Annotated in this window: 47 protein-coding genes, 3 rRNA genes and 1 riboswitch (1 of these 51 cut by a window edge); of the genes, 46 read left to right on the top strand and 4 right to left on the bottom strand. The window is 37.7% G+C overall.

Features of this window, described 5'->3' with window-relative positions; all coding sequences use genetic code 11:
* On the bottom strand, window positions 1–1,136 hold the 5' portion of the coding sequence (locus tag FHY60_RS13080) for a transposase (protein WP_139905463.1). It extends 175 nt beyond the left edge of the window; 1,136 of the gene's 1,311 nt are visible here — the first part of the coding sequence; its start codon is at window positions 1,134–1,136; its stop codon lies off the left edge, out of view.
* Between the two features lie 163 nt (window positions 1,137–1,299).
* Window positions 1,300–1,359, top strand: a riboswitch (Fluoride riboswitch).
* 55 nt (window positions 1,360–1,414) lie between these two features.
* On the opposite strand from FHY60_RS13080, the gene FHY60_RS13075 reads away from it, so the two are divergent.
* The 20 genes from FHY60_RS13075 (at window position 1,415) to FHY60_RS12980 (ending at window position 16,888) form a co-directional block, all read left to right on the top strand.
* Window positions 1,415–2,278, top strand: a complete 864-nt coding sequence (locus FHY60_RS13075) for an EamA family transporter (protein WP_139906461.1) — start codon at window positions 1,415–1,417, stop codon at window positions 2,276–2,278.
* A gap of 169 nt (window positions 2,279–2,447) precedes the next feature.
* Window positions 2,448–3,629: a cation:proton antiporter gene (locus tag FHY60_RS13070; RefSeq protein WP_139905462.1), complete on the top strand. Its 1,182-nt coding sequence runs from the start codon at window positions 2,448–2,450 to the stop codon at window positions 3,627–3,629.
* A gap of 147 nt (window positions 3,630–3,776) precedes the next feature.
* Window positions 3,777–5,090, top strand: a complete 1,314-nt coding sequence (locus FHY60_RS13065; RefSeq protein WP_139905461.1) for a voltage-gated chloride channel family protein — start codon at window positions 3,777–3,779, stop codon at window positions 5,088–5,090.
* 603 nt (window positions 5,091–5,693) lie between these two features.
* The gene (locus tag FHY60_RS13060; RefSeq protein ID WP_139905460.1) at window positions 5,694–6,026 is read left to right on the top strand and encodes a hypothetical protein; all 333 of its coding nucleotides are present in this window, start codon (window positions 5,694–5,696) and stop codon (window positions 6,024–6,026) included.
* Window positions 6,027–6,269: 243 nt separating this feature from the next.
* Window positions 6,270–6,635: an ArsR/SmtB family transcription factor gene (locus FHY60_RS13055; protein WP_139905459.1), complete on the top strand. Its 366-nt coding sequence runs from the start codon at window positions 6,270–6,272 to the stop codon at window positions 6,633–6,635.
* A gap of 30 nt (window positions 6,636–6,665) precedes the next feature.
* Window positions 6,666–7,097 carry an arsenate reductase ArsC gene (locus FHY60_RS13050; protein ID WP_139905458.1) on the top strand — a complete coding sequence of 144 codons (432 nt, stop codon included), beginning with the start codon at window positions 6,666–6,668 and terminating at the stop codon, window positions 7,095–7,097.
* A gap of 27 nt (window positions 7,098–7,124) precedes the next feature.
* Window positions 7,125–8,201, top strand: a complete 1,077-nt coding sequence (gene arsB / locus FHY60_RS13045) for an ACR3 family arsenite efflux transporter (RefSeq protein ID WP_139905457.1) — start codon at window positions 7,125–7,127, stop codon at window positions 8,199–8,201.
* A gap of 202 nt (window positions 8,202–8,403) precedes the next feature.
* On the top strand, window positions 8,404–8,742 hold the full coding sequence (locus FHY60_RS13040) for an ArsR/SmtB family transcription factor (protein WP_139905456.1): 339 nt from the start codon (window positions 8,404–8,406) through the stop codon (window positions 8,740–8,742).
* A gap of 81 nt (window positions 8,743–8,823) precedes the next feature.
* Window positions 8,824–9,633, top strand: coding sequence for an arsenite methyltransferase (arsM, locus tag FHY60_RS13035; RefSeq protein WP_139905455.1), 810 nt, complete (start codon window positions 8,824–8,826; stop codon window positions 9,631–9,633).
* A 72-nt stretch (window positions 9,634–9,705) separates the two neighbouring features.
* Window positions 9,706–10,722, top strand: a complete 1,017-nt coding sequence (locus tag FHY60_RS13030; RefSeq protein ID WP_139905454.1) for a permease — start codon at window positions 9,706–9,708, stop codon at window positions 10,720–10,722.
* 21 nt (window positions 10,723–10,743) lie between these two features.
* Window positions 10,744–10,971: a thioredoxin family protein gene (locus FHY60_RS13025; protein WP_139905453.1), complete on the top strand. Its 228-nt coding sequence runs from the start codon at window positions 10,744–10,746 to the stop codon at window positions 10,969–10,971.
* A gap of 99 nt (window positions 10,972–11,070) precedes the next feature.
* Window positions 11,071–11,490 (top strand): MFS transporter, encoded by a 420-nt coding sequence (locus tag FHY60_RS13020; protein ID WP_139905452.1) that lies wholly within the window; start codon window positions 11,071–11,073, stop codon window positions 11,488–11,490.
* 2 nt (window positions 11,491–11,492) lie between these two features.
* Entirely contained in the window at window positions 11,493–12,032 is a 540-nt protein-coding gene (locus FHY60_RS13015) for a permease (RefSeq protein ID WP_139905451.1), read from the top strand.
* A 25-nt stretch (window positions 12,033–12,057) separates the two neighbouring features.
* Entirely contained in the window at window positions 12,058–12,318 is a 261-nt protein-coding gene (locus FHY60_RS13010; protein WP_139905450.1) for a 4Fe-4S dicluster domain-containing protein, read from the top strand.
* Window positions 12,318–12,908, top strand: coding sequence for a thioredoxin family protein (locus tag FHY60_RS13005; protein WP_243122150.1), 591 nt, complete (start codon window positions 12,318–12,320; stop codon window positions 12,906–12,908). Before FHY60_RS13010 ends, FHY60_RS13005 begins: the two co-directional genes overlap by 1 nt.
* On the top strand, window positions 12,908–13,609 hold the full coding sequence (locus FHY60_RS13000) for a cytochrome c biogenesis CcdA family protein (RefSeq protein WP_139905448.1): 702 nt from the start codon (window positions 12,908–12,910) through the stop codon (window positions 13,607–13,609). The genes FHY60_RS13005 and FHY60_RS13000 overlap by 1 nt, the downstream gene beginning before the upstream one ends.
* Window positions 13,610–13,874: 265 nt before the next feature.
* Window positions 13,875–14,261: a metal-dependent transcriptional regulator gene (locus FHY60_RS12995; protein WP_139905447.1), complete on the top strand. Its 387-nt coding sequence runs from the start codon at window positions 13,875–13,877 to the stop codon at window positions 14,259–14,261.
* A gap of 22 nt (window positions 14,262–14,283) precedes the next feature.
* Complete coding sequence (locus FHY60_RS12990; RefSeq protein WP_341472529.1) at window positions 14,284–14,568, top strand: FeoA family protein; 285 nt, start codon at window positions 14,284–14,286, stop codon at window positions 14,566–14,568.
* A 127-nt stretch (window positions 14,569–14,695) separates the two neighbouring features.
* Window positions 14,696–16,702, top strand: a complete 2,007-nt coding sequence (gene feoB, locus FHY60_RS12985) for a ferrous iron transport protein B (RefSeq protein WP_139905446.1) — start codon at window positions 14,696–14,698, stop codon at window positions 16,700–16,702.
* Between the two features lie 39 nt (window positions 16,703–16,741).
* Entirely contained in the window at window positions 16,742–16,888 is a 147-nt protein-coding gene (locus tag FHY60_RS12980) for a FeoB-associated Cys-rich membrane protein (RefSeq protein WP_139905445.1), read from the top strand.
* 52 nt (window positions 16,889–16,940) lie between these two features.
* On the opposite strand, the gene FHY60_RS12975 is transcribed toward FHY60_RS12980, so the two are convergent.
* Entirely contained in the window at window positions 16,941–17,498 is a 558-nt protein-coding gene (locus FHY60_RS12975) for a TetR-like C-terminal domain-containing protein (protein ID WP_139905444.1), read from the bottom strand.
* Between the two features lie 174 nt (window positions 17,499–17,672).
* Here FHY60_RS12975 and FHY60_RS12970 point away from each other — a divergent pair, with 174 nt between their 5' ends.
* On the top strand, window positions 17,673–19,775 hold the full coding sequence (locus FHY60_RS12970) for a YhgE/Pip domain-containing protein (protein ID WP_139905443.1): 2,103 nt from the start codon (window positions 17,673–17,675) through the stop codon (window positions 19,773–19,775).
* Between the two features lie 26 nt (window positions 19,776–19,801).
* On the opposite strand, the gene cwlD is transcribed toward FHY60_RS12970, so the two are convergent.
* Window positions 19,802–20,551, bottom strand: a complete 750-nt coding sequence (cwlD, locus tag FHY60_RS12965; RefSeq protein ID WP_423243569.1) for an N-acetylmuramoyl-L-alanine amidase CwlD — start codon at window positions 20,549–20,551, stop codon at window positions 19,802–19,804.
* A gap of 166 nt (window positions 20,552–20,717) precedes the next feature.
* Between cwlD and FHY60_RS12960 the strand changes: the two genes are divergently transcribed.
* From FHY60_RS12960 to rrf, 9 genes are all read left to right on the top strand, one after another.
* On the top strand, window positions 20,718–21,968 hold the full coding sequence (locus FHY60_RS12960; protein WP_139905441.1) for a DNA polymerase Y family protein: 1,251 nt from the start codon (window positions 20,718–20,720) through the stop codon (window positions 21,966–21,968).
* Window positions 21,969–22,102: 134 nt separating this feature from the next.
* Window positions 22,103–23,863 (top strand): sensor histidine kinase, encoded by a 1,761-nt coding sequence (locus FHY60_RS12955; RefSeq protein WP_139905440.1) that lies wholly within the window; start codon window positions 22,103–22,105, stop codon window positions 23,861–23,863.
* Window positions 23,853–25,067 carry a response regulator gene (locus FHY60_RS12950; RefSeq protein ID WP_139905439.1) on the top strand — a complete coding sequence of 405 codons (1,215 nt, stop codon included), beginning with the start codon at window positions 23,853–23,855 and terminating at the stop codon, window positions 25,065–25,067. Before FHY60_RS12955 ends, FHY60_RS12950 begins: the two co-directional genes overlap by 11 nt.
* A gap of 104 nt (window positions 25,068–25,171) precedes the next feature.
* Complete coding sequence (locus FHY60_RS12945) at window positions 25,172–26,452, top strand: extracellular solute-binding protein (RefSeq protein ID WP_139905438.1); 1,281 nt, start codon at window positions 25,172–25,174, stop codon at window positions 26,450–26,452.
* A gap of 100 nt (window positions 26,453–26,552) precedes the next feature.
* Window positions 26,553–27,443, top strand: coding sequence for a carbohydrate ABC transporter permease (locus tag FHY60_RS12940; protein ID WP_139905437.1), 891 nt, complete (start codon window positions 26,553–26,555; stop codon window positions 27,441–27,443).
* Between the two features lie 108 nt (window positions 27,444–27,551).
* Window positions 27,552–28,367: a carbohydrate ABC transporter permease gene (locus FHY60_RS12935; RefSeq protein ID WP_243122288.1), complete on the top strand. Its 816-nt coding sequence runs from the start codon at window positions 27,552–27,554 to the stop codon at window positions 28,365–28,367.
* A gap of 785 nt (window positions 28,368–29,152) precedes the next feature.
* Window positions 29,153–30,653 (top strand): 16S ribosomal RNA (locus tag FHY60_RS12930).
* A 488-nt stretch (window positions 30,654–31,141) separates the two neighbouring features.
* Window positions 31,142–34,092 (top strand): 23S ribosomal RNA (locus FHY60_RS12925).
* Window positions 34,093–34,138: 46 nt separating this feature from the next.
* Window positions 34,139–34,255: ribosomal RNA gene (gene rrf, locus FHY60_RS12920) — 5S ribosomal RNA — on the top strand.
* The 16S, 23S and 5S rRNA genes sit together here, the layout of an rRNA operon.
* Window positions 34,256–34,293: 38 nt before the next feature.
* Here the strand turns inward: rrf and FHY60_RS12915 are convergent.
* A complete protein-coding gene (locus tag FHY60_RS12915) occupies window positions 34,294–35,277 on the bottom strand; it encodes a peptidoglycan recognition protein family protein (RefSeq protein WP_139905435.1) in 984 nt (327 codons plus the stop codon).
* Between the two features lie 337 nt (window positions 35,278–35,614).
* Between FHY60_RS12915 and polC the strand changes: the two genes are divergently transcribed.
* From polC to clpX, 16 genes are all read left to right on the top strand, one after another.
* Window positions 35,615–39,952, top strand: a complete 4,338-nt coding sequence (gene polC / locus FHY60_RS12910) for a DNA polymerase III subunit alpha (protein WP_139905434.1) — start codon at window positions 35,615–35,617, stop codon at window positions 39,950–39,952.
* Between the two features lie 322 nt (window positions 39,953–40,274).
* Window positions 40,275–41,987, top strand: coding sequence for a methyl-accepting chemotaxis protein (locus FHY60_RS12905; protein WP_139905433.1), 1,713 nt, complete (start codon window positions 40,275–40,277; stop codon window positions 41,985–41,987).
* A gap of 127 nt (window positions 41,988–42,114) precedes the next feature.
* The gene (locus FHY60_RS18525) at window positions 42,115–42,243 is read left to right on the top strand and encodes a hypothetical protein (RefSeq protein WP_279230403.1); all 129 of its coding nucleotides are present in this window, start codon (window positions 42,115–42,117) and stop codon (window positions 42,241–42,243) included.
* A 232-nt stretch (window positions 42,244–42,475) separates the two neighbouring features.
* Window positions 42,476–43,399: an aspartate carbamoyltransferase gene (gene pyrB / locus FHY60_RS12900; RefSeq protein WP_139905432.1), complete on the top strand. Its 924-nt coding sequence runs from the start codon at window positions 42,476–42,478 to the stop codon at window positions 43,397–43,399.
* Window positions 43,400–43,409: 10 nt separating this feature from the next.
* On the top strand, window positions 43,410–43,841 hold the full coding sequence (locus tag FHY60_RS12895; protein WP_139905431.1) for an aspartate carbamoyltransferase regulatory subunit: 432 nt from the start codon (window positions 43,410–43,412) through the stop codon (window positions 43,839–43,841).
* A 12-nt stretch (window positions 43,842–43,853) separates the two neighbouring features.
* Window positions 43,854–45,062: a dihydroorotase gene (locus FHY60_RS12890; RefSeq protein WP_139905430.1), complete on the top strand. Its 1,209-nt coding sequence runs from the start codon at window positions 43,854–43,856 to the stop codon at window positions 45,060–45,062.
* Complete coding sequence (gene pyrF / locus FHY60_RS12885; protein ID WP_139905429.1) at window positions 45,059–45,943, top strand: orotidine-5'-phosphate decarboxylase; 885 nt, start codon at window positions 45,059–45,061, stop codon at window positions 45,941–45,943. Before FHY60_RS12890 ends, pyrF begins: the two co-directional genes overlap by 4 nt.
* Window positions 45,943–46,680, top strand: coding sequence for a dihydroorotate dehydrogenase electron transfer subunit (locus FHY60_RS12880; protein ID WP_139905428.1), 738 nt, complete (start codon window positions 45,943–45,945; stop codon window positions 46,678–46,680). Before pyrF ends, FHY60_RS12880 begins: the two co-directional genes overlap by 1 nt.
* A 12-nt stretch (window positions 46,681–46,692) precedes the next feature.
* On the top strand, window positions 46,693–47,595 hold the full coding sequence (locus FHY60_RS12875; protein ID WP_139905427.1) for a dihydroorotate dehydrogenase: 903 nt from the start codon (window positions 46,693–46,695) through the stop codon (window positions 47,593–47,595).
* A 100-nt stretch (window positions 47,596–47,695) separates the two neighbouring features.
* On the top strand, window positions 47,696–48,253 hold the full coding sequence (pyrE, locus tag FHY60_RS12870) for an orotate phosphoribosyltransferase (protein WP_139905426.1): 558 nt from the start codon (window positions 47,696–47,698) through the stop codon (window positions 48,251–48,253).
* Between the two features lie 208 nt (window positions 48,254–48,461).
* On the top strand, window positions 48,462–49,550 hold the full coding sequence (gene carA / locus FHY60_RS12865; protein WP_139905425.1) for a glutamine-hydrolyzing carbamoyl-phosphate synthase small subunit: 1,089 nt from the start codon (window positions 48,462–48,464) through the stop codon (window positions 49,548–49,550).
* Window positions 49,540–52,728, top strand: a complete 3,189-nt coding sequence (gene carB / locus FHY60_RS12860) for a carbamoyl-phosphate synthase large subunit (protein ID WP_139905424.1) — start codon at window positions 49,540–49,542, stop codon at window positions 52,726–52,728. The genes carA and carB overlap by 11 nt, the downstream gene beginning before the upstream one ends.
* Window positions 52,729–53,008: 280 nt before the next feature.
* Window positions 53,009–53,815: a hypothetical protein gene (locus tag FHY60_RS12855; protein WP_139905423.1), complete on the top strand. Its 807-nt coding sequence runs from the start codon at window positions 53,009–53,011 to the stop codon at window positions 53,813–53,815.
* 271 nt (window positions 53,816–54,086) lie between these two features.
* The gene (gene tig, locus FHY60_RS12850) at window positions 54,087–55,379 is read left to right on the top strand and encodes a trigger factor (protein WP_139905422.1); all 1,293 of its coding nucleotides are present in this window, start codon (window positions 54,087–54,089) and stop codon (window positions 55,377–55,379) included.
* Window positions 55,380–55,610: 231 nt separating this feature from the next.
* Window positions 55,611–56,213 (top strand): ATP-dependent Clp endopeptidase proteolytic subunit ClpP, encoded by a 603-nt coding sequence (clpP, locus tag FHY60_RS12845; protein WP_139905421.1) that lies wholly within the window; start codon window positions 55,611–55,613, stop codon window positions 56,211–56,213.
* A gap of 63 nt (window positions 56,214–56,276) precedes the next feature.
* Complete coding sequence (gene clpX / locus FHY60_RS12840; protein ID WP_139905420.1) at window positions 56,277–57,566, top strand: ATP-dependent Clp protease ATP-binding subunit ClpX; 1,290 nt, start codon at window positions 56,277–56,279, stop codon at window positions 57,564–57,566.
* Window positions 57,567–57,671: the final 105 nt, after the last annotated feature.

Genomic DNA, 57,671 nt, shown 5'->3' with positions numbered 1-57,671 from the left:
TATCTTTCAGACTCAGTTCTAAGGCTGTATATTTTTTTAAAAAATATAGAATCACGATTTATAGAGGATCTATAGTCAGTTCCGATGCTTATGTATTTTACACAACCTCTGTTCTTCTTACCATTAAAGAATTTTTCGTGTTTACATGGACATAAAGAATCATCTTTAGAAGTCCTAAACGGACAGCAAAACTTTTGTTTAATATATGAATCAAAATATTGTTTGCCATCTTTATGCATTGCTAATCCGGCATCGCATATTACATTGCCTGTTGATGTTAAGTTTTTAGGTTTTGACCCACGTTTATTTAATGCAATGAAGGCATGGCCTTTAAGGGTATTACGAATAAAATCATGATTTTGCTTTGAGTCATAACCTTTATCAGCAATAATATAACTACCTTTTAGTGGAAACCACTCATTGGTATCAGAAAGTATTTCTGTAAAGTTAGAAATTTCATTAACATCAGCGGTTGTAGTAAATTCAGCAATTGGGAGACCGGAGATAGCATCACAAATAACATGATTTTTATATCCCCAGTAAAATTCACATTTTTTCTTTGAATTATTGGGTTTATCTTCGAAAACTTGAACATTCATAGAGTTATTAGCAGTATGAACACCTAATTTACAATCTTTATCAGAAGAAGGATGATTATTTTTAGAAAATTTGTTATTTGCGAAGCATTTAGGATTATTAAATTTAGTATTAGCCTTAACAGGAGTGGCATCAACTGATATAAAGTTGTTGTCAATAAAACCAAGTTCTTTAAGAATATTAACTTGGTGTTTCATGACTTCTTTAAGATAAGAATTAGATAAATTTTTTATAAATCTCTGAAAAACCGAGTATGAAGGTAAAGGTTTAGAAATATTGAAACCGCAAAGCTGAGCAATTATTAGATTATTTTCTAGAAAATCTTTAAGGTCAGTAATTTGGGCAAATTTTTCACATTTCATGACAATGAAAGCTCTAAAAAGAGCATGACGTGAAAACCCAGTAGGACCATATTTTGAAGGTACCCTATCGGGTAATGAAGATAAATCAAGATTATCGAAGATTTTTGTATAAAAATTGATAAGCTTTTGAGAAGTAAAAAGTTCAATTATGTTAAAGATTTCTTGACGTTGGTACATAGAGATTTCCTCCTTATTGTTTTTATATTATGTGTGGTTATATAGTATAATTCGACAAAAAGTGAGGAAATCCTATGACATATATTTGAGTGATAAAAAAAAATTAGCCCTTACGGGCTAGTAATATCAAGGCATTAGAATTATGCTCAAGGCTATAACATTAAATGAATGAGATGATGGAGTTCACCATAACCGCTGAAATGCTAATGACTCCTGTTGATGATTTTTTTCGTCAGCAGGAGATTTTTGCATTTTAATATAAAAAGAAGGTGATTTTAATTTGGGTATTATTTGCTTTTGGGTCAGCTTTTTTTGCTGGAATCACTGCTATTTTAGCTAAGATTGGAATAAGAAATACGGATTCTAATCTTGCAACTGCAATCAGGACTATTGTTATATTAATCTTTTCATGGCTCATGGTCTTTATTGTTGGATCACAAAGTACTATTTACGCTATAAGTGGACATACTTTGGTTTTCCTTATTTTGTCAGGGGTGGCAACCGGTGTTTCCTGGCTTTGTTATTTCAAAGCGCTTCAACTTGGGAATGTAAATAAAGTGACCCCCATTGATAAATCAAGTACAGTATTAACTATGATTCTCGCTTTTATCTTTTTAGGCGAAAAGGTAACTTGGATTAAACTCATTGGTATGATTGCCATTGGTATAGGTACATACATGATGATAACCAAGAAGGAATGTCAAGCAAAGGAAGTCAAGGGTAATAGATGGCTGTTTTATGCTGCACTGTCAGCGGTATTTGCCAGTTTGACTTCAATTCTTGGAAAGGTTGGCATCACTGGCATTGAATCGAATTTAGGAACTGCTATCAGAACCGTTGTGATAATGATTATAGCCTGGTTAGTAGTTTTTGTTATGAAAAAACAGGGGGAATTAAAAAATATCGATAAAAAAAGCTGGTTGTTTATCTGCCTTTCAGGTATAACAACGGGAGCATCCTGGCTCTGCTATTACAGGGCCCTTCAGACCGGGCTTGCCAGTGTAGTTGTTCCTATAGATAAATTAAGTATTGTCGTTGCTGTTGTATTCTCATTCTTTATTTTAAAAGAAAAACTTACAATAAAGTCATTCGCAGGCTTGATAATAATTGTAACAGGTACTTTGGTACTTTTAATAAAATAGGTAATATGATTAAGGAGATGATAGGTATTATTCAATAAAATATATTAATGTGAATTTGAGAGAAGTTTAGCAGCAAACTATTTATAGATTATCTTTGCATTGAAGAATGATTTGCAGAAGCATAATATACTTTTTCTAATAAATTGATAAACAAAGGAGAAGATGAAAAATGGCGCTAAGTTTAGCTATTATTATTATTTTAGGACTATTATTCAACAGGTTATTTGAGAAAATCAAGCTTCCAGGACTTTTGGGAATGCTTATTTTGGGAGTATTGTTAGGACCCTATGTAACGAATTATATAAGCGAGGATATACTAAGGATTTCGCCGGATCTAAGAAAAATTGCCTTAATAGTAATTCTGTTAAGGGCAGGCCTTGGAATAAAAAAGGACACCCTGCACAAAATAGGTGTACCCGCTGTAAAAATGAGCTGTGTGCCTGGGCTTTTCGAAGGCTTTGCAATAATGTTTGCAGGGAGCTATATCTTAGGAATATCAAAAATTGAGGCAGGGATGCTTGGTTTTATAATTGCGGCAGTTTCACCGGCGGTGGTTGTTCCGCAGATGCTTAATTTCATACAAAACAAGAGAGGACAAAACAAAGGTATCCCTACAATAATCCTGGCAGGAGCCTCTATAGATGACGTATTTGCAATAACCTTATTTTCAACCTTCTTAGGTATGTATGGCGGCGAACATGTTAATATTACTAGAAAAGTACTGGACATACCTATTTCTATTTTACTTGGAATTGGTATAGGTGTTCTTACTGGCATAATATTGACCATGCTCTTTAAGAAATATCATATGAGGGACACGAAGAAAACTTTAATACTAATTGCAGCGGCAATTATTCTGACAGGAATAGAGGAGCTATTAAAAAATGTTGTTCCAATAGCAAGTTTACTGGGAGTAATGACCATAGGATTTATACTGCTTGAAAAACATCCAAACGCAGCTAACAGATTGGCGATGAAATATAATAAGGTATGGGTATTTGCTGAAATTTTGCTCTTTGTGCTCGTTGGTACCCAGGTAAATATTCAGGTAGCATTGGGTTCAGGCGTAATTGGAGTTCTAATAATTGTAATAGGACTAATTTTCAGGAGTATAGGTGTTTTGGTTTCGCTGGCGGGAACTAATTTAAACATGAAGGAAAGAATGTTTTGCGTAATAGCCTACCTGCCAAAGGCAACAGTACAGGCAGCCATTGGAGCTGTGCCGCTTGCTGCAGGAGTAAAGTCAGGAGAACTAATTCTCGCCATAGCTGTTCTTTCAATAATTATAACAGCACCGCTTGGGGCGATTGGAATAAAAGCAGCAGGAGAACATTGGCTACCTATGGATTAGATGCATCAGCAATTGCTATAAATGTATTTTCAAGAAGATTTTTAGCTGTGAAGGGGAAATATAATGAGCAAGTAATTGTGATATTATATTAAAATAACATAACATTAAGGAAATTATTTGCAATTATGTCCTATTTGGAGGTCTAATATGTCAGAGATAAGAAAAAGATTTTTATCAGTTGTAAAAAGAGTTAATCATGCAGCACTTCTTGCAAATTTAATTAAGTGGATTATACTGGGTAGCATAGTAGGAATAATTATAGGAATATTATCTGAATTGTTTTTATTAAGTTTGCAGACAGTTACGGACAAACGAATTGAGTATCCTTGGTTAGTTTACTTTCTACCCTTGGGAGGAGCTTTTGTTAGTTTTCTTTATACTAAATATGGCAAAGTATCAGCTCAAGGGAATAATTTGATATTAGATCAAATTCATGAAGGTAACAAGGAAATACCTTTAAGGATGGCTCCTTTAGTTTTTATAGGTACAGTAATTACTCATTTATTTGGTGGTTCAGCCGGAAGAGAAGGCACAGCAGTACAGATGGGAGGCAGCATAGCAGAATTTATAGGAAAAATATTTAAACTCGATAGAACAGATAAAAGAATAATATTAATGTGTGGAATTAGCAGCGGTTTTGGAGCAGTATTTGGTACTCCGTTAGCAGGTACTATTTTTGGAATGGAAGTGATCTCTATAGGCACCATGGAATACAGTGCCCTAATCCCATGTTTTATAGCCAGTTTCTCAGGAAATTTAGTTGCAACGTCACTGGGAGCAAGGCATGCTCATTATATAATGAGCGGTATACCTGAACTTTCAGTTTCAGTAATTATAAAAGTAGTTATAGCATCTTTGCTATTTGGTATAATTAGTATAGTCTTTAGTGAAGGTATTCATGAGTGTAAAAGAATATTCTCTAAGTTCTTTAAAAATGCGTTAGTAAGAAGTATAGTGGGTGGAATAGTTATAATACTGCTAACCCTGCTTATTGGAACGAGAGAATATTTAGGACTTGGATTATCAAGTATATCGGCGTCATTCAATCAAGGTGTATCAAAGATGGCCTTTCTATGGAAGATAGTTTTTACATCAATTACTCTAGGAACAGGATTTCAAGGCGGTGAAGTTACCCCGTTATTCTTTGTTGGATCAACTTTTGGTAATGCATTAGGTTCAATATTTAATTTATCACCATCTTTTCTAGCAGGATTAGGACTTATTGCAGTGTTTTGCGGAGCAACTAACACTCCAATTTCATCTTTCTTTCTAGGATTAGAATTATTTCATGGAGACGCAATTATATTTTTATTTATGGCTTGCATTATTAGTTATTTATTTTCTGGGTATCATGGAATATATACTTCACAAAAAATTAATAATGCAAAGAGTAAAATACTTCAACTACCGGAAAATACAACTATAGGATCTGTGAGAAGTTTACGGAGATTAAATAATTAGTAAAGAATACAGCTAGAATAGTTTATAATAAAATATATGTTTATATTAGTATTTCCTGTTGAGACCATAATAAGGGCTATTTATTGTTGGATAGTTGGTATTGAGTTGAATAATTCTAGCGAAGAAAGCTAAAGGGTGTTTTGCATTTATAACGTTCTTTAACTTTCTATTCATTATATTTTAACACTATTGTTTAATGTTTGGTTAATATTTCTATTGAGGGCTGTCACATTAGCACTTAAAAATCGCTAATGCCACAGCCCCGCTCTCCAATAACAGGATACTTCATTGGAGTTTAAGTTTTATGGCACCATATTAATTTTATGACCTTCATTTTGAAGAGAACAAAACTAATATTCAAATAAGAGCTTAAATCTAAGAAATATAATAATATTTAGTGTTAAGCAATTCTTCCTAAATAGCTTCATTAGCTCCACTTTTAAGAAAAAAGTAAATGAAAATATTATTAAATATTAAACAATAGTGAAATTACATCATATAATAGAAAGTATGAATGTAGGAACTTGACCAACTAACAAAAAAATGTTATCATATGATTAAATTCAAATATGTTCATATACATCATGAATTAGAGGTGATACTATGGTAAAGATTGAGGTATATGGTATAAAGGAGGTCCTGCCGGATAAGGGTGGCGGGTGTGGAAGTCCAAGTGGTTGTGATTTATCACTGACTATAGGTGAACAGTATGATAATCTAAAAAGCTTTTTGGAAAAAATGAATATTCATGATAAAGTTGAAATGGAATTTATCGATGTGAGATACATAGATAATAATAAATATAAGGACTTAAAGAAGATGATGGATACAGGGTTTGCTATACCTTATGTCTTTATAAACCAAAAGATAAGATTTTTTGGAGCCATTCCACAAAAGGCTATATACAATGAAATAAGTAAAGTGCTGAATGGTTAAATAAAGCTGATATCTGTAAGACATAATAGGAAATCTGCCAAAGCTGAATAGTGACATAATAGTATTTAAGAAACTAATACAAGGATAAAGATTTGTAAAATATGAAAAGCTGTAGTGTTATTAAAATAATTCTATGGGTAAAAACTATGTTAATTAAACATAATTTTAGTTAACAATAGTTGTAAAAATATCAAGTTGCATATATGATTATAATTAAATATATTCATATAAGGAGGCAAAGAGATGGACCTAATACAAGTGATGAAGGCACTTGCAGATGAAACACGGATTAGGATATTGAATTTGCTAAAACATGGGGAACTGTGTGTCTGCGAGATAGAAACAATATTAGAAATAAATCAATCTAATACTTCAAGGCACCTGATAAAACTTCAAAATGCTAATATACTTGAGTATTTCAAGAAGGCTAAATATGTATACTATAAATTAAATGATGAAACTATGAGTAAATATCCTTTTATAAAAGAGATTATAGAGAAAGAAACAGTAAAGCTGAAGATATGTCAGAATGACTACTCCAGACTAAGCAAATACAGGGACAGCAACTTAAGCTGTGATGATTTGAAGGAAGGTAAAGTTCAATTTTAATATTATATTAATTTAATGGAGGATGATAATATGAAACCAAAAGTAGCTTTTATATGTGTGCACAATTCCTGCAGATCTCAAATGGCAGAGGCATTAGGAAAGATGTTTGCTTCTGATGTTTTTGAATCTTATTCAGCAGGAACAGAGTTAAGACCACAAATCAACCAGGATGCAGTCAGAATAATAAAGGATTTATATAATGTAGATATGAATGAAACTCATAAATCCAAGCTTCTAGATGATATTCCAGAGGTAGATATTGTTGTAAAAATGGGATGTAATGTGGTATGTCCGTTCTTACCATCAAGACATGAGGAAGATTGGGGATTAGAAGACCCATCCGGTAAAAGTGATGAAGAATTTATTAAAACTGCAAAAATCATTGAAGAAAAAGTAAAGGACTTGGCAAAAAGAATTAAAAATAATGAAATTGATTTATCTTTAGAAAGAGATGTTAGATAAAGTAATATATTTATGGAGGGTTAATTAATGACAATAGAAAATGAAAATAGCAGTGGTATTGGATTTTTTCAGAAATATTTAACTATTTGGGTAGCAGCTTGCATGATAGTAGGAATTCTTATAGGAAAGTTTATTCCGGCAATACCCGAATTTCTTAACCAATTTGAGTATGCTAAGGTATCAATACCTGTGGCTATATTAATATGGGTTATGATTTATCCAATGATGATGAAGGTGGACTTTCACAGTATTGTAAATGTTAGAAAGAACCCGAAAGGGTTGTACGTTACATGGACTGCAAATTGGCTTATTAAGCCTTTTACAATGTATGCTATAGCATCATTTTTCTTGTATGTAGTCTTTAGAAACTTTATTACACCGGATTTGGCCAAAGAGTATTTAGCTGGAGCAGTACTTCTTGCAGCTGCCCCATGTACTGCAATGGTATTTGTTTGGAGCACTTTGACCAAAGGTAATCCAGCCTACACAGTAGTACAGGTTGCCACCAATGACTTAATCATTTTAATTGCCTTTGTGCCAATTGTTAAGTTCTTATTAGGTATCAGTGATGTAAGTGTACCTTGGAATACACTGATTTTATCTGTGGTGCTTTTTGTGGTAATACCACTGGCTGGAGGTATCGTGACAAGAGTGCTTATAAGTAAAAACAGAGGTGTGGAATATTTTGAAAAGCAATTTCTTCCCAAGTTTGATAATGCAACTATTGTTGGTCTGCTTCTTACGCTGATTCTGCTATTTGCATTCCAAGGAGAGGTTTTCCTGAATAATCCGCTGCACATTCTTCTTATTGCAGTACCGCTTACTATACAAACTTTCTTAATTTTCTTTATTTCATATTTGGCATGTAAGTGGCTCAAATTAAGCCATGATGTTGCAGCTCCTGCGGGTATGATAGGAGCATCCAACTTCTTTGAACTGTCTGTAGCGGTGGCAATTGCGTTATTTGGAACTACATCACCAGCAGCTCTTGCTACTGTAGTAGGAGTATTAACTGAGGTGCCTGTAATGCTTATTCTTGTAAAGATAGCAAATAATACAAAGCACTGGTTTCCGGCGAAAGGCCCAGTGAAAAGTAACAGCTAAATTCACTTAGTTAAAAAGATCAGCTTTTGCTGGTCTTTTTTTTTACCCCTGCGGTAATGATATTTACTAGTAGTATATTGGATGATAAAGTTTTAAATACCAGTTGACAAACTTATTGTAAAGGCATATTATGAATATATACCCACATGCGTATATAAGTATTGCATAAAAATAACAATTTCATAAAGAGGAGCGAAGATCAATGGATAAACTAACAGACTTTTTTAAAATGCTTTCAGATGAAACAAGGGTAAGAATACTAGTGCTTTTATATCATAAGAAGCTTTGTGTTTGCCAAATGTGCGGCATAATGAATGAGACACAGCCAAAAATTTCAAAGCACCTGGCAAAACTTAGAGATATGGGCTTTGTTAAGGATGAAAGAAAAGAACAATTTATATATTATTACTTAAATCTAAAGGATGAGCTCTTTGAAAATGTAGTAAAGAGTATTATAGAGAGCATAGATGAATATGAAACATTAAAGATGGATCTCAAGAAAATTAACACTGCTGAGGAATTCCTGAATACATGTAGATAATAATTTTATCAACATGTAATGAGTAGTTCCATTGGATATGTGGAAGGGATTTTCTGAACATAAATTTGTGGAGGTGCAGTCATGTCTAATAATAAAGAAGAAATTAGAGTATATATACGTAAAAAATATTCCAAAGTAGCAAAGCTTAAAGAGAGTGGAACTGGGTGCTGCGGAACCGGTGGCTGCTGCTGTGGAGATAGCAGTGTTTCAGACAGCAGTATCCAAGAAGCAGCTGAACGACTTGGTTACAATACTGAGGAATTAAACAACATCCCTGAAGGATCCAATATGGGGCTAGGTTGTGGAAACCCTATCGCCATAGCTTCTCTTAAGGAAGGTGAGACGGTGCTGGATCTTGGCAGCGGAGGAGGTATTGACTGTTTCCTTGCTCTAAGCAAGGTTGGCCAAACTGGTCATGTTATCGGTGTAGATATGACACCGGAAATGATTGAACTTTCCAGAAAAAATGTTGCAGAGGAAGGCTGTAAAAACCTTGAGTTTAGACTTGGGGAGATAGAACATTTGCCGGTAGCAGATAATTCTGTAGATGTAATAATCTCTAACTGTGTTATAAATCTATCATTAGATAAGAGACAGGTTTTTAGTGAGGCATATAGAGTGCTTAAAAAAGGCGGCCGTATATCCATATCTGATGTAGCTGCCACCGCTGAAATCCCTGAAGAAATGAAAAATGATTTAAGCGCCGTAGCAGGGTGTATTGCAGGGGCAGAACATATAGATAACATAAGAAAGATGCTGTCAGAAGTAGGATTTAATAATATAAGGTTAACGGAGAAGGCAAATAGCAGGGAGATCTTAAATTCCTGGATTCCCGGCAGGAATCTTGATAAATTTGTAGCCTCATTTTACATTGAAGCCCAAAAGGACTAGTATAATTACTTTCTTTTTTAGCTTTAGGGATTAAATCCCTAAAGCTAAAGAAGAAAAAAGTGGAGGAGAAAAATGGACATTATTTCAAATTTTTTCAGTTTTCTAAATGATCAGTTATTGAAGATGAATTGGCTCTATGAGATTGTAAAGCTGATGGTAGAAAAGGTCTTTGGACTATCAATCAGCGATAGATTAGGTGGCAGTATCCACTTCTTTATATACGATACTATAAAGATATTCATACTGTTATCTGTACTAATATTTATAATTTCATACATTCAAAGTTACTACCCACCGGAAAGAACTAAAAAGATATTAGGAAATATTAAAGGAATAAAAGGAAATATACTGGGTGCATTACTTGGAACTATTACACCCTTTTGCAGCTGTTCAAGTATTCCGATATTTATAGGTTTTACTTCTGCCGGTTTACCTCTTGGAATCACTTTTTCTTTTTTAATATCTTCTCCTTTGGTGGATCTGGCATCATTAATGATATTAGCATCCTTCTTTGGCCCAAAGATTGCAATAGCTTACGTTGTTGTAGGACTTGTATTAGCGGTAATAGGAGGGACAATGATTGACAAGCTAGGTCTGGAGAAATATGTTCAAGGTTATGTCAGAGAAATAGAAAATGTTGATGCAGAGATAATTGAAATGACCAGACATGAAAGAATAGCATATTCTAAGGAGCAGGTTAGAGACATTTTTAAAAGAGTATGGATTTATGTATTAATAGGGGTTGGTATCGGAGCAGCGATTCATAACCTGATACCAAAAACTGTGGTAGAAAGTGTAATAGGAAGTAAAAATCCTTTTGCGGTATTATTGGCTACAGTAATTGGCATCCCAATGTATGCTGATATATTCGGTACTTTGCCCATAGCTGAAGCACTCTTTGGCAAAGGAGTGGGTATTGGTACGGTGTTATCTTTCATGATGGCTGTTACAGCATTATCTCTGCCGTCAATAATTATGCTTAGCAAAGTTGTAAAGACTAAACTATTAGTTATATTTGTGGGTATAGTATCTGTAGGAATAATCATAATTGGCTACCTATTTAATGCATTTTCATATATATTTATTTAAATTTTAAGGAGGAATTTTTAAATGGTAATTAAAGTTTTAGGAACAGGTTGTGCAAACTGTAAAAAGTTAGAGGCTAACACTAGACAGGCTGTAGAGGAATTAGGATTAGATGCAGTTATTGAAAAAGTAACTGACATCAAAGATATTATGAAGTATGGTGTAATGAAGACTCCGGCACTGGTAGTGGATGAAAAGGTAAAGATAATGGGAAGAGTTCCTTCAGCAGAAGAAATAAAGAAATATCTATAAATCATCAAGAGAAGGTCCTTAATATAGGACCTTTTCACAGACAATATATATTCGTATATTCGAATATTTAAATATAACAATATAAGGAGTTTTCTGAAAATGGATAATAAACGTAAAAATATCATGATTATGACATTAAGTATTATGGCTTTTTTTGCAAATGGAGATAACTACGCCGTAGCTCCTCTGTTAATAAATATAGCAAAGGATTTAAATATTGGTATAAGCAGTGCAGCAGCATCAGTTACAGCTTACATGCTGACATTTGGGTTATTTACAATTATATTTGGACCCTTAGGAGATAGATATGGCAAAACTAAGATAATTAATATTGCTGCCTTTGGAACTGCAGTCTTTAGTATGCTTGGAGCCTTTGTTTCAACACTTATGATGGTTGGAGTTGTGACAATGCCCGTTGAAATAAAGTATTTTGGTAAAAAGCTTACCATCTTAAGAAATGTACTAGCCTTTGTATTTTCCTTTGTTGTAGCATATATTATCGGAATGGTGGTGAGATAAGCATGAAAGCCATATTAAAAAGGTATAGAGCATTTATAATTGCAGGAATAGGTATAGTTATGCTTACAATATTTAATAATGAAGTGGGCTTCAAAGCACTAAATATTTCGGCTTACTCTTTCAAAGAAATGCTTCTTGTCATCCCTCCGGTTTTTGTTTTACTTGGACTCCTTGATATATGGGTGCCAAGAGAAACAATGATCAAGTATATGGGAGAAGGTTCCGGGTTAAAAGGTATTTTACTAGCTATACTTATAGGTTCAGCGGCTGCAGGCCCTCTCTATGGAGCCTTTCCAGTGGCGGCGGTATTTATGAAAAAGGGTGTTAAATTCAGTAATATACTCATTTTTATTGGAGCATGGTCAACAACTAAAATACCAATGTTGTTGTTCGAAATGACATCTCTTGGAGCAAAATTTGCCTTCACAAGGCTTCTAGCGGATATACCCGGAATTATCATTATAGCCTATATTCTATCAAAGCTTATCTCAAAAGAAGAAGTGGAAAAGATTTATGAAAAGGCTGAGTTAATCAATAAATAAATTTATATAAAGAGAGGTAATGTTTATGTCAAAAACCTGGTATCCTGTTATTAACTACGAAAGCTGTATTGAGTGTGGAGCATGCACAAATAAATGTACACATGAGGTATACGATTTGAAAAAAGCACCTATTCCTGTGGTAATTTATCCTGAGGGATGTGTTCATGGCTGTCATGGCTGTGGTAATCTTTGCCCAACTGCATCTATTGAATATGTAGGGGAACAAATTGTGGCAGAAGAAAGCTGTGGTTGTTCTTGTGATACTTCTGAGGAGGGATGCTGTTAATGAATGATAAAAGAAATAAAAATACAGTAATAAGAATTGCAGTTCCGGTAATACTTATATGTATTGTAGCAGGTATATGGTTCTTAAAGAATAATGAAAAAGAAAAAGGCAGCAGACCCATAGCTAATAATAGCAATGCTATAACTGATAATGCTTTACCCAATAATGATGAAGCACCAAAGAAAAATGCTGATTTTGAATTACATGTTACTGAAAAAATTAATATTGAAAAGCTAAAATCCTATGGGATTCCAATTATTATTGATTTTGGTGCAGACTCATGTATTCCTTGCAAGGAAATGGCACCTGTATTAAAAGAATTAAATGAAGAGCTGCAGGGAAAGGCTATTATTAAGTTTGTTGATGTTTGGAAATATCAATCTTTGGCTGAAGGATACCCTGTAAGCCTAATACCTACACAAATTCTTATTGATGCAAAAGGGAAGCCGTATAATCCCAAGAATCCTGATGAAATGGGCTTAACGATGTATTCTTTAAAAGAAACCGGAGAACATGTTTTTACTGTCCATGAAGGTGGTATGACTAAAGAGCAGATGCTGAAAGTTCTAAAAGAAATGGGGTTAGAATAATGAGTTCACTAATTAATCAGTGGCTTGAAGCAATTTCATCAGCAATTACTGCAAATATGTGGTTAGCGCCATTTTTAGCTTTAATTGCAGGTATATTAACCTCAGTTACACCTTGCTCCCTTACAAGTGTTCCTTTAGTAATAGGATATGTAGGTGGCACTGGACAACAGGATACCAAGAAGGCTTTTCATCTTTCAGCAGTGTTTGCTTTTGGCATGGCTTTAACATTTACTATACTAGGGACATTAGCTTCTTTACTAGGTAAACTTTTGCAAGGAACCGGTTCATGGTGGTACATATTCCTTGGTGTACTCATGCTTTTAATGGCACTGCAAACCTGGGAGATATTTAACTTTATACCCCCTTCTAATATTATGGTAACTAGTAAAAAACGTGGTTTTATTGGAGCTTTTCTGGCAGGAATTTTAGGAGGCTTTTTCTCATCACCTTGTGCTACACCGGTTTTAATTGCGTTACTGGCTATGGTAGCCAAGCAAGGTAACCCATTATGGGGGATATTACTTTTGTTACTATATTCCTTAGGACATAGTTTTTTAGTTCTTATAGCAGGTACCTCTATTGGCTTTGTACAAAAGTTATCTTCCAGTGATAACTATGGCAGAGTTAGTAAGATGTTTAAAATTATTATGGGAGTAATCATTGCGCTTATTGCTTTTTACATGTTTTATTTAGGTTTCTAAAAAACATAGGTGAATTGAAAAGTTAACTTCCACTTTGTACTATTAAAATCCACTCTTACCACCTAGAGAGGTGGAATTTACTTTTGCAATTAAAGACACCAATAAAGTAGTTATAAATTTATCAAAACCTATTGTAATGGGAAAAAATACATGATATAATACCGATAGAATGAGAACCGTTATCAAATATGGCGGTCTATCTATAAATGTCAAGTGTTTAACAAAACCAATCTAGTTTTAAGTGATTGTTAAACGGAGTGATGAAATGAAAAATAATGAATCGATGGAAATGTATTTAGAAACTATTCATATATTAGAGAAAAGTCATGGACATGCTCATGGGGTAGAGATAGCAGAACGCTTAGGAGTATCAAAGCCTAGTGTATCAAAGGCAATGAATTATCTCAAAGAAAAGGGCCTGGTGAATAAAGAAGCCTATGGAACTATAACCTTAACCCAAAAAGGCAAAGAGATTTCACAGCAAATATATAACAATCATAAATTAATGTCCCTGTTTCTTAGACATTCTCTTCAGCTGACAGCAGAAGAAGCTGATGAAAATGCATGTAAAATGGAACATGTTATAACTGACGGTATGCTAAAAGCGATTGAAGCATATTTACTAAAAAATAATATTAATATTGATAAGTAAAATAAGCTTTGGAGGGGAATATATGAATGATATTATTAGGAATAAATACATGACAAGATTCTTTAGCAAAACAAAGGAATTAGGTGATCAAGTGATGAACTTAACACAAGCTAATATTAATACAGAATACAGCATTAAAGACATTGAGACTAATGATGAAGAGATTAAAAACTTCCTGTTTACATTAGGCTGTTACGAAGGTGAGGCTGTAACTGTGATATCCATACTCACTGATAATTTTATAATTTCAGTAAAGGACGCAAGGTATAGTATTGATAGAGAGTTGGCAGAAGCTATTATTATATAGCCTTTGCTTGATAAAAAGTTAACCTAGGTTAACTTTACCTATATTTCATTTTCTATTTGAAGATTTCTACGGTGAAAAAGTTAGACAAGGCTAACATTTATTATATTTGCGGGAGGTATTCATAAATATGAAAGTAGCACTAACTGGTAATCCCAATAGTGGAAAAACAACATTATTTAATGCAATTACAGGAAGGATAGAGAAGGTAGGTAACTGGGCCGGCGTAACCATTGAGAAAAAAGAGGGGGATATTAAGAAACACCTTAATAAGACAAATACTCCCATTATAGCGGTTGACCTTCCAGGAGCATATTCAATGTCACCATTCACCTCTGAAGAAAGTATTACAAGGGATTTCGTTAAGAATGAAAATCCCGATGTTATAATTAACATTGTGGATGCAACAAACTTAAGCAGAAGTTTATTCTTCACTACTCAACTTCTTGAATTAGGGATACCGGTTGTAGTTGCTCTAAATAAAAGCGATTTGAATAAGAAGAAAAAGACAGTAATTGATGCAGAAGGCCTATCTAAAACATTAGGGTGTCCTGTTGTTGAAACAATAGCTACGAAGTCAAGTGATAATGGGTTAGAAAAGCTTATATCAACAGTGGTAGAAGTTAAAGGTAAGGCTCAAACTTCTCCCTTTAACAGTAATGGTGTAGATATGGCAGATAGAGATTCTGTGGAAGCTTCTGATAAAAAACGATATGAATTTGTTAAAGAAATTATTGCTAAGGTAGAGAAAAGACAGGTAAAGAGTAACACTCAAACTAATCAGGATGCTGTGGATAGAATTTTAGCTCATAAGTGGCTTGGTATTCCTATCTTTGCAGTGATTATGTGGGCTGTTTTCTCAATTTCACAGACATATTTAGGGCCACTATTGGCCGATACATTTGTTGGCTGGATTGATGCCTTTTATGGATGGGTGGAAGGATTACTTGGAGAGGGGGTATCACCGGTACTAGCTGCAATTTTGCTAGATGGTATTATTGGTGGAGTGGGAGCAGTTGTTGGTTTCTTACCTCTTATCATGGTGTTATTTTTCTTACTATCATTGCTTGAAGATTGTGGTTATATGGCTCGTGTTGCCGTGGTTATGGACCGTTTCTTTAAGAAAGTTGGACTATCAGGTAAATCAATTATTCCTATGATTGTTGGTACAGGCTGTGGTATTCCAGGTGTTATGGCGACCAGAACAATTAAAAACGAAAGACAGAGAAGAACCACTGCAATGTTGACAACCTTCATGCCTTGTGGAGCTAAGCTGCCTGTTATTGCCCTGTTTGCCGGTGCTTTCTTTGGTGATGCATCTTGGGTTTCACCACTTATGTATTTTGTTGGTATAGCTATAATTATAGTAGGAGCTCTAATAGTAGCAAGAATAACCGGCGAGAAGAATAAGAGAGCATACTTTATCATGGAACTGCCGGAATATAGATTCCCAAGTATTAAGAGAGCTACTATCGATATGCTTTCAAGAGCTAAAGCCTTCATTATTAAGGCTGGAACTATCATACTTTTATCAAATGCAGTAGTACAAATTATGCAGACATTTAACTGGAGCTTTGAAGTTGTTGAAGAAGGTGCAGAAAGTACAAGTATCTTGGCAACTATCGCGTCACCATTTGCTGTTCTACTAATACCCTTGGGCTTTGGTGCATGGCAATTGGCTGCAGCGGCAATTACCGGCTTTATTGCTAAGGAGAACGTAGTTGGTACATTGGCAGTTGTGTATAGTATTACGAACTTTATTGATACTGAAGAGTTTGCTCTAATATCTGATGGAGCAACTGTTGCAGGTGTTATGGGCTTGACTTCAGTAGCTGCTCTTGCATACTTAATGTTTAATCTCTTTACACCTCCATGCTTTGCGGCTATCGGTGCCATGAACTCTGAGTTAGAGAGCAAAAAGTGGCTGTGGGGTGCTCTTGCCTTCCAACTAGGTATGGGTTATACTGTAGCATTTATAACTTATCAAGTAGGAACCTTGATTACAACCGGTGGGGTAGGTACTGGTTTCCTACCTGGCTTAATCGTTGTTGCGGCATTGATTGGCTGTGTGGTATACCTCATGAGAAAAGGTGACGCAAAAGCACAAGCAAGTGGAAAAGCAGCGTTAAGTGCCTAGAACATTAGTGACAAGTTTAGAGGAATGGAGGATGTAATTATGGCAAATGTAATAGTAGTTTTGGTCATATTAGCAATAGTAGGTGCTTCAACCGCAAAGGTAATTATTGAAAAGAAAAAGGGAGTCAAGTGTATTGGCTGTCCACATTCCGGTAAGAGTAATTGCGGTTGCGACTCAAAAAAGTAGTATAAGGACCCCAGAAATAAAGAAGATCCGAGTAGTCATTACTCGGATTTTTTTATTTACCGCCATAAGGGATAAGTTCTGTAACAATCATAGCCATTTCCTTTGGAGAAACCGTCATATCATCCGCCAACCACTGCTGAATTATACCAATGCAGCCCCCAACTATAAAAGGTCTTAGAAAATGAATTTTTATCTTTGATAGCGAGTCATCAAGTAGGGGCTTAGACTCGGTGATGGCCTGTTTGAATTTCTGAACAAAGGAATAGTCACCATCATGGCCAAGCAGTATCTTACACATCTCTGCGTTATCTTGAACAAACTCAAATACATAGGTGAAAAAGGAAATCAAGTTTTCATAAGTAGCGGTTTCCTTCGAAAATCTATTAAAGGCTTCAGTGAAGTCATTGAACATTTCTGTTTCTATCTGCTCTACCATATCATATATATCGCGATAGTAGAGATAAAAGGTGGACCTGTTCACATCTACCAAATCAGTAAGTTCCTTTACGGTGATGTTACTGATTTTCTTTTCTGACATAAGCTTTGTAAGTCCTTGCAGCAGTAATTTTTTAGTTCTGCGAATACGTCTATCAATCTTTCGCTCTTCCATAATTGAAAACCTCCAAGAAATTTAAAATATAATAGACACATATCTATTATGTGTTGTTTATCCAACAAAATGACAATGTTTTAATGGTTGAAAGTACACTACACACGTTCTATAATACACATATGTCGATTAAAATACAAATGTTTTTTATTTTAGCTAGAAGGAGGTAGACCTATGAGGTTAAAAAATGCAAGAGACAATAAAAAGTTCTTGATGACCATTTTGTCTCTGTCACTCGTTGCTGTATTGTTTGTACCAGTGTTATATTCCTTTATTTATCTCGACAGTATTTGGGATGTATACGGGGATCTGGATACGGTACCTGTGGCCGTTGTTAATCTGGATAAGCCGGTTACAAAGGACTGCAAGGAATATGCGGTAGGAAGAGAACTGGAAGAGAACCTTAGGAACAATGATAAGTTATCTTGGCAGTTTGTTAGTCACGAGGAAGCCGTGAAGGGAGTAGAAGGTACAAAATATTATGCCCTAATAGAGGTTCCGGAAGACTTTTCTGAAAAAATTTCAGAGGCACAAGATGGAAGTTTTGAAAGTCCAGAGCTAATATATATGGCAAACGAAGGAAGAAATTTTGTATTTTCACAGTTATCCTCAAAGATTGCAGAGAGCATAAAAAATGAAGTAAGCTCCAGCATACAAAAGGAAGTTTCAAAGGCTTTAGTAGATAGCTTGTATGATGTGAAAGTTTCTATCAATGATGCCAGTGAAGGAGCTTCTGACCTTCATGAGGGTACAGAAGTGCTTCTAAGTGGAAGCGCAGATTTATCCAAAGGTCTTAACGAAGCCGCTGAAGGTTCTAAGCAGCTGACAGAGGGATTGCAGACCATTAAAGAGGGACAAAGTCAGATAACTAATGGAGCCCAAGCCCTAGTGGATGGGTTAAATACTTTCAAAAGCAGTCTTACAAGCTCCAACGATCAGATTCCACTGTTGGTACAAGGATCGGCAGAAGTTAGTAAAAATACTGAACTGATTGAAAAAGGTGCTGAACAATTAAGTTCATCACTTAATACAGGTCTCAATGCTCTGGCTGATGGTATCAATCAGACTGCCAGTGGTATTAGCCAAGCTTCCGCAATACTTAATGCTGAAGTGGACAATATTAAGAAGTCTAATCTAAGTGAAGAAGATAAAGCTAAGCTTATTGCTGTAATAGGAGCAGTTAATAAAATTAACAGTTCAAATTTAAAGGATAATATTGAGGCACCGCTGAGAAAGGCGGCAGGATCAGCAGAACCGTTGGCAAGTAACCTAAAGAAGCTGAGTGAAGGTACAAAAAGTGTTGCAGCTGGGACTCTTCAGCTAGCACAGGGCCTTGCTGATACACAAAGCAAAGTGGCAGCTGGATCTGACAAACTTATAGAAGGAGCCCAAGTACTTCAGCAGGGAAGCAGCACTATACTTAATGGAATGGATACCGCAGTAGAAAAGACCGGCCAGCTTTCAAAGGGCTTAGAGAAGTTAAGCAGCGGTTCAGTTGCCTTGAAGGATGGACTGCAGCAGCTCAATGACGGTACTGCTAAGTTCAGTGAAAGTTTAAAGGATGGCTATGATAAAATCAGCAGCAATCTAAAGTTTGATTCTGAGAATATGTCTCAGTTTATTTCAGATCCGGTAGCTTTAAAGGATAATTCCATAAACCAAGTAGACTATTATGGAGAAGGTTTGTCACCATATTTCATATCCTTATCCCTATGGATCGGGGCAATGTTTATAAGCCTTATATTCTCAATTGCCAAGTCCTTAAAGGCCTTTGACAGCAAGTTCATGAACAGCTTTATAGGAAAGTTTGTAGTAGGTTCAGCCCTGACTGCAGTGCAGGCTGTAATATTGACAGTAGTAGTTGTGAAAGGTTTGAATCTTAAACCTGTAAGTGTACCAGAGTTCTATTTAAGCAATATATTTATAGCTATTGTATTCTTTGGTGTTATGTATGGGCTATCCCATGCAATAGGGGTATTAGGAGCACCAATTATGTTTGTAGTTCTCATACTGCAGTTGGCTTCTTCAGCAGGAACCTTCCCTATAGAAACAGCGCCAAGATTCTATCAAGTTATTGGGAAGTTTGTTCCAATGACTTACTCCGTAAGTATATTGAGAATGATTATATCAGGAATAAATTCCTCCCTTCTCAATAAAAACATCAGTGCAATGCTTATTTTTGCAGTTGTATTTTTGGGCGGTGGCTTTATTATCAGAACAATAATTAACCTTGTAAAAGGTAATAAACAAGCCGTAACAGAATCTCAGGCGGCATAGTAACAAAAACAGCCTTAATTCCAAAGTCAGGAATTAGGGTTGTTTTTGTTTTCTCCATTTGCTTGCAGATTAAAAAATTCAATTATTGATTTGCACAAAGAAGCTGCAATCCTCTGCTGGTAGTTTTCATCACGGAGCTTCAGTTCTTCCGCGGGATTGGTTAAAAATCCACACTCCACGATTACCGATGGAATTTCACAATGACATTTCAATATTCTATATAGGTTGCCGGCGGATTTCTCTTCTCTTTTATTATTGCTATCTAAGTCTGCCCTTAAGTTCTTTTGAATTATCTGAGCTAATAGCTTACTTTCAGGCGGTTTACAATACCATACCTGGGCACCAGAGTACTTTTCTTCCGGAAAATAATTTTGATGAATACTTATAAATACATCGCAGCTGGTTTCTGCTTTTAGGATACAACGTTTGTGTAAATCTTCCTGCTTAGACTTTCTTACCGGATGCTTTGACCTATAAAGACCCACATCACTTTCTCTGGTCATTTTAACTTTGAAGCCGGAGGCTGTTAAGGCAGCTCTTAATTTAAGACCTATGCTTAGATTAATATCCTTTTCCAGGGTACCGTTCTTGGAAACTGCGCCTCCATCTATTCCGCCATGGCCTGGGTCTATAAGTATAGTTTTATTTGTACTTTGCGGTGGAGGTGTTAAGGTGCAATTTTTGGACTCAAGAGCTGCCTGAGTATAGGGGCTGATTGTCAAATATAATATTATGAAGCTAGAAGATAAAGTCCTCTTAAAGAACAATATAACCACACCCTTTATATAGAGTTAACGTGATTATTTTGTGTAGATATTTTTGAATTTAGTACTGATAAATTTATGTATATAAAAAAATTTGTCTGCATATAATAATTTACAACCAGAACATTTGTTTGTATAATAATAAGTGTAACAAATTTTACTAAAAGGTGATGTTAATATGGCAAGGTTAATCTTCCACATTGATGTTAATTCTGCATACCTTTCCTGGGAGGCGGTATACAGACTTCAACATGGAGAGGATGTGGATCTAAGGGAAATTGCCAGTGTGGTAGGCGGGGATGAAGCCAGCCGTCATGGGATAGTCTTAGCAAAATCCATACCGGCGAAAAAGTATGATATCAAGACCGGAGAGACTCTGTTCAGTGCAAGGCTTAAGTGTCCGGAATTAGTGACGGTGCCACCGCGATACTGGCTTTATATGCAAAGCAGTGCAGCCATGCACAAGATTTTATTAGAATATACTCCTACCATCCAGAGGTTTTCTGTGGACGAAAGTTTTTTGGACTTATCAAATATGGAGCATTTGTATCCAGATTACTATGAACTGGCAAATAAAATCAGAGAACGAATAAAGAAGGAACTGGGTTTTACAGTGAACATCGGCATATCTAATAATAAACTGCTAGCAAAGGTGGCGTCAGACTTTCAAAAGCCCGATAAGGTACATACGCTGTTTCACCATGAAATTAAGGAAAAGATGTGGCCGCTGCCGGTAGAGGATTTATTCATGGTTGGAAGGGCCACTGCAGAAAAATTACATAGGCTTAATATTTATACCATTGGAGATCTGGCTAATTATGATATAGGAATACTAAAAAGTAAGCTAAAAAGTCATGGTGTTATGATATGGAATTACGCCAATGGAATTGAAAACTCTGAGGTTAGAAAGAGTAATCATATTGTCATGAAGGGCGTTGGAAATTCTACTACCGTGCCTTTCGATGTAGATGATGCAGAAATGGCCCATAAAGTCCTGCTTTCCTTATGTGAGTCCGTAGCAATGAGACTTAGGGATGCCCACAGCAGCTGCAGGGTTATATCTGTCAGTGTAAAGGGCAGCAATTTGATAAGCTATTCCCATCAGAAAAAGCTTGATGTCCCAACGGACTCCACAAGAAAAATTGCAGAGGCGGCCTGTAGGCTTTTCGATGAGGTTTGGAACGGTCATCCTATAAGGCACCTGGGGGTACATGCAACAGAGCTTGGCTCCAATGACTTTTACCAAGGCTACCTCTTAGATGATTTCAATTATGAGAAGGATAGAGCTGTCAACGACGTAGTGGATAAGATAAGGTTAAAGTATGGTTCAAAGGCAATTATGCGGTCTTGTTTTTTAAACTCCGGCCTAAGCTCCATGACCGGTGGAGTAGGGGAAGAGGATTATCCGGTAATGACCAGTATATTGTAAGGACTTTATGGAATATTATACACTCAGCAGAAACCTTCAAGGTCTCTGCTATTTTTATGTCTTAAGTAAACGTTACAATAAACATGTGATATAATATTGTTGATACATTTATATAGAAGAGAAGAGGTTATTAAATGTGGAAAAAACTAATTGATAAATTTAAGGACCTTAAGATTGGGACAAAGATAATAGTCTGTTATCTGATAATCGCAGTAATTTCCATGTCTATAAGCACTCTTATTTACCAGAAAATCAATGCCAGAATAATGACTGAAAAGGTTAGCGAAATGGCCCTGCAAACCCTTCAGACCATTGATGCCAATTTAAATCTATTAATATATACGGTAAATAATGAATCAAAAATTCTCTTATCAAATCAAGGCATTCAGGAAGTATTGGCCAGCGGCAGTGAGAAATTTAATTACAATAATCAGATGAAAGTCAACAGATACTTAACAGAATTCATACAATCAAATATGTTTATATCTTCGGTATATATTTTTGACAATTATGGGAACAAGTTCTATGTAGACAAGAGAACCTTTCAAGCCTTTAGTCTCTATGATTTAAGAAATTCAAAATGGTATGACAAGCTTGTGGAAGCTAAAGGAGGCTATATAATTAAGCTCACAGGAAAGGAGCTATATAATAAGCCCAATGAAAGATATGTTTCAATGATGAGAATAATCAATGACCTTGATACACAGAAGCCTATCGGAACTATGATAATCAACATTCCTGAAGATGCTATAATAAATTCTTTTAAAGATATCATGAAAGACGGTGAAGCAGTTATTCAGTTAAAGGATGGGAATTATAATGACATTATCCATTCAAATGATTTAGACCAGTATAATTTGGATGATAATTTTAAGAAGCTGAAAACCGGAGAACATTTTTATTCAATAAAAAAGGTAGAGGGGAAGGATTATATAACCTCTTACCTAAGAAGCAGCTTAAATTGGACAATAGTGAGCATAGTTCCCTACCAAGAGCTTTCAAAGCAATCCAACATTTACAAGGTTGTTCTTTTGGCCATGTTCTTATTTAATGGAGTTTTGAGCTTATCAGGACTCATATTTACTTCTTCCGGCATAACAAGACCCATACACAAACTCATAAAGTCTATGAAGGGCGTTGAAAAGGGCACATTTAAAAAAGTAAATATTGCTACAGGAAATGATGAGATAGGTGAATTAAAAAATGTGTATAATACCATGATTCAAAAAATTGAGAACCTTATTGAAGAGATTGTAAAGGAACAGAAGATTAAGAGGAAGGCAGAGTTAGATGTACTTCAGTCACAAATTAAGCCCCACTTTTTATATAATTCCTTTGATGCTATCAGCTCTTTGGCCTTAGACAATAGGAACCAAGAGGTGTATCAAATTATAAAAGCCCTGGGAAATTTTTATAGGACGAGTCTTAACAATGGGAAAGAGGTAATAACTGTTGAGGAGGAGGTTCAGACTGTAAGGAACTATCTCACTATAATGCAGATAAGATATGATAATCTGTTCACAGTAGATATGGATATAGACGAGAGGGTTAGTAAATATAAAATACTAAAATTGGTTTTGCAGCCTTTGGTAGAAAATTCCATATATCATGGAATAAAACCAACAGGGAAAAAGGGCAGAATTTTTATAGGTGCCTATAGTAAAGAAGCTTATATAGAGCTTATAGTTTCCGATGATGGAATTGGAATGGATGAAGAGAAACTAAAGTCCCTGACTAAAGAGGGAACACCAGGCATTGGCCTTAGGGGAACTATAGAGAGGCTCAATATTTTTTATAATGGGAAGAGTAAATTTAAGATAGATAGCCGGTTGGATGCTGGTACCACAGTAGTAATTTATATTCCAATAGAAGAGGTGGAAGATTATGAGCAGTGATACTATAAGGGTTTTAATTGTGGATGATGAATATTTAGTGAGAAATCTATTAAAAAAGTGTATTGATTGGAATTCCTTAGGTATGGAGATAATAGGGGAGGCTGCTTCGGGAAATGAGGCCATAGAACTTACTGATAAATATAAGCCGGACTTGGTGTTTACGGATATTTGCATGGCCAATATGGACGGTATACAATTTGCAGATTATGTAATTAAGAAATATCCAAACATTAAGGTGGCTGTTATTTCTGGCTACAATGATTTCAAGTATGCTCAGAGAGGCATAAAGGCAGGAATAAAGGATTATATTCTTAAACCTATTGATGATGAGATAGTTAAGAATACTGCACTGAAACTGAAAGGTGAGATAGAAAAGGACCGGGCAGTTTTTTCAGAATATACCTCCTTAAAGAAACAAGTAATTGAAAATAGGCCTTTCTTTGCAGAAAGATTTTTGAACAGACTAATTCAACCGGATCTAGATGTTGAGGAAATACAAAGGCAAATGACCTATTTGGATTTTAATTTTGGAAGTGATATATTTCAAGTGGCATTAGTTGACATGAAATTTACTCATAGAGGGGATCAGGCAAAGGACATAGAAAAGGAAGTATATGTAAGCCAGGCTATGGATGCCCTTAAGCCCATCCTGAGAGATAAAAGAGATATTCATATATGCTTTGATATGAATTACAGAATAACAATTATAGATAACAGAGAAGATAATATTCTTGAAGAATTTATTGAACAGATTAAGGAAAAGATCTTAAATAAGTTTAATGTAATATACAGTATAGGTTTGGGAACAAGAAAAAAGGGCATTGAAAATATAGAAAAGTCTTATAGAGAAGCCTTGAAGGCTTTGGAAAGGCCTAAAGGGAAGAAACCCAATAAGCTTATTGATGACATAAGCAAATATATGAAACAAAATCTAGGTGACAGTGAATTATCCCTGACCAAAATAGCAAAGGTGTTTTTTATTAATCCCAGCTATTTAAGCCGAATATTTAAGAAGGAAACAGGAATAAATATTATGGACTATCTGACTAAGCTCAGGATTGAAGAAGCCTTACTGCTTCTGAAAAATACGGATTTAAAGGCTTATGAAATTGGCGAAAAGGTAGGAGTTCCTGATTCCAGTTACTTTAGTACATGCTTTAAAAAATATACCGGCCTGTCGGTAAGCGAATATAGAAAGATGTAAAGATTTTAAAAGCTGAGGTAAAAATTCTAAATTCATTTGTAAACGTTATTGCAGTACAATCAAACTGTAAGTGGAAATATTACCAAAAGCAAGGGGGATCTCAAATGAGTAAAAAAATCAGGACTCTTTCAGCTTTACTGACGTCAATCCTTCTTACCGCAGGTCTGGCAGGATGCGGAAGCAAGTCCACTAGCGGTAATGGAGAAAAAATTACTTTAAAATTATGGCACATTTATACTGCGCAGGATGCAAATACAGAAGGTTTTAAGGCTGCAATTAAGGACTGGAATGATGCTAATCCTAATGTTCAAATTGAGGCAGAAGCAACAGAAAATGAAGCTTATAAGACAAAAATAAAAACTGCTGTATCTGCTAACGAAGCTCCTGACATATTCTTCTCTTGGGGAGCAGGTTTTGCTCAACCTTTTGTTGAGGCAGGTAAAGTGTTGGCTTTAGATGACTATCTAAAGGATGGAACAAAGGACAAGCTTACTGGAGGAGCACTTACTTATGTAACCTACGATGAAAAAATTTATGGACTAACCTTCTTCTCCGGTGCTGGAACATTCTTTGTAAACAAAGAAATGTTCGAACAACATGATGTTAAGATACCTGAAACCTTTGATGAATTATTGGATGCTGTAAAAGCCTTCAGAGCTAAGGGAATAGTTCCTATGGCTGTTGGAGAAAAGGACAAGTGGCCTGGTATGTTCTACTATGATATTTTAGCTATGAGAGCTGGAGGCTCAAAATTGAGCAATGATGCACTAGCTGGTAAAGCTTCCTTTGAAGACCCTGCTTTCGTCACTGCTGCTGAAAAACTGTTACAGCTTATAGACGCCGGTGCTTTTGATGAAGCAGCTCTAGGTCTCACAAGAGATGAATCAGAAATTCCATTCATTCAGGGACAGATTCCTATGTACTACAATGGAAGCTGGGTTGCAGGATCCATAGAAAAAGATGATTCACCTACAAAGGGAAAGATAGAAGCCAGAAACTTCCCTGTGCTTACTGACGGAAAAGGGGACAAAGATGAGATCTTAGGCGGATCAGTAGACTGCTTTATGGTTAAAGCTAATACAAAATATAAAGATGAAGCTGTAAGAGCTGTTAAATTCATAACAGAAGCATTTGCAAAGCATGGATATGAATTAGGTGCCGGAATACCAGCTTGGAAGGTATCCGTTGATGAATCCAAGATATCACCACTAACTAAGCAGGTTAGTGCAATAGTTCAAAAGTCCACTGGAAGTACAATTTGGTGGGATACTTACCTAAGTGGTGCTGATGCCGATACTCATAAGGATTTGGTAGCAAAACTCTTTGGTAAGACAATAACACCTGAAGAGTTTGCAAAACAGATGCAGGCAATAAATGAAAAATAATAGATGAGTTATAATTCTCCTGCTGATTTGTACAAGTTGGCAGGAGAATTTAGCAAAGAGGATAAATTTTATATGTTAAATGAGGGAGGCATCAAAAGTTATGGATAAGTTATTAAGAAACAAAAAAGCGATCTTTCTCTTTGTTTTTCCAGCTCTATTGATATTTGCCGTAGTAATTATACTTCCTATTTGCTTCTCCTTATACTATAGTTTATTGAAATGGGATGGTATTGGAAAAGGAACTTTTATAGGCTTTAAAAATTATATAAATTTATTTGTAAATAATACCGATGGATTTGAGAAAGCTGTAAGGAATTCATTTATATTAGCATTACTTTCTGTATTTATACAGCTTCCACTATCACTTTTAATGGCTCTGGTGCTTTCAAGAGGAGTTAAAGGAGAAAATTTTTTTAGGACAGTGTACTTCATACCTGTTATAATATCCACCGTAGTAATTGGTCAGCTCTGGATGAAAATATATAATGCCAATTATGGAATGTTAAATGTGTTTTTAAGGAAAATAGGACTTGAAAACCTGGCCCAGCCATGGCTAGCAAGTACCAAGACTGCTCTTGGAGCTGCCTTTATTCCTATTGTATGGCAATATATAGGTTATCATATGCTTTTGATGTACGCTGCAATCAAGTCCATATCACCGGATATTTATGAAGCTGCTAAAATTGACGGGGCAACAGAATTTCAAATGGCCTCAAGAATAACTATTCCTCTTATCAAACCCATTCTGCAGGTTTGTGTAGTTTTTGCAGTTACAGGTTCATTTAAAGCCTTTGACTTGATATATATACTCACAAACGGAGGTCCGCTGCATGCCAGTGAGGTTCCAAGCACCTTGATGTACAATACTATATTTGACAAATATATGTATGGTTACGGAAGTGCAATGTCTATCTTTATCATTGTAGAATGTTTAGTGTTTACACTGATTATTCGTAAGTTGTTCGAAGGCAGAAAAGCAGTTGAAGCCTGATGTGGTGTTAAGAGGAGGATGAGGATAGTGCAATTAAAAGACGCTAATATTATAGAAAACCTTGAATTTAATAAAAAATTTACTTATGAAAGAAAAGGCAAGACAAGTATTGGAAGTATAATACTCTTAATAGTTTTGGGACTTGTAGCCTTAATTCAATTATATCCATTAATCTGGCTTGTACTGGTTTCTTTTAAAGATAACGCTGAAATATTTGGGGGGAACGTACTGGGCCTTCCTAAGGTGTGGAGATTTTCAAACTATAAGGACGCTTTCATTGGCGGTAAAGCGGGGGTATATTTTCTAAACAGCTTGCTGGTTACTGCTGTGACTATCATAGTATCAGATATCCTCATTGCAACTTCATCCTACGCTATTATGAGGATGAGATGGAAATTAAGTAAATTAACTCTTACAATAATTTTACTTGGAATGATGGTGCCTATTCATTCAACCTTATTACCTCTGTTTATTATACTTAATAAAATGGGCATATTAAACAGCTATTTAGCCCTTATAATTCCATATGTAGCTTTTGCACTTCCAATGGGGATATTTATATTAACCGGATTTGTAAGAGGCATACCTTTTGAACTGGAGGAAGCAGCTTGCTTAGATGGCTGCAATATATACCAGACATTCTTTAGAGTGATTCTGCCGTTGTTAAAACCGGCATTGGCTACTGTTTCTATTTTTACTTATCTTTCAAGCTGGAATGAATTGATGTTTGCAAATACTTTTATAAATTCCCCTAAATTGAAGACCTTAACTGTAGGTATTATGTCCATGGCTGGACAGTACACTACTAATTGGGGGCCTATCGTAGCGGGACTTGTTATAGCTACCCTGCCTACAATCATCATTTATATACCGTTAAGCAATCAAGTGCAAAAGAGTTTAATGGCTGGTGCTGTCAAAGGTTAATTTTAGCTTTAGGTGAAAACACGGGTTGCAGCAGTATAATTAGTAGTTAGTAGTGAGTAATGAATAATTATGGTGAATTTTTCTCCGCTTCTCTATGAAAAATCTTCAATTTTATAATTTTTAAGGCATGCGCGATAGCATGCCTTAATGTTTTTATAAAGAATTTATGGACAAATTTTTAGTTATAACTTTATCATTAATGCTTTTTTGAAACAGTGCTATATGTAGTAGTGAGTAATTGTTTAGACTAAATAAGGGGAGTAGATATTCTGCCGCTAGCGCTGGCTTCAACAACCACTACACTATAGCCGCGTGTATCACTAGGTGTAAAATGTAGAAAAAAAGAGTATATGCTCAAAATATGGAGATAAATCCTTTAAATCGTAATTGAAGTAAATAATTCGTGAGAGTTTACATGATATTATAACACTTGTCGCTTCGAGAAACTCTTGAAGCGCTAAGTTATCGGATACAAGCAATGACCGTTAAATAATATGTTGACAGTTAATAAGTATCATGATAATATAGAGTTCCATCTTTTCTAAAGTAAATTTGAATGAGATTAAAATTTCTTCAAAAAAATTAGAAAAAGATGTTGACACTGCGAAATAATCGTGGTAATATGAACAAGCTGTCAGACGACAGCGAAACTTAAACAAGTTGGTCTTTGAAAATTGAACAGAGATAAAGATAATTCTTTTACAAGAATAAATCATGGTCAGCGATTTCTTTGACAGACGAAAGTCTGAAAAACAAATTTAGCGATAAGCTAGAGTTCAAACTTTTAAATTGAGAGTTTGATCCTGGCTCAGGACGAACGCTGGCGGCGTGCCTAACACATGCAAGTCGAGCGGGGGACTTCGGTCCCCAGCGGCGGACGGGTGAGTAACACGTGGGTAACCTGCCTCATAGAGGGGGATAGCCTCCCGAAAGGGAGATTAATACCGCATAATAAGCAGCTATCGCATGATGGCAACTTTAAAGGAGCAATCCGCTATGAGATGGGCCCGCGGCGCATTAGCTAGTTGGTGAGGTAACGGCTCACCAAGGCCACGATGCGTAGCCGACCTGAGAGGGTGATCGGCCACATTGGAACTGAGACACGGTCCAGACTCCTACGGGAGGCAGCAGTGGGGAATATTGCACAATGGGCGAAAGCCTGATGCAGCAACGCCGCGTGGAGGATGAAGGCCTTCGGGTTGTAAACTCTTGTCTTCTGGGACGATAATGACGGTACCAGAGGAGGAAGCCACGGCTAACTACGTGCCAGCAGCCGCGGTAATACGTAGGTGGCGAGCGTTGTCCGGATTTACTGGGCGTAAAGGATGCGTAGGCGGATATTTAAGTGAGATGTGAAATACCCGGGCTTAACTTGGGTGCTGCATTTCAAACTGGATATCTAGAGTGCGGGAGAGGAAAGTGGAATTCCTAGTGTAGCGGTGAAATGCGTAGAGATTAGGAAGAACACCAGTGGCGAAGGCGACTTTCTGGACCGTAACTGACGCTGAGGCATGAAAGCGTGGGGAGCAAACAGGATTAGATACCCTGGTAGTCCACGCCGTAAACGATGAATACTAGGTGTAGGAGGGTCCAACCTTCTGTGCCGCCGTTAACACATTAAGTATTCCGCCTGGGGAGTACGGTCGCAAGATTAAAACTCAAAGGAATTGACGGGGGCCCGCACAAGCAGCGGAGCATGTGGTTTAATTCGAAGCAACGCGAAGAACCTTACCTAGACTTGACATCTCCTGAATTACCGGTAATGCGGGAAGCCCTTCGGGGCAGGAAGACAGGTGGTGCATGGTTGTCGTCAGCTCGTGTCGTGAGATGTTGGGTTAAGTCCCGCAACGAGCGCAACCCTTATTGTTAGTTGCTACCATTAAGTTGAGCACTCTAGCAAGACTGCCGGGGTTAACTCGGAGGAAGGTGGGGATGACGTCAAATCATCATGCCCCTTATGTCTAGGGCTACACACGTGCTACAATGGCGAGTACAACGAGAGGCAAAGCCGCGAGGCGGAGCAAAACTATAAAACTCGTCCCAGTTCGGATTGCAGGCTGAAACTCGCCTGCATGAAGCCGGAGTTGCTAGTAATCGCGAATCAGCATGTCGCGGTGAATACGTTCCCGGGCCTTGTACACACCGCCCGTCACACCATGAGAGTTGGCAATACCCGAAGTCCGTAGTCTAACCGCAAGGAGGACGCGGCCGAAGGTAGGGTCAGCGATTGGGGTGAAGTCGTAACAAGGTAGCCGTAGGAGAACCTGCGGCTGGATCACCTCCTTTCTATGGAGAACCTGCTCTAAAGATATCCAAGAGATACTTAGAGCGCAGGTCTGACCAATCTCTGTTCAATTTTGAAAGACTAACGTCTTTCAAGTGGAAGAAATTACAGGTTGACGCCAACGCGTCAGCGGTGTAAAATAGTATTCCGTTGTTCTTTGAAAATTGCACATAAGAAATTAAGCAGATATCCAACTACAGCTAATAATTTAAACATGCCTGAAAACCCGTTGAAGATTCGGGATTTTCAAACAAGTTTAAATTAAGTTTCCGTAGGATATCTGGAGTAAAGCTAAGAATAATATCAATTATTGTTCTTTATAACAAAGTTGTTTAGCTGAATGGACTCGCCGTTCACTGACAACGAGTCTCAGGAGAAGCAAGCAATGCTAGGCGCCTAGGAGTGAGGACCGGAGTTGGCTGGATAGGCCAATGAGGACCGGAGCGACGACGGCAACAACGCAGTGCGCCGCTTATCGTGAGACGAGTAAGGTCAAGTTATAAAGGGCGCATGGTGAATGCCTTGGCATCAGGAGCCGAAGAAGGACGTGATAAGCTGCGATAAGCTTCGGGTAGGCGCAAATAGCCTGTGATCCGGAGATCTCCGAATGAGGAAACTCACATGGGTAACCCCATGTATCCTTAAGTGAATCCATAGCTTAAGGAAGGTAAACCCAGGGAACTGAAACATCTAAGTACCTGGAGGAAGAGAAAGAAAAATCGATTCCGTCAGTAGCGGCGAGCGAAAGCGGAAGAGCCCAAACCAGAAACTTGTTTCTGGGGTTGCGGACAGATCATAACTCACTGAGATGGTTAACTGAATATTTCTGGAAAGTTAAGCCGCAGAGTGTAACAGCCACGTAAGTGAAAGCTGTCAAAGTGAAGATCTGATCCAGAGTACCACGAGACACGTGAAACCTTGTGGGAAGCAGGGAGGACCACCTCCCAAGGCTAAATACTACCTGATGACCGATAGCGAAGAAGTACCGTGAGGGAAAGGTGAAAAGAACCCCGGGAGGGGAGTGAAATAGAACCTGAAACCGTGTGCCTACAACCGGTCATAGCACTATATTCTGGGCGGGACTCACCTTTAGGTGTGTCCCCCGTCCTTAATCTGTGTGATGACGTGCTTTTTGTAGAACGATCCAGCGAGTTACGGCATGTAGCAAGGTTAAGTACTTAAGGTACGGAGCCGAAGGGAAACCGAGTCTGAACAGGGCGGATAGTTGCATGCTGTAGACCCGAAACCGGGTGACCTATCCATGGACAGGGTGAAGCGGAAGTAAAATTCCGTGGAGGCCCGAACCACGTTGGTGTTGAAAAACCATGGGATGAGCTGTGGATAGCGGAGAAATTCCAATCGAACTCGGAGATAGCTGGTTCTCCTCGAAATAGCTTTAGGGCTAGCGTCGGATAATTGAGTAATGGAGGTAGAGCACTGAATGGGCTAGGGGGCATTGCGCTTACTGAACCCTATCAAACTCCGAATGCCATATACTTGTATACCGGCAGTCAGACTGCGAGTGATAAGATCCGTAGTCAAAAGGGAAAAAGCCCAGACCGTCAGCTAAGGTCCCTAAGTGTAAGTTAAGTGGAAAAGGATGTGGGATTTCTAAGACAACTAGGATGTTGGCTTAGAAGCAGCCACTCATTTAAAGAGTGCGTAATAGCTCACTAGTCGAGAGATCCTGCGCCGAAGATGTCCGGGGCTCAAACTTACCACCGAAGCTACGGGTTGACGCTTGCGCGTCAGCGGTAGAGGAGCATCCTGTACGGGCTGAAGTCATACCGAAAGGAGTGGTGGACTGTACAGGAGAGAGAATGCTGGAATAAGTAGCGAGAAAAGAGTGAGAATCTCTTTGGTCGAAAACCTAAGGTTTCCTGGGGAAGGCTCGTCCTCCCAGGGTTAGTCGGGACCTAAGCCGAGGCCGAGAGGCGTAGGCGATGGACAATCGGTTGATATTCCGATACCACTATGACGCGTTATTACCGATGGGGTGACGCAGGAGGATAGGATGTGCCCACTATTGGATGTGGGTCTAAGCATCTAGGCAGAACAGATAGGCAAATCCGTCTGTTCAATGCTGAGGTGTGATGGGGAGCGAAATTTAGTAGCGAAGTATCTGATTCCACGCTGCCAAGAAAAGCCTCTAGGGAGTGAAGTAGTGCCCGTACCGCAAACCGACACAGGTAGGTGAGGAGAGAATCCTAAGACCAGCGGAAGAATTGCAGTTAAGGAACTCGGCAAATTGACCCCGTAACTTCGGGAGAAGGGGTGCCTACGCGAGTAGGCCGCAGAGAATAGGCCCAAGCAACTGTTTAGCAAAAACACAGGTCTCTGCTAAAGCGTAAGCTGATGTATAGGGGCTGACGCCTGCCCGGTGCTGGAAGGTTAAGGGGATTGCTTAGCGCAAGCGAAGGCATGAACTTAAGCCCCAGTAAACGGCGGCCGTAACTATAACGGTCCTAAGGTAGCGAAATTCCTTGTCGGGTAAGTTCCGACCCGCACGAATGGCGTAATGATTTGGGCACTGTCTCAACTGCAAATCCGGCGAAATTGTAGTGCAAGTGAAGATGCTTGCTACCCGCGATTGGACGGAAAGACCCCGTAGAGCTTTACTGTAGCTTAGCATTGAGTTTCGGTATTATCTGTACAGGATAGGTGGGAGACTTGGAAGCAAGGGCGTCAGCCTTTGTGGAGTCAACCTTGGGATACCACCCTGATGATACTGAGATTCTAACCGGACACCATGAAGCTGGTGACGGGACATTGTTAGGTGGGCAGTTTGACTGGGGCGGTCGCCTCCTAAAAAGTAACGGAGGCGCTCAAAGGTTCCCTCAGAACGGTTGGAAATCGTTCGTAGAGTGTAAAGGCAGAAGGGAGCCTGACTGCGACACCCACAAGTGGAGCAGGGACGAAAGTCGGACTTAGTGATCCGGTGGTACCTCGTGGGAGGGCCATCGCTCAACGGATAAAAGCTACCTCGGGGATAACAGGCTGATCTCCCCCAAGAGTCCACATCGACGGGGAGGTTTGGCACCTCGATGTCGGCTCGTCGCATCCTGGGGCTGAAGTAGGTCCCAAGGGTTGGGCTGTTCGCCCATTAAAGCGGCACGCGAGCTGGGTTCAGAACGTCGTGAGACAGTTCGGTCCCTATCCGTCGCGGGCGTAGGAAATTTGAGAGGAGCTGTCCTTAGTACGAGAGGACCGGGATGGACTGACCTCTGGTGTACCAGTTGTTCTGCCAGGAGCACCGCTGGGTAGCTATGTCGGGACGGGATAAACGCTGAAAGCATCTAAGCGTGAAGCCCACCTCAAGATAAGATTTCCCATGACGTAAGTCAGTAAGACCCCTTGAAGAACACAAGGTTGATAGGCTAGAGGTGTAAGCACAGTAATGTGTGCAGCTGACTAGTACTAATAGGTCGAGGACTTGACCTAAAACACATTCTTATGTGCAATTTTCAGAGAACAAACTTCTCTGATATCTGGTGATGATAGCGTGAGGGTTACACCCGTTCCCATTCCGAACACGATGGTTAAGACTCACAGCGCCGATGGTACTGCTCGGGAGACTGAGTGGAAGAGCAGGACGTTGCCAGGTTGGTAGGACATCAAGCATTTTGCTTGATGTCTTTTTATTTACGAAAAATTACCTATAAGCTTAGCCCAAGTATTGGGACCCACAATTCCGTCTGCGGTAAGCTTATTAGAGGCTTGCCAGGTTTTTACGGCCTTTAGGGTCAATGGACCGAAGATTCCGTCAACGACTGTATTGACACGCCATTGAATATATCTTACAGCATAGCCGGTTGATCCTGATGATACCATTGGCTTATAAAGAATCTCTCTTATAGCTGCCCAGGAAGCCGGACCTGCAATACCTACCTGCTGTAGATCCATAATAGATTGTAACTTCTTTATGGCGGAGGCGGTTAAAGGTCCGTGGATGCCGTCCACCACTAATGCCTTACCATTAGAATCTGTAATTTTTAATCTATTTAAGATTTGCTGCAGTTCCATTACTTCTTTATCCTGTACTTGTGGCTGAGGCTGGGAACTTGAGCCTTCAAGGGCTTTTTTTACATCTGCTCTCAGTGTATCCATGCTCTTGCCATGTTTGGGGAACCAATGCATAACATCGCCATGGGCGGAAGCTATACCCAGTTTGTAGCCCTCTGAGTGATCAATTATATCTTTTTCTGTCAAACCAAACATCTTGCAAAGATAAACGCAAAGGTCAACGGCATTGGCATAGACCTTGTTAAAGTATTCCTCATTAACCTTTACATCATATCCAACCATGGTGGAGCCACTTCCATAACGGAAGCCGCCGGGCTCGCAGATTTCAAAACCAATGTGGGTATCATTGGCACGTCCTCCTGCATGCCATCCTCTGTGGTCCCAGGGAAGATATTGCATAACTACCTTATCATCCACAAAGGAATGAACGCAAACTTGCCTATCTATCTCCCCAAGAGCATAGGACTTATTCCATCGGTCAAACCAGTCAGCTGCCATAATTCCGGGTGTGGCTGTAGAGTGAACCATAATTCCTTTTACGTTTATTTTACGGCCAGTTCTGTAACAGTCATTTCTAGTCATATATTTTGTGATTATTTCCATCCTTAGTTTCCTCCTTTCTAAATCTTCATCACCTTTTTTAAGGAAACTTCTTAAAAGGCAATTAATAATGTGGTTATAGTATTAAATATGCACTTTTTTGTAAGATTGCTCCTTTTTATTGCAATTAAGCTTTTAAGTCTGAATTTAATGCAGGTATTGATAGTGAGAGAATGCAATAATTTAAATTAAAAATACTCAATAAAATAAAGATAAGATAGATTGATAGTCTCTTATCATAATGAAGTGCTCATATACCGTTTTTTCCTACATGACAAAGCACAGATCTATCTTATATAATGATTAGGTACTAAAAATTTTGAGAAAGGTCGAGAGTACCATGAAAAGAATAAATGAAATTTTTAGTGATTATAATACTGCCGGAAATATAAATAATGCACTGGTGGAATCGGTGGTGTTAAGCAAGAAGTCTAAGACTTTGAATATGGAGATCAGTTCTGATAAATATATAGATACAAAGGAATTTGAGTATCTTAGGAAATTTGTAAGAGAAAGATTTGCACTAAATGATGCTAATATATCTGTAAAGTATACGGATGGGACCTCCAAGAAACCCATAGAAGAAGAGTTAGAAAATATTGTATTTTCTGTGGCTGATAAATATCCTGCCCTAAGGGCAGTGCTTAATAACAGTGAGTATGAGGTGGTCAACAACAGCATAAATTTTAATTTTAAAGTGCCGGTATCAAACTTTCTTAAGTCCATGGACTATGATAAAAAGATACAGAAAGCTGTGAAGAGTTTGTACGGTACGGCCTATAAAATTAATTTTGCTGATAAAGTTAGCAGTGAGGACTTGGCAAGGATGGAAGAAGAGCGTGAAAAGCAAATGCTTCAAGCTCAAAGGGAGATTAAGGTAGTAAGTATAAAAGTACCTCAACAGCCTAAAGAAGTTGCTGAGAAAAAATTAGAGGCAAGTTCTGAAAATGATGGAAAGAAAGCAGATACATCCTTGATATTAGGTAGAAACGCAAAAATAAAGGACCCTGTGATAAAAATCACAGATATAACACCGGATGAGGGGAGAGTAGTACTGGAAGGTGAAATATCCAATATAGAGTCAAAGGAATTAAAGAGTGGAAAAATCTTGGTTTCCTTCGACTTATATGACGGTTCCAGTTCCATGACCTGCAAGGCCTTTTTAAAGGCCGGTGAAGAGGAAACAGTATTACCAAGGCTCAAGAGCGCAAAGGGCGTGAAAATTGCAGGTAATGCAGGTTTCAGCAAGTTTTCCGGTGAAATTGAGATGATAGTCAACACAATAATAGAAACTGAGGGCTTAAGGAAGATTAAGCGACAGGATAAGGCAGAGGTAAAGAGAGTAGAGCTTCATATGCATACACAGATGAGTCAGATGGATGCCATGAGCAGTGCTACAGATTTAATTAAGAGGGCCATGAGCTGGGGATGGAAGTCCATTGCCATAACAGATCATGGAGTGGTGCAGGCATTTCCGGAAGCTCATAAACTTCTTGGAAGAAATAATCCAGACATGAAGGTCCTATATGGTGTGGAAGCCTACCTGGCACCGGATAAAAAAACTTCTGTAACTAATCCTAAGGGGCAGAGCATCGATACTACCTATTGCATACTGGACTTGGAAACTACAGGTTTCTCACCGGTAACGGAAAAAATCACTGAAATAGGAATTATGAAATATAAAGATGGTAAGGTAATTGATGAGTTCAGTTGCTTTGTAAATCCGGAAAAGCCTATACCGGCAAAAGTAGTGGAAGTAACCAATATAACCGACGATATGGTAAAAGATGCAGAAACCATAGAGCAGGTATTTCCTAAGCTTATGGAGTTTATTAATGACAGTGTTTTGGTGGCCCATAATGCTTCCTTTGATATAGGCTTCTTAAAACATAATGCCAAGGTTTTAGGTTATGACTTTGACTTTACATATGTGGATACCTTATCCTTGGCACAGGAAGTATTTCCTGAATTCAAAACTTATAAATTAGGAAGAATTGCGAAACATCTTGGCATAACAGTAGAAGTTGCACACAGAGCTTTGGATGACGTAGATACCACAGTTAAGGTATTTAAGGTTATGCTGGAAAAGCTAAAGGAAAGAGGAGCAAAAACCCTTGAGGATATAGATATCTACGGCTCCGATGAAGAGGCCAAAAAGGAAGAATATAAAAAGCTTAAAACCTATCATGCCATTATTTTGGCAAAGGACTATGTTGGATTAAAGAATTTATATAAGCTGGTGTCTTATTCTCACTTGGACTATTTTTATAAAAAACCGCGTATTCTAAAGAGTATGTACAAAAAGTATTCGGAGGGCTTAATAATTGGCAGTGCCTGCAGTGAAGGAGAGCTGTACCAGGCAATACTACTAGGAAAATCCGATGAGGAAATTGAAGCTATTGCAGAGACTTACGATTACTTGGAAATCCAGCCTATAGGCAATAACGAGTACCTAGTAAGGCAGGAACAGGTACCCAATAGGGAGTATCTAAAGGAAATCAATAAAAAAATCGTAGCCTTGGGAGAAAAGCTGAACAAACCTGTAGTAGCTACCGGAGACGTACATTTCTTGGACCCTGAAGACGAGATATATAGACGTATATTGGAGGCAGGCCAGGGGTTTAAAGATGCAGATAATCAAGCACCTCTGTATTTGAAAACTACCGAGGAGATGCTGGAGGAATTCTCATACTTAGGAAAAGAAAAGGCCTATGAAGTAGTAGTTACCAATACTAATCTAATAGCTGAGATGTGTCAACAGATAAGTCCTATTTCACCGGATAAAGCTACACCACACATTGATGGCTGTGAACAGACCATTAAGGACATTACCTATTCAAGAGCCCATGAGCTATATGGAGATCCTCTTCCTCAGTTGGTTCATGATAGGTTGGAGAGGGAATTAGATTCTATCATAAAAAATGGTTTCTCAGTAATGTACATAATTGCTCAAAAGCTGGTTTGGAAATCCAATGAAGATGGATACCTTGTTGGTTCAAGAGGATCTGTAGGTTCCTCCGTTGTTGCCTACATGACGGGGATAACGGAAGTTAATGCCCTCCCGCCTCATTACAGATGTCCAAAATGTAAGTACTCAGACTTCACTGACTATGGTATTAAGATAGGTTTCGATTTACCTGATAAGGTATGTCCTGTATGTGGAGAGCAGTTAGCTAAGGATGGTATAGATATACCTTTCGAAACCTTCCTGGGCTTCAATGGAGACAAGGAACCGGATATAGACTTGAACTTCTCAGGTGAATATCAAGCAAAAGCCCACAGATATACAGAGGTTATATTTGGGAAGGGCACTACCTTTAAAGCTGGGACTATCGGTACTATAGCGGAAAAAACGGCCTTTGGTTACGTAAAGAAGTATTTTGAAGACAAGGGAGTTCAAGTCAATAAGGCTGAAATACTCAGACTCTCTAAGGGATGTACCGGTATAAAAAGAACCACTGGTCAGCACCCCGGTGGTATTATAGTTGTGCCTAAGGGCAGAGAGATTTTTGAATTCTGTCCGGTTCAGCACCCTGCGGATGACCCGGATTCCGATATTATTACTACACATTTTGACTATCACTCCATTGATTCAAACCTTTTGAAGTTAGATATACTGGGTCACGATGATCCTACGGTGATAAGAATGCTTCAAGATTTAACCGGAGTGGATCCTAAAACCATACCATTGGATGATAAGGCTACAATGTCTGTATTTTCATCCACTGAGGCCCTTAATGTTACACCAGACCAGATAAATTCAAAGGTGGGGAGTTTTGGTATACCTGAATTCGGTACTAAGTTCGTAAGAGGAATGCTTTTGGATACAAAGCCAAAGACCTTTATGGACTTGATATGTATATCCGGACTTTCTCATGGTACCGACGTATGGCTGGGAAATGCCAAGGACTTGATTGACAATGGAATAATCAGCAGTATTTCTGATGCTGTATGTACAAGAGATGATATCATGGTTTATCTGATAAAAAAAGGGCTACCTCCGAATACGGCCTTTAAGATAATGGAAACAGTTCGTAAAGGAAAGGCACTTAAGGATCCTAAGTTCCCAGAATATGAAGCCTTAATGAGGGAACACGATGTGCCGGAGTGGTATATTCAGTCCTGCAAGAAGATAAAATACATGTTCCCGAAGGCCCACGCTGCAGCTTACGTTATGATGGCCTTTAGAATTGCCTGGTTTAAGGTTCATATACCCAAAGCCTACTATGCGGCCTACTTCACTATAAGAGCAAAGGCCTTTGATGCTGAATACATGATTTTCGGCAAAGAGAAGGTTAAGGCAAAGATGAAGGAAATCGAAGCCATGGGCAATATGGCTGCACCTAAGGATAAGGATATGTATGATGACTTGGAAATAGTTTTAGAAATGTATGAGAGAGGAATAAAGTTCCTGCCCATAGATTTATCCAAGGCCCATGCAACCAAGTTCCTAGTAGAGGAGGATGGTCTAAGACCGCCTATAAACAGTATAGCCGGTATGGGTAATGTGGCAGCAGAAAGTATATATAAAGCCATGCAGGAAGAACCTTTCAGATCTATAGAGGACGTAAGGAAACGTGCTAAAGTTGGAAATGCAGCCATAGATCTGCTTAAAAAGTTTGACTGCCTAAAAGGTCTTCCGGAAAGTGATCAAATGTGTTTCTTTGATGTAATATAGTGGGAAAGCCATTCTAAGCAATATGATTTGCTTTGGGATGGCTTTCTTTTTATTTTTAGGGTGATAAGGATTTTGGACAAGAATGAGGAAGTTGAATTTTTTAAGTTAATTTTACATCAACTCCATAAATATATAGTATTTAAAATAGGTATAAACAATGGTATAATAAAAGAGAAATAGGTAAAATGATGTAATAACATTTAATATATCTAAATTTGTATAAATACGTAAGGAGGAAGTATTAATAAGTAGTTCTTTGCTTGAAAACGAATACATATAAGCTTATTTTGCAGAGAAAGAGAGAATAAAAAGGGGGAATAATATGAAAATCCTAAATAACCTTAAAATTAAAACTAAAATAATACTATTACTTTTGATTAAATCCATAGTTTCAATTTTTATAGGTGTTGCAGGTATATTGGGGGTAAGAAATTCAAATAACAAGATGCTCAAGGTTTATAACAGAAACTTTGTACCTTTGCAGCAATTGAAAACAGTATCAGATAAGTATGCGGTAAATATTACGGGTATAACATATAAGGTGTTAAATGGAAGAGCATCCTGGATAGAAGGTGAAAATCAGATAAAGGCAGGAAGGGAAGCCATCGAAGAAGCGTGGGAGTCATATATTAACAATGATCTTACCGCTGTTGAAAAGGATCTGGCAGCCCAAGCGGAAAAACATATGAGTTTGGCAAACTCATATGTGGACAAGTTATTGGTAATTATGAAGGAACAAGATAGGGATAAATTAGTGAAATTCGCTGCTAATGATTTGGATTTGAGTATGGACCCGATAGTTTCAAAGCTAACAGAAATAGTAAGTGAACAACTGATAAGTGCCAAGAATGAATACGATAAGGCAAATAACTCATATAAACTAATTATGTCTGCATTGATATTGACCTTAGTAATAGGACTATCAGTCAGTGTAGTTATAGGTTTTATAGTAATCAGGGCCATAAGTAATCAGGTTAAGCTTATTCAAGAGGCGGTTAGTAAGGATGTTAACGGAAAGGTTTCTATCAAAACCATAAAAATCAGTTCTAAAGATGAATTGGGTAATTTGGCATCTTCTATAAACGCAGTAACTGGACAAGTTCAAAACTTCATAAAAAATACATCCCAGTCTGCTGAGGCAGTAGCCAACATGGGACAACAGCTGACAACAGCTACTGAACAGTCCGCTGAGGCAGTAAATCAGGTAGCTAGTACCGTTGCAGAAGTGGCAGAAGGTACCGAAAAGCAAGTGAAAGCTGTCTCTTATACAAAAGCAATTGTGTCACAGATATCTACAGATATTGAAAGAATTATGGATAATACAAATGAAATGCAGAATGCCTTCAGAGGAGCGGAGCTGGCAACAAGCCATGGAAAAGAGTCTGTAGAGAAAGTTATAACACAGATGAAAAGAGTTGAGAAAACCGTTGAAGATTCAGCTGTCTTGGTTCAGCGCCTAGGTGAAAGGACCAGGGAAATTGAACAAATAGCTGGTACAATATCTTCTATTGCATCACAAACAGACTTACTGGCACTAAATGCAGCAATTGAGGCTGCACGGGCAGGAGAACACGGACGAGGCTTTTCAGTGGTTGCGGAGGAAGTAAGAAAACTTGCCATACAATCACAGACTTCTGTTGTTAAAGTAACAAACATAATAAAAGAGATAGTAGAAGATACGATGCAGGCACAAAGTGCAATGATGCTTGGTACGAAAGAGGTAAAGTTAGGTACGGAAGTAGTAAATATTGCAGAAAAGTCCTTTACAGAGATTGCTCAATTGGTTTCAGATACTTCAAATAAGGCAAATGAAATAATTTCATCTATAAAACAAATGGCTGAAAGCAGCGAAAAAATTGTCCAATCAATGCTTGGTATAGAGGAAATAAGCAACATTACAGCATCACAGATGCAGGAAATTGCTGCTTCAACCATGCAGCAATCCAATCTTGGGGCTGAGGTGGTAGAATCCAGTCAACTTTTAGCCAAGCTAGCAGATGACCTACAGACAGAGATCAGTACCTTTAAACTATAAAAAAGTGCTTATATGTGGAAATGTTGGGAGCATAACTGGATTTGCCTATTTAAATCCGGATATGCTCCTTTAACTTAGAATATTTACACTTCACTACAGGAAGAATAAAAGTGGAGGTGATAAAGTTATGGCAACCAAGGCTGAAAAAAAGAGTAGAAACGATAATAAAACAACTAATCCTAAAACTGCAAATCCAATAACTATGAATACTGATAAGGATATGAGAAAACCGGTAAGAGGTCTGCCAAATAAATAAGGTGTTTTCTCATTGACATATTTGGCAGCCTATGTTAATATTATTTAAACACAATATACCTTTAAGTTGATCCTGTGAGATCAATAAGGAAGTCATATAGTATAGAATACTTTTAACTATGGTATAACTATGCCTTCCTTTGTGGAGGGCATTTTTTAATTTAAAAATATTCCATATATGACTCCTTACCTTTAAATTTAGCCCAGAGAGGTTAAGAAGGAGAGGATTGAATATGTTAAAAGCAAAACATCTATTAGATCCAATGGACTTTACCTTGGATGAATTAGAGGAAACTTTTAAATTAGCAGACGATATCATTTCAAATCCACAGAAATTTTCTCATGTATGCCAAGGGAAAATTTTAGCCACTCTATTTTACGAACCCAGTACTAGGACAAGATTCAGTTTTGAAGCTGCTATGTTAAGACTGGGTGGAAATGTCATAGGTTTCTCCGAACCCAATTCCAGCTCCGTGTCTAAAGGTGAAAGTATTGCAGATACTATAAGAACAGTTGCCTGCTATGCGGATATTGCAGTAATAAGGCACCCCAAGGAAGGTGCTCCTAAAATTGCTGCCATGAATACAACCATGCCGGTGATCAATGCCGGAGACGGAGGACATCAACATCCTACCCAAACCTTAACAGACCTATTAACCATACGTAACATAAAAGGCGGACTTACCAATTTAACCATCGGTGTATGCGGTGACTTAAAATTTGGGAGGACTGTTCATTCTTTGATAAAAGCCATGTGTAGGTATGAAAACATAAAGTTTGTTTTAATCTCACCAGAAGAATTAAAGGTACCCAACTATATCCTCAGTGAAGTTTTGAAAAAAAATAATATTGAATATAAAGAAACTGTCACCATGGAAGAAGTGCTTGGAGAGTTGGATGTGTTGTATATGACAAGAGTTCAGAGAGAACGCTTCTTTAATGAAGAAGACTATGTGAGGCTTAAAGATAGCTATATTCTAGATAAGGACAAGTTAAAGTATGCAAAGGAAGATATGATAGTCCTGCATCCGCTGCCGAGAGTTAATGAAATCGCCTATGAAGTGGACAATGACCCTAGGGCTTGTTATTTTAAACAGGCTCAGTACGGCATGTATGTAAGAATGGCACTGATAAGCAAACTTTTAGGAGTAAGGTAGGAGGATGATTATGGTTACCATAAACAGCATTAAGAAAGGTATTGTCATAGACCATATCACTGCAGGGCTAGGAGTAAAAATTTTTGAATATCTAAAGCTAAACGGAGCAGATTTTACAGTAGCTCTTATTATGAATGCACCCAGCGTAAAGATAGGGAAAAAAGACATAATTAAAATAGAAAATGAAATTCATGTAGACTTTACAGTATTGGGACTTATAGATCCCAACATAACCATAAACATTATAGAGAATGAGATTATAACCCAAAAGATTAAGTTGGAAATCCCCACCAGAGTGGAGAATGTACTTATATGCAAAAATCCTAGGTGTGTTACTTCTATGGAAGACTATGTGCCTCATGTATTCCATTTGGTTGACTATGATAACAGGGAATACCGCTGTGAGTACTGCGACGACATCGTAAGGTTTAAAGATATATAGGGGGAAATATCTATGGATTTGTTAATTAAGAATGCAAGAATTGTTGACTGGAGCGTTGACTTTTTAGGGGACATATATATTAAAGATGGAAAGATTGCAGAAATAGGGAGAGATATTATTAAGGAAGCAGAAACAATTGACGCCAAAGGCATGATCTTAATGCCGGCCTTCATCGATTTACACTGCCACTTTAGAGACCCGGGCTATACTTATAAGGAAGATATAGGTACTGGCAGTAAGGCCGCAGTAAGAGGAGGATTCACTACAGTGAACTTAATGGCAAATACTAATCCGGTGTGCAGTAACATGGACACAGTCAATTATGTATTGGAAAAAGGCAAGCAGGAGGCATTGATAGACATACATCAGTGCATGTCTATAACCAGAAATCTTGAAGGTAAGGATGTAAGCCATTTAGATGAACTTGAAGCGGAAAGTGGGCTTGTAAAGTTGTTATCCGATGACGGAAAGGGTGTAGCAGACAGCAAGATCATGATGCAGGCTATGATTAAGGCAGAGAAGCTTGGACTTATAATAATGTCCCATGCAGAGAGTCCGGACCTAAGTGATGTAGATATGAGATTGGCGGAAAATACAATGACCTGGAGGGATATTACCCTGGCTAAGTACACAAAATGTAAACTCCATTTAGCCCATGTAAGCACTAAGGAAGCTATGGAATATGTGATTGAAGCTAAGGAAGCAGGAAATAAAATAACCTGTGAAGTTACACCCCATCATATAGGTCTCACAGATGAGATAAACTACAGAGTTAATCCTCCACTTAGAAAAGAAGATGACGTAGAGTTCCTAATCGAAGCTATAAAAAGAGGGTACGTTGATTGTATAGCCACAGACCATGCCCCACATACGGCAGAGGATAAGGCAAAAGGAGCACCGGGCATAAGCGGAATAGAAACAGCCTTTGCCATATGTTATACAAAGTTAGTGGAGGAGGGACATATCGGCTTGAGCAGATTGTCTGATCTTATGTCTAAGAGACCAGCAGAGATAATGGGCATAGAAAAAGGAAAATTCCAGATTGGTTATGAGGGAGATATGGTCTTGGTGGATATTGATACTCCTTATGAAATAGATGTTGAAAAATTCAAATCAAAGGGGAAAAACAGTCCCTTCCATGGATATAAGGTAAAGGGAACTGTATTATGTACCATTAAAGCAGGACAAGTTGTCTATAGAGAGGAAGAGTTTGGACTATGATTATTGATAAGTTATTTGAAAGAGTAGCTCAAAGAGGAGTTGTATGCGTAGGCTTGGATACAGATTTTGAGTATATTCCTAAGAGCTTTGCAGATCAATTTGAAAACTTAGAGGACGTTATCTTTGAATTCAATAAGAGAATTATAGACTCCACTCTGGACACAGTAGGCTGCTTTAAGGTTCAAATTGCCTACTATGAGGCCTATGGTCTAAAAGGACTTAGGGCCTATGCTAAAACTTTGAAATACCTAAGGGATATGGATGCGGTAATTATTGCAGATGTAAAAAGAGGAGATATAGCAAAAACCGCGGAAATGTATGCCAAGGCCCATTTTGAAGGTGACTTTGAAAGTGATTTTATAACGGTAAATCCTTATATGGGTATGGATACAATAGAGCCTTTCCTACCCTATTTGAAGAATAAAGAAAAGGGACTGTTTGCCCTGGTCAGAACCTCTAACCGGGGGGCTGAGGATATACAGTACATCAACAGTTTGGGAGGAAGTAAAATCTATAGCATTGTAGGAAATAAAATAAACAGCTTAGGTAAATATTATCTAGGCTCCAGTGGATACAGCTCTATTGGGGCGGTAGTAGGTTGCACCCACCGAAGCGAAGCTCAGGAGTTGCGAAAGAGTTTGGAAAGTACCTTCTTCTTGATTCCGGGCTATGGAGCTCAAGGAGGAAAGGCTGAGGATGTTGCCCTATATCTAAACCGTGGAAATGGCGGTATTGTAAACTCCTCCAGAGCAGTTCTCCTAGCTTATAAAGGAAAAGATAAGGGTGATGAAAAATTTGATATCTATTCAAGAGAAGAAGTCATCAGAATGAGGAAGGAAATTGAGGAAACCTGCAGTAAGCTTGAGGGAGGACTGAAATAATGCCGGAATACAAGAGTGCAAAGATCTTAGACAATGAGGAAGTAGTAAGCGGTATCTTTAAGATGACTATAGAAACTAAGATAGACCATAAAATAAAGCCGGGACAATTCTATATGCTTAAGTGCTGGGAAACAGAACCGGTGCTTTGGCGCCCCATCAGTGTCAGCGAAGTTAGAGAAGACAAGTTGGATTTTCTTTACGCCGTAACAGGAAGAGGTACGGAAATGCTCTCCAGGTTAAAGAGAGGACAAGAACTACAGGTTATGGGGCCCCTAGGTAATGGATTTAAGACAGAAGATATCAAGGGAAGGGTTGCCCTGGTAAGTGGAGGAATTGGCATTGCCCCAATGGTAGAACTGAGTAAAATACTTCACTGGGCGGAAGTAGACCTATATGCAGGCTTTAGATGTAGTATTTATGCCATAGATATCATAAGACCCAGAGTAAAAAATGTGTATATAGCCACTGAGGACGGAAGCTTTGGGTATAAGGGGTATATTACAGAAATATTCGATGCTGCTAAGTATGATCTAGTACTGTGCTGCGGACCTGAAGCTATGATGGAAAAGGTTCTGAAGCAGTGCCGAGAAGTAGGTACGGAAATATATGTATCCATGGAAAAGCATATGGCCTGTGGGGTTGGAGCTTGCCTTGTATGTACCTGCAAAACTAAAGGTGGAAACAAGAGGACATGCAAAGAAGGTCCGGTATTCAAGGGCGATGACCTAGTAATATAGGGGGGGACGGTAATGTTAAGTAGGAATATATGCGGAGTTAAATTTAAAAATCCGGTCATTGCAGCCTCCGGTACCTTTGGCTTTGGCAGGGAATATTCGGAGTTTTATGATGTGTCCTTACTGGGAGGTATTTGTACAAAGGGATTAACCTTACACAAGAGAGATGGGAACGAAGGCATAAGGGTATATGAGACCCGGGGCGGCATGCTAAACAGTGTTGGACTGCAAAACCCGGGCATAGATGAATTTATTGAAAGTGAGCTGCCCTTTATGGACACATTAAATACAAATATAATTGTCAATGTAGGAGGAAGCAATATTGAAGAGTATGTGGAGGCAGTAGCCAAGCTAAGCAATACCTCTGTGCATATGATAGAGCTTAATATATCCTGCCCTAATGTCAAAAGCGGTGGGATGGCTTTTGGTATTAAATGTGACACTGCCTATGAAGTTGTAAAGGAAGTAAGGTCAGTGTGTAAAAAGCCACTGATAGTAAAGCTTTCGCCCAATGCAGAGGACATCGTGGCCATGGCATATAGGTGTAGAGAGGCAGGAGCAGATGCACTTTCCCTGATAAATACCGTAAAGGCTATGGCCATCGACATAAAGAAGAGAAAACCGGTCTTTGAAAATGTCTTTGCAGGCCTTTCAGGACCTGCAGTGAAGCCACTAGCTCTTAGAATGGTCTATGAAGTATCAAAAGCTGTAGACATACCAGTAATAGGACTGGGAGGAATCATGTCCGGCATAGATGCCATAGAATTTATAATGGCAGGAGCCACAGCAGTACAAATTGGCACGGCAAACTTCATAAAGCCGGACATAGCTGTGGATATTATTGAAGAGATTCGTGATTTTATGTATAAGGAGGGCTTAAAGAGCATTGATGAGATTGTGGGAGCGGCATGGACTTAGAGGACAATGGGTAATGAGTAATTTAGAAAGAAATTATTTTTTATTAAAGTTAGTAATAATGTAAATTTTGCAGTTAACAATTAAGATAGGGGGAACAAAAATGATTATAGATATATTAAAACAGTGTGAAGCATTATTGGAGGGACATTTTCTGCTGTCCAGCGGCAGGCACAGCAATATGTACTGCCAATGTGCAAAATTGTTACAGTATCCTGATAAGGCTGCTGAAGTATTGACTGTAGTGGCAGAGAAACTAATGGATGTGGACTTTGACCTAGTTGTGGGACCGGCAATGGGGGGAATCATTGTGGCCTATGAACTAGGAAGACAATGTGGTAAGCCGGCTATGTTTACTGAGAGAGAAGAAGGGAAAATGACTCTTAGAAGAGGCTTTAAAATTAAACCAGGGGATAAGGTTGTAATTACAGAGGATGTAGTTACTACAGGGAAATCTGCATTAGAAGCCATAGAAGTTATAAAAAGCCGTGGTGGACAGGTGGTTGGAATAGCCTGCATAGTAGACAGAGGAACCTGCAAGCTTGAATATCCTATATACAGTAGTGTAAAGATGGATATAGAAAGTTATGAAAAGGAAGAATGTCCATTATGCAAGGAAGGTATACAGTACGTAAAACCTGGCAGCAGAAATATTAAATAATTTAAGTATCAATTCATTAATGAAATTACTCTCTATACATGTAGGGAGTATTTTTTATGTAGTAAAAGGAAATTAAAAAATAATAAGAAAAAACCGACTTTATAAGATATGTTAACTCTTGACAAGCACTAAAATATGTAATAAAATCTGTATAAATATTAGTATATTATGAATAAATATTCAATAGATAAGAGGAGTGTATAATATCATGGAAGGATTACTTTATCTCGAGGATGGTTCTATATACAAGGGAAAAGGCTTTGGAAAGACAGGTGTTTCCAGCGGTGAATTAGTGTTTAACACTTCCATTACCGGATATCAGGAAATTTTAACAGATCCTTCTTACGCCGGACAAATAATAACCATGACCTACCCTCTAATTGGTAACTATGGGACAAATAATAAAGAAAAAGAGTCAACTAAGGTATATGCAAGAGGCTTTATCGTAAAAAATCCTTCCGCAAAAACCTCAAACTACATGAGTGAAAAGAGCATTGATGATATGCTTAAAGAGATGGGGATTGTAGGAATTTATGATGTGGACACAAGAAGTATTACAAGAAAGATAAGAAGTCTTGGAGCACAAAAATGTGTTATAGCAAATGAGTATATTTCTACCTATGAGGTTAAAAGGATAATTGAAGCAGAAAAGAATAAGGTTGATAATTACACAAAGGAGGTTAGTACAGATAAGTACATTCATATAGAAGGTAAGGGCATCAAGGTTGTTGTAGTAGATTTTGGGGTTAAGAGAAATATAATAAACAATTTAAAAGAAAGAAATTGTGATATTACAATAGTACCTTACAACGTGACCTTTGAGGAAATAAGAAATATTAATCCTCAAGGGGTTTTATTGAGCAATGGACCGGGAGATCCCAAATCCGTTGTAGAAGGGATAACCTTAGCAAAAAAACTTATAGGCAAAATACCGGTTTTCGGCATATGTCTAGGGCATCAAATTTTATCTTTAGCATTGGGCGGAGATACCTATAAGATGAAATATGGACACAGAGGCGGAAATCACGGTGTATATGACATTGAGAGAGATAAGGCTTATATAACCTCTCAAAACCACGGCTATGCTGTTAGTGAGCAGGGTTTGGAAAAGCTTGGGGTCATAATTACTCATAAGAATCTGAATGATGGAAGTGTGGAGGGCATCAGACACAGATATTATCCTGTGTTTTCTGTTCAATTTCATCCGGAAGGTGCCCCAGGTCCAATAGACACGGCATATTTATTTGATAAATTCGTAGAGATCAGCGAAGGAGACGGAGTGAAATATGGGGCTTGATAAATCATTAAAAAAAGTTTTAATAATTGGCTCAGGGCCAATTATCATTGGCCAGGCAGCGGAGTTTGATTATTCAGGAACGCAGGCCTGTAAAGCAATTAAAGAAGAAGGGATAGAAACAATTCTTGTAAACAGCAATCCGGCAACAATTATGACGGATACTAACATAGCAGACAAGGTTTATATAGAACCCTTAAATATGGAGTCCATAGAGGCTATACTTGCAAAGGAAAGACCTCAGGGAATTTTAGCTGGTTTTGGAGGCCAAACTGCCCTAAACCTTGCAATGAAGCTAAAGGATGAAGGGGTCCTGGAAAAGTATGGAGTTAAACTTTTAGGAATAAACAGTGAATCCATAAAGAAGGCTGAGGACAGAGAAGCTTTTAAAGAATTAATGATTGAAATAGGTCAACCCATTCCTAAGAGCATAATTGGGACCAGCTTAAAGCAGTGTTTTGAGTTTGTTGAAGCTGTAGGTTTCCCGGTGATAATTAGGCCGGCCTATACCTTAGGGGGAACCGGTGGCGGAATTGCGGAGAACTGGGAAGCACTTGAGGAAATCTGCGCCAGAGGTATTGAGCTTAGTCCTATAGGACAAATACTTCTGGAACAAAGTGTGGCCGGATGGAAGGAAATTGAGTATGAAGTTATAAGAGATAGTAAAGATAACTGCATAATAATATGTAATATGGAAAACATAGATCCGGTAGGAATACACACCGGTGACAGTATTGTGGTAGCTCCCTCTCAAACCTTGAGGGATAAGGAATATCATATGCTCCGAAAGGCATCTATAGATATAATAAGAAGCTTAAAGATTGAGGGAGGATGCAACGTACAATTTGCACTGGATCCCTACAGCAGTAATTATATAGTAATTGAAGTAAATCCAAGGGTAAGCCGGTCTAGCGCATTAGCGTCAAAGGCCACAGGTTATCCCATTGCAAAAATTGCAGCAAAAATCGCCATTGGTTATAGGCTTGATGAGTTGAAAAACTCGGTAACGGGAGTATCCAGTGCTTGCTTTGAGCCTACACTGGACTATGTAGTAGTAAAGATACCAAAGTGGCCCTTTGACAAGTTCTCCAGGGCAGAAAGAACTCTTGGAACTCAGATGAAGGCTACCGGTGAGGTTATGGCAATAAACAGAAGCTTTGAGGGCGCACTGCTAAAGGCGGTAAGTTCTCTGGAAGGTATGCCTAAAGGCCTAAGATATCAGAAACTTGAAGAAATGGATGAAAAGGACCTCATTGAAAAGCTGAAAAAGCAGGATGATGAGAGATTATTCGTTCTGGCAGAAGCCATGAGAAGAGGAAAGACCGAAGAATACCTTCAGCAAATTACAAAAATTGATCCATGGTTTATAGATGCAATAAAGAATATAGTTCAGATGGAAAAGGATTTGGAACAGTATAACGGTAATTCTGAGCTAATATATAAAGCCCAGGCAATGGGATTTACCGATGAAGAGATATGTGACTTAACGAAATTAAGCAGTGAGGACTTAAAAGAGTTAAGAAAGCATAAAGCCATATACCCGGTGTATAAAATGGTTGATACCTGCAGCGGAGAGTTTGAATCTAAAACCCCCTATTACTATTCCTGCTACGAAGAAGAGGATGAAGTAGTGGTTTCAGATAAGAAAAAGATCCTTGTTATAGGTTCCGGTCCTATAAGAATTGGACAGGGAATTGAATTTGACTACTGCTGCGTACACGGAGTTTGGGCAATTAAAGAAGCGGGATATGAATCAATAATAGTAAACAATAATCCTGAAACCGTAAGTACGGATTTTGATACCTCTGATAAGCTATACTTTGAACCGCTGTACATCGACGATGTGATGAATATTATAAACAAGGAAAAACCGGAAGGGGTAATTGTACAGTTTGGGGGGCAGACGGCTATTAATTTATCAGAAAAGCTTCATAAAAGAGGGGTGAAAATATTAGGTACCCAATTTAACTCCATAGACTTGGCGGAAGATAGAGACAAATTCAGAATGCTTTTAGAAGAACTGGATATACCAAGTCCTAGGGGAGTGGTAGTGGCTTCTGTAGAAGAGGCAAAATCTAAAGCCGTAGAACTTGGATACCCTGTTGTGGTTAGACCTTCCTATGTTATAGGAGGAAGGGCCATGGAGGTTGTCTATGATGATGTGGCCTTGACAAGATATATGGAAGAGGCTATGAGCCTTTGCAACGGTCATGCCATACTAATGGACAAATATATCAAGGGAATAGAAATAGAAGTGGACGCTCTTTGCGACGGTGACAATATTTTGATACCTGGCATTATGGAACATGTTGAAAGAACTGGAGTTCACTCCGGTGACAGCATAACTATTTATCCGCATATTTCATTGAGTGATGAAACTGTTGAAAAGTTAAAATATTATACTGAGAAAATTTCTAAGAAACTTAAGGTAGTGGGACTTATAAACATTCAGTATGTCTTTGATGGCAATGAGGTTTATGTAATAGAAGTAAATCCAAGAGCATCCCGCACAGTGCCAATATTGAGCAAGGTCACTGGAGTACCGATGGTATCCATAGCTGTACAGCTGATGCTGGGTAATAAGCTTTCAGCAATGGAATATGGCACTGGCTTGATAAAGGGATCTAAGCTGTATGCCGTTAAAATCCCGGTATTTTCTGGAGAGAAGCTGGCTGACGCAGACATGTATCTGGGGCCGGAGATGAAATCTACAGGTGAGGTTTTAGGGGTTGATAGAGTATTAGACAAGGCAATATATAAGGCTTTTGTAGCTTCTGGCATAAAGGTAATAACAGAAGGAAGGGTTTATGTATCCCTTAAAGACGTTGATAAAGAAGAGGGCTTTGAGATCTTAAAACGATATGAAAGCCTTGGTTTTAAATTTTCTGGTTCAGAAGGAACTGCAAAGTATTTACAACAGAATGGATTGCAGTGCCAAATCTTAAACAATAAGCTGGCTTTGAAAGAAATAGCATCAGGAAATATACAGATTGTGTTCAACACTCCTACAAGTGGTAACAATATAAACACTGAAGGATTTAAAATAAGACGTAAAGCTGCCGAATATAGGGTTACAACCTTTACCTGTCTTGATACCTTTAAGTTTTACTTAAAGGCTGTAATGATGAAAAAGGCTGGAGAAACTTTAGAACCAAAGAACTTAAAAGAGTACTTAATTTAATGGAGAAGTGATAATTAACAGTGAATAAGTAATATTAATATTTAGTTTCCAGAAATATGAGTAGCAATCGTCAAAATTATTTGAGGATTGCTATTTTTTCTTTATTTTTCTCTTTTTTATTTTATTGATAAAATGGTATAATATATAATGAATGCCTAGAGTATTAATTGTCCATTGTGAATTGTCAATTTTAATAATATTGAGTACTATTATTGTGACTTTACGTATATCATAAGTGAGGCTAAGAAAAATCCATTACTGTTGATAGGAGGAAAAGGAGTTGGGAAAGCCAAGTATATTCAGCAGAGAATATGATAGAAAGATGAAGGCTAGAAAAAGAAGAAAGACAATATTTGTTTTTTGTCTCATTGCCGTAGCTTTATACTTTTTTTGCCGGACTACTTATACCAGGTGGCAAGATAACTATTTTAAGCAAAAACAGGAGCAGAGTACGGGATATCTAGCAAATGGCGGCGATAAGGATGAAGGCGTAAGTTCAAAAAACAATGAAGAAAAAGAACAAGTACCGGAAACTGAACCTGAGCAGGTTCCCATTATTACCGACAAAACACTTGATTTGAATCTGCCTAATGGAAAGGTAATTAAAGTAATATATAATGAAGAAAATGGAAGTAAGAGCATTAGAAATATAGTGTCAGAAGATAACTTCTTGTTATTTTTTAATGTGAGTCCATCCGCAGCAAAGGCAGTGGTTTTAGACAGTGCGCAAGAATTATATATCATTGATTTAGAAGGCAATATTAAAAATATCTCAAAAACGGAGTACATAACCACTAAAGGAACAAAAATAGAAAAGAATTCCTATCTGCAGAGAAACCCAAGTTTTCAATGGCATAGTACTCCTAAGTTTATCAACGAAAACACTGTGGTATATATTTCGCAAATGCCTTGGTTCCAAACTAAAAAGTCTGTATATAAAGTCGATATAAATGACGTAAAGCATGAAAGAATAACATCTTTGACCTCAGAAAATATCAGCTTTGATATTATGGAGGAAAAAGGACTTAAGATAAAAGTAGATGGTGCTGTTATGTATATAAATAATGAAGGAAATGTCATACAATAAATTCTAAAATATACTCTATTGCGGAATATTAATTCAGAATTATGGTAAATAATTATTATAGACATCTGCAATAGGACAGCATTATTGGTTCTTTATAGTTCAAAACGGTGTAGGAATAACTTAGTTATTGAAATAAGAAAAATATATAGGTATAATAAAGTTTAAAAGATTTTGCAATATAATTGCGAAAATTTTTAAAAGTATGCTATAATATCTTAGCTAGAAAGTCTAGTAATTAAAAGGTTTTATGGAATTAGGAGGAACAATTATAATGAACATCAAATTTGAAAAAGTTGAGACAAACGTTGTTAAACTTGAAGTAACAGTAGAGTTAGCAAAGTTTAATGAAGCATTAAAGAAAGCTTATGCAAAAAATGTAAAGAAATACAATGTTCCGGGCTTCAGGAAAGGTAAGGTTCCGATGGGGATTTTAACCAAAATGTATGGAGAAGGGATCTTCTATGAAGATGCAGTAAATATTTGCATTGATGATACATATCCACAAGCTCTTAAGGAATACGATATACATCCAGTAGATTATCCTGAAATTGATATTGTAGAAATAGGCAGCGGAAAGGACTTAGTATATACTGCTAAGGTAACAACTATGCCTGAAGTTAAACTGGGTGACTACAAGGGCGTAGAAGTTAAGAAGTCCGAATATCCTGTAACTGATGAAGATGTTATGAATGAGTTAAAAGTAATGCAGGAGAAAAATGCTAGAATAGAAACTAAGACAGAAGGAACTGTCGAAAATGGTAATATAGCCATAATTGATTTTAAAGGTTATATAGACGGAGTTGCTTTTGAAGGTGGAGAAGGCAAAAACTATTCTTTAGAAATAGGTTCAGGTAGCTTCATTGATAACTTTGAAGAACAGTTAATCGGTGCTGCAGTAGGAGAAAAGAGAGATGTAAAGGTCACTTTCCCTGAACAATATGGCAGAGAAGAGTTAAACGGTAAACAAGCGTTATTTGAGGTAACAGTAAATGAGATTAAGGTAAAGGAATTACCTGCTCTAGATGATGAATTTGCTAAAGAAGTATCAGAGTTTGACACTCTTGAAGAGTTAAAAGCTGATACAAGAAATGAGATGGAAAAGGCAAATGAAGAAAGAGCAAAGAGAGAATATGAAGAGAAGGTAATTAGCACAGTATGTGATAATGCTACAATCGAAATTCCAGAAGTAATGATAAAGAAAGAAATAGACGTAATGCTTAAGGATATGGAAAACAGACTTAAGTATCAAGGCTTAGATTTAGAAACATATTATCAGTACACTGGTAGCACTGAAGAAAAAATGAGAGAGTATATGAGAGAATCTGCTATTAGTAAGATTAAAGCTGACTTAGTAATAAATGAGATTGCTAAGGTTGAAAATATAACTGCTACTGAAGAAGAAATCAAAGCTAAGGCAGAAGAGGTAGCAAAACTATACGGTGGCAAAGATATAGAGAAGACAGTTGATCTTTTATTAAAGGCACAGTCTGAATATTTAAAGCTCGACGTTGTTAATGAAAAAGTAGTTAAGATGTTGATTGACAACAGCAAAGCTATTGCATAATATAATATGAACAATTGCCGGAAGAAATTCTGGCAATTGTCTAATTATGCTTTTACTAAAATATGATAAATAGGGGGCAAAACTCCCGTATTTTATTTTATTAAATTGCGGTCAAAGCAGTTTTTACAGCATATAATCTAATATGGAAATTTATTTATAAGTAGTAAGAAAATTTAAAGATAATTTTATAGGCGGAAAAGGGTTAGAAGATAGAAATAAGGAGGGTAATTTATGAGTTTAGTACCAGTTGTAGTTGAACAGACTAATAGAGGAGAAAGATCTTACGATATCTATTCAAGGCTATTAAAAGACAGAATAATAATGTTGAGTGATGAAGTAAATGACGTGACAGCAAGCCTGATTGTTGCGCAGCTATTGTTTTTGGAAAGTGAAGATCCGGATAAGGACATATACCTTTACATAAATAGCCCTGGAGGATCCATAACTTCAGGTATGGCAATTTATGATACAATGCAGTATATAAAGCCCGATGTCAGCACTATATGTATTGGTATGGCTGCATCTATGGGAGCCTTCCTGCTAGCAGCTGGAGCCAAGGGCAAGAGATATGCATTGCCTAATAGTGAAATAATGATTCATCAGCCCTTAGGTGGTTTCCAAGGTCAGGCTACTGATATTGATATACATGCAAAACGTATACTTAGGATGAAGGATACATTAAACAAAATTTTAAGCGAAAGAACCGGTCAGCCATTGGAGAAGATAAAGAGAGATGTTGAAAGAGATTACTTCATGACATCTGATGAAGCAATGGAATATGGCCTTATTGATAGAGTTCTTACTAAGAATAATATATCGGTGGATAGTAAATAGTATATATACCACTACAGAAATTGCAGGAATATATATGCAATAACCCATTAGCGAGGTGTTTGAATGGTAAAATATGATGATAAGAAGCAGCTTAAGTGTTCTTTCTGCGGTAAGAATCAAGACCAGGTTAGGAGACTTATTGCTGGACCAGGCGTTTATATATGTGATGAATGTATTGAGTTATGTTCTGAAATTATTGCAGATGAATTCGAAGACAACATCCAACTAGATGTAAATACTCTGCCAAAGCCAGTGGAAATTAAAAATTACCTGGATCAGTATGTTATAGGTCAGGAAAGTTCAAAAAAATCCTTAGCTGTAGCAGTGTATAATCATTACAAGAGAATCAATAGTAATAATAACGATAGTGATGTAGAACTTCAGAAGAGTAATATACTGTTATTAGGGCCAACTGGTTCCGGAAAGACTCTCCTTGCTCAAACACTTGCAAGATTCCTGAACGTACCTTTTGCAATTGCCGATGCTACAACATTGACAGAAGCCGGGTATGTAGGAGAGGATGTTGAAAATATACTCTTAAAGTTGATTCAAAATGCTGATTATGACATTGAGAGAGCGGAAAAGGGTATAATTTATATCGATGAAATTGATAAGATAGCAAGAAAGTCAGAGAACCCTTCAATCACTAGAGATGTTTCCGGTGAAGGTGTTCAACAGGCTCTACTAAAGATCCTTGAAGGAACTATAGCTTCAGTTCCGCCTCAAGGTGGAAGAAAGCATCCGCATCAGGAGTTTATCCAAATTAATACTACAAATATTCTGTTTATATGTGGTGGTGCTTTTGATGGCATAGACAAAATAATTGAAAAGAGAACAAGAGTTAGCTCTATGGGATTTGGTGCGGAAATTCAATCCAAAGCCGAGAAAGACATTGGAGCACTTCTAAGAGAAATTATGCCGGGAGACTTGTTAAAGTTTGGCTTAATTCCGGAATTTGTAGGAAGATTACCTATAGTAGTTACCTTGGATGCTCTGGATAAGAATGCACTTGTGAATATTCTGAAGGAACCTAAAAATGCATTGGTAAAACAGTATAAGAAGCTCTTCGAAATGGATAATGTAGAGTTGGAATTTACTGATGAGGCCTTAGAGGCAGTAGCAGAAGAAGCTTTAAAAAGAAATACTGGTGCAAGAGGTCTAAGAGCTATTATAGAAGAGGTCATGAAGGACATCATGTTTGAGATTCCTTCTAATGAGCAAATTGTTAAGGTAACAATTACTAAGGAGACTCTGAAGACAAAGCAGCCTGTGGTAGAATATACTGAAGGCCAAAAGAGGTTACCGATAAAATCCAAAAAGACAAAAAGCAGAAAAGGTATTGAGACTGCTTAAATAAACAGGATGTCGCACTAATAAAAAAGCGGCATCTTTTTTTATGAATATTTTGTTTCTTCTTTTCTTTCAAATAAGAAGCTGTTTCTTTTCTGACTTATGAGC

The organism is Clostridium thermarum (genome assembly GCF_006351925.1).
Lineage (GTDB): Bacteria > Bacillota > Clostridia > Clostridiales > Clostridiaceae > Clostridium_AU > Clostridium_AU thermarum.
This window is presented reverse-complemented; position numbering and strand designations above follow the sequence as displayed.

Bases quoted from the DNA above. Each gene is read 5' to 3' on its own strand.
- FHY60_RS12990 (WP_341472529.1), top strand. From the start codon at position 14,284: ATGAATGATATTATTAGGAATAAATACATGACAAGATTCTTTAGCAAA.
- FHY60_RS13050 (WP_139905458.1), top strand. From the start codon at position 6,666: ATGAAACCAAAAGTAGCTTTTATATGTGTGCACAATTCCTGCAGATCT.
- FHY60_RS12955 (WP_139905440.1), top strand. From the start codon at position 22,103: ATGTGGAAAAAACTAATTGATAAATTTAAGGACCTTAAGATTGGGACA.
- FHY60_RS12970 (WP_139905443.1), top strand. From the start codon at position 17,673: ATGAGGTTAAAAAATGCAAGAGACAATAAAAAGTTCTTGATGACCATT.
- FHY60_RS13005 (WP_243122150.1), top strand. From the start codon at position 12,318: ATGAATGATAAAAGAAATAAAAATACAGTAATAAGAATTGCAGTTCCG.
- clpP (WP_139905421.1), top strand. From the start codon at position 55,611: ATGAGTTTAGTACCAGTTGTAGTTGAACAGACTAATAGAGGAGAAAGA.
- FHY60_RS13060 (WP_139905460.1), top strand. From the start codon at position 5,694: ATGGTAAAGATTGAGGTATATGGTATAAAGGAGGTCCTGCCGGATAAG.
- FHY60_RS12940 (WP_139905437.1), top strand. From the start codon at position 26,553: ATGGATAAGTTATTAAGAAACAAAAAAGCGATCTTTCTCTTTGTTTTT.
- FHY60_RS12875 (WP_139905427.1), top strand. From the start codon at position 46,693: ATGTTAAGTAGGAATATATGCGGAGTTAAATTTAAAAATCCGGTCATT.
- FHY60_RS13030 (WP_139905454.1), top strand. From the start codon at position 9,706: ATGGACATTATTTCAAATTTTTTCAGTTTTCTAAATGATCAGTTATTG.
- FHY60_RS13055 (WP_139905459.1), top strand. From the start codon at position 6,270: ATGGACCTAATACAAGTGATGAAGGCACTTGCAGATGAAACACGGATT.
- clpX (WP_139905420.1), top strand. From the start codon at position 56,277: ATGGTAAAATATGATGATAAGAAGCAGCTTAAGTGTTCTTTCTGCGGT.
- FHY60_RS13010 (WP_139905450.1), top strand. From the start codon at position 12,058: ATGTCAAAAACCTGGTATCCTGTTATTAACTACGAAAGCTGTATTGAG.
- FHY60_RS18525 (WP_279230403.1), top strand. From the start codon at position 42,115: ATGGCAACCAAGGCTGAAAAAAAGAGTAGAAACGATAATAAAACAACT.
- FHY60_RS13065 (WP_139905461.1), top strand. From the start codon at position 3,777: ATGTCAGAGATAAGAAAAAGATTTTTATCAGTTGTAAAAAGAGTTAAT.
- FHY60_RS12950 (WP_139905439.1), top strand. From the start codon at position 23,853: ATGAGCAGTGATACTATAAGGGTTTTAATTGTGGATGATGAATATTTA.
- FHY60_RS12895 (WP_139905431.1), top strand. From the start codon at position 43,410: ATGGTTACCATAAACAGCATTAAGAAAGGTATTGTCATAGACCATATC.
- FHY60_RS12890 (WP_139905430.1), top strand. From the start codon at position 43,854: ATGGATTTGTTAATTAAGAATGCAAGAATTGTTGACTGGAGCGTTGAC.
- FHY60_RS13020 (WP_139905452.1), top strand. From the start codon at position 11,071: ATGGATAATAAACGTAAAAATATCATGATTATGACATTAAGTATTATG.
- FHY60_RS13015 (WP_139905451.1), top strand. From the start codon at position 11,493: ATGAAAGCCATATTAAAAAGGTATAGAGCATTTATAATTGCAGGAATA.
- pyrF (WP_139905429.1), top strand. From the start codon at position 45,059: ATGATTATTGATAAGTTATTTGAAAGAGTAGCTCAAAGAGGAGTTGTA.
- FHY60_RS13000 (WP_139905448.1), top strand. From the start codon at position 12,908: ATGAGTTCACTAATTAATCAGTGGCTTGAAGCAATTTCATCAGCAATT.
- FHY60_RS12980 (WP_139905445.1), top strand. From the start codon at position 16,742: ATGGCAAATGTAATAGTAGTTTTGGTCATATTAGCAATAGTAGGTGCT.
- FHY60_RS13025 (WP_139905453.1), top strand. From the start codon at position 10,744: ATGGTAATTAAAGTTTTAGGAACAGGTTGTGCAAACTGTAAAAAGTTA.
- pyrE (WP_139905426.1), top strand. From the start codon at position 47,696: ATGATTATAGATATATTAAAACAGTGTGAAGCATTATTGGAGGGACAT.
- FHY60_RS12960 (WP_139905441.1), top strand. From the start codon at position 20,718: ATGGCAAGGTTAATCTTCCACATTGATGTTAATTCTGCATACCTTTCC.
- FHY60_RS12945 (WP_139905438.1), top strand. From the start codon at position 25,172: ATGAGTAAAAAAATCAGGACTCTTTCAGCTTTACTGACGTCAATCCTT.
- FHY60_RS12975 (WP_139905444.1), bottom strand. From the start codon at position 17,498: ATGGAAGAGCGAAAGATTGATAGACGTATTCGCAGAACTAAAAAATTA.
- arsB (WP_139905457.1), top strand. From the start codon at position 7,125: ATGACAATAGAAAATGAAAATAGCAGTGGTATTGGATTTTTTCAGAAA.
- pyrB (WP_139905432.1), top strand. From the start codon at position 42,476: ATGTTAAAAGCAAAACATCTATTAGATCCAATGGACTTTACCTTGGAT.
- FHY60_RS13070 (WP_139905462.1), top strand. From the start codon at position 2,448: ATGGCGCTAAGTTTAGCTATTATTATTATTTTAGGACTATTATTCAAC.
- feoB (WP_139905446.1), top strand. From the start codon at position 14,696: ATGAAAGTAGCACTAACTGGTAATCCCAATAGTGGAAAAACAACATTA.
- FHY60_RS12915 (WP_139905435.1), bottom strand. From the start codon at position 35,277: ATGGAAATAATCACAAAATATATGACTAGAAATGACTGTTACAGAACT.
- carB (WP_139905424.1), top strand. From the start codon at position 49,540: ATGGGGCTTGATAAATCATTAAAAAAAGTTTTAATAATTGGCTCAGGG.
- polC (WP_139905434.1), top strand. From the start codon at position 35,615: ATGAAAAGAATAAATGAAATTTTTAGTGATTATAATACTGCCGGAAAT.
- FHY60_RS12880 (WP_139905428.1), top strand. From the start codon at position 45,943: ATGCCGGAATACAAGAGTGCAAAGATCTTAGACAATGAGGAAGTAGTA.
- FHY60_RS12905 (WP_139905433.1), top strand. From the start codon at position 40,275: ATGAAAATCCTAAATAACCTTAAAATTAAAACTAAAATAATACTATTA.
- tig (WP_139905422.1), top strand. From the start codon at position 54,087: ATGAACATCAAATTTGAAAAAGTTGAGACAAACGTTGTTAAACTTGAA.
- FHY60_RS13040 (WP_139905456.1), top strand. From the start codon at position 8,404: ATGGATAAACTAACAGACTTTTTTAAAATGCTTTCAGATGAAACAAGG.
- FHY60_RS12995 (WP_139905447.1), top strand. From the start codon at position 13,875: ATGAAAAATAATGAATCGATGGAAATGTATTTAGAAACTATTCATATA.
- arsM (WP_139905455.1), top strand. From the start codon at position 8,824: ATGTCTAATAATAAAGAAGAAATTAGAGTATATATACGTAAAAAATAT.
- carA (WP_139905425.1), top strand. From the start codon at position 48,462: ATGGAAGGATTACTTTATCTCGAGGATGGTTCTATATACAAGGGAAAA.